Origin of the sequence: Lentzea indica (genome assembly GCF_012184385.1) — a bacterium.
GTDB lineage: Bacteria > Actinomycetota > Actinomycetes > Mycobacteriales > Pseudonocardiaceae > Lentzea > Lentzea indica.
In genome coordinates this window covers 1-42,197 of record NZ_VSRL01000056.1, presented here as the reverse complement: position 1 = coordinate 42,197, position 42,197 = coordinate 1, and the positions used below count along the sequence as shown (strand labels likewise).

General features: G+C 68.7%; 52 protein-coding genes, 2 pseudogenes and 2 riboswitches. Of the genes and pseudogenes, 26 read left to right on the top strand and 28 right to left on the bottom strand.

All coding sequences use genetic code 11. The annotated features are described in order from the left end of the window. The 5 genes and pseudogenes from FXN61_RS17860 to ruvC form a co-directional block, all read right to left on the bottom strand. Positions 1-401: pseudogene (locus FXN61_RS17860) on the bottom strand (protein translocase subunit SecD); the annotation flags it as partial. Between the two features lie 129 nt (positions 402-530). Further along, positions 531-875, bottom strand: a complete 345-nt coding sequence (gene yajC, locus FXN61_RS17855) for a preprotein translocase subunit YajC (RefSeq protein WP_167975205.1) — start codon at positions 873-875, stop codon at positions 531-533. A 96-nt stretch (positions 876-971) separates the two neighbouring features. After that, on the bottom strand, positions 972-1,985 hold the full coding sequence (ruvB, locus tag FXN61_RS17850) for a Holliday junction branch migration DNA helicase RuvB (RefSeq protein ID WP_167975199.1): 1,014 nt from the start codon (positions 1,983-1,985) through the stop codon (positions 972-974). Further along, complete coding sequence (ruvA, locus tag FXN61_RS17845) at positions 1,982-2,563, bottom strand: Holliday junction branch migration protein RuvA (protein WP_167975198.1); 582 nt, start codon at positions 2,561-2,563, stop codon at positions 1,982-1,984. Before ruvA ends, ruvB begins: the two co-directional genes overlap by 4 nt. 30 nt (positions 2,564-2,593) lie before the next feature. Further along, on the bottom strand, positions 2,594-3,160 hold the full coding sequence (ruvC, locus tag FXN61_RS17840) for a crossover junction endodeoxyribonuclease RuvC (protein WP_167975197.1): 567 nt from the start codon (positions 3,158-3,160) through the stop codon (positions 2,594-2,596). Between the two features lie 136 nt (positions 3,161-3,296). On the opposite strand from ruvC, the gene FXN61_RS17835 reads away from it, so the two are divergent. Genes FXN61_RS17835 through FXN61_RS17825 form a run of 3 tightly spaced genes read left to right on the top strand, consistent with a single transcriptional unit; the run spans position 3,297 to position 6,040 of the window. After that, positions 3,297-4,781: a diguanylate cyclase domain-containing protein gene (locus tag FXN61_RS17835; protein WP_312877814.1), complete on the top strand. Its 1,485-nt coding sequence runs from the start codon at positions 3,297-3,299 to the stop codon at positions 4,779-4,781. Beyond that, a complete protein-coding gene (locus tag FXN61_RS17830) occupies positions 4,778-5,209 on the top strand; it encodes a cupin domain-containing protein (protein WP_167975196.1) in 432 nt (143 codons plus the stop codon). The genes FXN61_RS17835 and FXN61_RS17830 overlap by 4 nt, the downstream gene beginning before the upstream one ends. Positions 5,210-5,236: 27 nt before the next feature. Further along, positions 5,237-6,040 (top strand): alpha/beta fold hydrolase, encoded by an 804-nt coding sequence (locus tag FXN61_RS17825; RefSeq protein WP_167975195.1) that lies wholly within the window; start codon positions 5,237-5,239, stop codon positions 6,038-6,040. On the opposite strand, the gene FXN61_RS17820 is transcribed toward FXN61_RS17825, so the two are convergent. Then, positions 6,024-6,899, bottom strand: coding sequence for an SMP-30/gluconolactonase/LRE family protein (locus tag FXN61_RS17820; protein ID WP_167975194.1), 876 nt, complete (start codon positions 6,897-6,899; stop codon positions 6,024-6,026). The two genes, FXN61_RS17825 and FXN61_RS17820, sit on opposite strands and share 17 nt — an antisense overlap. A gap of 82 nt (positions 6,900-6,981) precedes the next feature. Here FXN61_RS17820 and FXN61_RS17815 point away from each other — a divergent pair, with 82 nt between their 5' ends. Continuing rightward, positions 6,982-7,425 carry a MarR family winged helix-turn-helix transcriptional regulator gene (locus FXN61_RS17815; protein ID WP_167975193.1) on the top strand — a complete coding sequence of 148 codons (444 nt, stop codon included), beginning with the start codon at positions 6,982-6,984 and terminating at the stop codon, positions 7,423-7,425. On the opposite strand, the pseudogene FXN61_RS17810 reads toward FXN61_RS17815, so the two are convergent. Further along, positions 7,394-8,076, bottom strand: a pseudogene (locus FXN61_RS17810) (SDR family oxidoreductase). The gene FXN61_RS17815 and the pseudogene FXN61_RS17810 sit on opposite strands and share 32 nt — an antisense overlap. Positions 8,077-8,125: 49 nt before the next feature. On the opposite strand from FXN61_RS17810, the gene FXN61_RS17805 reads away from it, so the two are divergent. Beyond that, a complete protein-coding gene (locus FXN61_RS17805) occupies positions 8,126-9,160 on the top strand; it encodes a serine hydrolase (RefSeq protein WP_167975192.1) in 1,035 nt (344 codons plus the stop codon). Positions 9,161-9,271: 111 nt separating this feature from the next. Here the strand turns inward: FXN61_RS17805 and FXN61_RS17800 are convergent, their stop codons facing one another. From FXN61_RS17800 to FXN61_RS17790, 3 genes are read right to left on the bottom strand one after another with little or no spacing between them, the layout of a single operon-like run. Beyond that, a complete protein-coding gene (locus FXN61_RS17800) occupies positions 9,272-10,078 on the bottom strand; it encodes a sugar phosphate isomerase/epimerase family protein (protein ID WP_167975191.1) in 807 nt (268 codons plus the stop codon). Beyond that, positions 10,060-11,094, bottom strand: a complete 1,035-nt coding sequence (locus FXN61_RS17795; RefSeq protein WP_167975190.1) for a dihydrodipicolinate synthase family protein — start codon at positions 11,092-11,094, stop codon at positions 10,060-10,062. The genes FXN61_RS17800 and FXN61_RS17795 overlap by 19 nt, the downstream gene beginning before the upstream one ends. Beyond that, positions 11,087-12,229, bottom strand: a complete 1,143-nt coding sequence (locus FXN61_RS17790) for a Gfo/Idh/MocA family protein (RefSeq protein ID WP_167975189.1) — start codon at positions 12,227-12,229, stop codon at positions 11,087-11,089. The genes FXN61_RS17795 and FXN61_RS17790 overlap by 8 nt, the downstream gene beginning before the upstream one ends. Before the next feature lie 122 nt (positions 12,230-12,351). On the opposite strand from FXN61_RS17790, the gene FXN61_RS17785 reads away from it, so the two are divergent. The 6 genes from FXN61_RS17785 (at position 12,352) to FXN61_RS17760 (ending at position 17,876) form a co-directional block, all read left to right on the top strand. Continuing rightward, the gene (locus tag FXN61_RS17785; protein WP_167975188.1) at positions 12,352-13,368 is read left to right on the top strand and encodes a LacI family DNA-binding transcriptional regulator; all 1,017 of its coding nucleotides are present in this window, start codon (positions 12,352-12,354) and stop codon (positions 13,366-13,368) included. Between the two features lie 114 nt (positions 13,369-13,482). After that, the gene (locus tag FXN61_RS17780; RefSeq protein ID WP_167975187.1) at positions 13,483-14,790 is read left to right on the top strand and encodes a hemolysin family protein; all 1,308 of its coding nucleotides are present in this window, start codon (positions 13,483-13,485) and stop codon (positions 14,788-14,790) included. After that, complete coding sequence (locus FXN61_RS17775; RefSeq protein ID WP_167975186.1) at positions 14,787-15,812, top strand: hemolysin family protein; 1,026 nt, start codon at positions 14,787-14,789, stop codon at positions 15,810-15,812. Before FXN61_RS17780 ends, FXN61_RS17775 begins: the two co-directional genes overlap by 4 nt. 2 nt (positions 15,813-15,814) lie before the next feature. Next, positions 15,815-16,711: an ornithine cyclodeaminase family protein gene (locus tag FXN61_RS17770; protein WP_167975185.1), complete on the top strand. Its 897-nt coding sequence runs from the start codon at positions 15,815-15,817 to the stop codon at positions 16,709-16,711. Between the two features lie 87 nt (positions 16,712-16,798). Then, positions 16,799-17,395, top strand: a complete 597-nt coding sequence (locus tag FXN61_RS17765; RefSeq protein ID WP_167975184.1) for a dihydrofolate reductase family protein — start codon at positions 16,799-16,801, stop codon at positions 17,393-17,395. Further along, positions 17,373-17,876, top strand: a complete 504-nt coding sequence (locus tag FXN61_RS17760) for a GNAT family N-acetyltransferase (RefSeq protein WP_167975183.1) — start codon at positions 17,373-17,375, stop codon at positions 17,874-17,876. Before FXN61_RS17765 ends, FXN61_RS17760 begins: the two co-directional genes overlap by 23 nt. Positions 17,877-17,880: 4 nt before the next feature. On the opposite strand, the gene FXN61_RS17755 is transcribed toward FXN61_RS17760, so the two are convergent. Together FXN61_RS17755 and FXN61_RS17750 are read right to left on the bottom strand one after the other, a co-directional pair. Continuing rightward, positions 17,881-19,338 (bottom strand): multicopper oxidase family protein, encoded by a 1,458-nt coding sequence (locus tag FXN61_RS17755; RefSeq protein WP_167975182.1) that lies wholly within the window; start codon positions 19,336-19,338, stop codon positions 17,881-17,883. A gap of 141 nt (positions 19,339-19,479) precedes the next feature. Next, positions 19,480-20,136: an SDR family oxidoreductase gene (locus FXN61_RS17750; protein WP_167975181.1), complete on the bottom strand. Its 657-nt coding sequence runs from the start codon at positions 20,134-20,136 to the stop codon at positions 19,480-19,482. A gap of 79 nt (positions 20,137-20,215) precedes the next feature. On the opposite strand from FXN61_RS17750, the gene FXN61_RS17745 reads away from it, so the two are divergent. Both FXN61_RS17745 and FXN61_RS17740 read left to right on the top strand, forming a co-directional pair. Further along, complete coding sequence (locus tag FXN61_RS17745; protein WP_167975180.1) at positions 20,216-20,650, top strand: winged helix-turn-helix transcriptional regulator; 435 nt, start codon at positions 20,216-20,218, stop codon at positions 20,648-20,650. Beyond that, entirely contained in the window at positions 20,647-21,009 is a 363-nt protein-coding gene (locus FXN61_RS17740) for an Imm63 family immunity protein (protein WP_167975179.1), read from the top strand. Before FXN61_RS17745 ends, FXN61_RS17740 begins: the two co-directional genes overlap by 4 nt. On the opposite strand, the gene FXN61_RS17735 is transcribed toward FXN61_RS17740, so the two are convergent. Beyond that, on the bottom strand, positions 21,002-22,327 hold the full coding sequence (locus FXN61_RS17735; RefSeq protein WP_312877812.1) for an NsdA family TPR-like regulatory protein: 1,326 nt from the start codon (positions 22,325-22,327) through the stop codon (positions 21,002-21,004). The two genes, FXN61_RS17740 and FXN61_RS17735, sit on opposite strands and share 8 nt — an antisense overlap. A gap of 166 nt (positions 22,328-22,493) precedes the next feature. On the opposite strand from FXN61_RS17735, the gene FXN61_RS17730 reads away from it, so the two are divergent. Genes FXN61_RS17730 through FXN61_RS17720 form a run of 3 tightly spaced genes read left to right on the top strand, consistent with a single transcriptional unit; the run spans position 22,494 to position 24,018 of the window. Beyond that, positions 22,494-22,964: a glycine-rich domain-containing protein gene (locus FXN61_RS17730; protein ID WP_167975178.1), complete on the top strand. Its 471-nt coding sequence runs from the start codon at positions 22,494-22,496 to the stop codon at positions 22,962-22,964. Further along, positions 22,964-23,767 carry a phosphotransferase gene (locus tag FXN61_RS17725; RefSeq protein ID WP_167975177.1) on the top strand — a complete coding sequence of 268 codons (804 nt, stop codon included), beginning with the start codon at positions 22,964-22,966 and terminating at the stop codon, positions 23,765-23,767. Before FXN61_RS17730 ends, FXN61_RS17725 begins: the two co-directional genes overlap by 1 nt. A gap of 5 nt (positions 23,768-23,772) precedes the next feature. Next, positions 23,773-24,018 (top strand): hypothetical protein, encoded by a 246-nt coding sequence (locus tag FXN61_RS17720; RefSeq protein WP_167975161.1) that lies wholly within the window; start codon positions 23,773-23,775, stop codon positions 24,016-24,018. Here the strand turns inward: FXN61_RS17720 and FXN61_RS17715 are convergent. Continuing rightward, positions 24,015-24,458, bottom strand: a complete 444-nt coding sequence (locus FXN61_RS17715) for an iron chaperone (RefSeq protein ID WP_167975176.1) — start codon at positions 24,456-24,458, stop codon at positions 24,015-24,017. The two genes, FXN61_RS17720 and FXN61_RS17715, sit on opposite strands and share 4 nt — an antisense overlap. Before the next feature lie 76 nt (positions 24,459-24,534). Between FXN61_RS17715 and FXN61_RS17710 the strand changes: the two genes are divergently transcribed. The 3 genes from FXN61_RS17710 (at position 24,535) to FXN61_RS17700 (ending at position 28,315) form a co-directional block, all read left to right on the top strand. Continuing rightward, positions 24,535-25,350, top strand: a complete 816-nt coding sequence (locus tag FXN61_RS17710; protein WP_246291686.1) for a 3-methyladenine DNA glycosylase — start codon at positions 24,535-24,537, stop codon at positions 25,348-25,350. Positions 25,351-25,413: 63 nt separating this feature from the next. Continuing rightward, positions 25,414-27,120 (top strand): vWA domain-containing protein, encoded by a 1,707-nt coding sequence (locus FXN61_RS17705; RefSeq protein WP_167975174.1) that lies wholly within the window; start codon positions 25,414-25,416, stop codon positions 27,118-27,120. Positions 27,121-27,157: 37 nt separating this feature from the next. Beyond that, positions 27,158-28,315 (top strand): glycosyltransferase, encoded by a 1,158-nt coding sequence (locus FXN61_RS17700; protein ID WP_167975173.1) that lies wholly within the window; start codon positions 27,158-27,160, stop codon positions 28,313-28,315. Here the strand turns inward: FXN61_RS17700 and FXN61_RS17695 are convergent. Genes FXN61_RS17695 through FXN61_RS57110 form a run of 3 tightly spaced genes read right to left on the bottom strand, consistent with a single transcriptional unit; the run spans position 28,302 to position 30,072 of the window. Continuing rightward, complete coding sequence (locus FXN61_RS17695) at positions 28,302-29,114, bottom strand: aldo/keto reductase (RefSeq protein WP_167975172.1); 813 nt, start codon at positions 29,112-29,114, stop codon at positions 28,302-28,304. The genes FXN61_RS17700 and FXN61_RS17695 overlap by 14 nt on opposite strands. Further along, complete coding sequence (locus tag FXN61_RS57115; RefSeq protein ID WP_312877811.1) at positions 29,102-29,608, bottom strand: WYL domain-containing protein; 507 nt, start codon at positions 29,606-29,608, stop codon at positions 29,102-29,104. The genes FXN61_RS17695 and FXN61_RS57115 overlap by 13 nt, the downstream gene beginning before the upstream one ends. Further along, a complete protein-coding gene (locus tag FXN61_RS57110; protein ID WP_312877810.1) occupies positions 29,605-30,072 on the bottom strand; it encodes an HTH domain-containing protein in 468 nt (155 codons plus the stop codon). Before FXN61_RS57110 ends, FXN61_RS57115 begins: the two co-directional genes overlap by 4 nt. 49 nt (positions 30,073-30,121) lie before the next feature. Here FXN61_RS57110 and FXN61_RS17685 point away from each other — a divergent pair, with 49 nt between their 5' ends. Genes FXN61_RS17685 through FXN61_RS17670 form a run of 5 tightly spaced genes read left to right on the top strand, consistent with a single transcriptional unit; the run spans position 30,122 to position 31,978 of the window. Continuing rightward, positions 30,122-30,499 carry a DUF3224 domain-containing protein gene (locus tag FXN61_RS17685; RefSeq protein ID WP_167975171.1) on the top strand — a complete coding sequence of 126 codons (378 nt, stop codon included), beginning with the start codon at positions 30,122-30,124 and terminating at the stop codon, positions 30,497-30,499. 2 nt (positions 30,500-30,501) lie between these two features. Beyond that, positions 30,502-31,161: a maleylpyruvate isomerase family mycothiol-dependent enzyme gene (locus tag FXN61_RS17680; protein ID WP_167975170.1), complete on the top strand. Its 660-nt coding sequence runs from the start codon at positions 30,502-30,504 to the stop codon at positions 31,159-31,161. An 11-nt stretch (positions 31,162-31,172) separates the two neighbouring features. Continuing rightward, the gene (locus tag FXN61_RS55415; protein ID WP_312877809.1) at positions 31,173-31,511 is read left to right on the top strand and encodes a class I SAM-dependent methyltransferase; all 339 of its coding nucleotides are present in this window, start codon (positions 31,173-31,175) and stop codon (positions 31,509-31,511) included. Next, positions 31,490-31,777, top strand: a complete 288-nt coding sequence (locus tag FXN61_RS55410; RefSeq protein WP_312877808.1) for a class I SAM-dependent methyltransferase — start codon at positions 31,490-31,492, stop codon at positions 31,775-31,777. The genes FXN61_RS55415 and FXN61_RS55410 overlap by 22 nt, the downstream gene beginning before the upstream one ends. Before the next feature lie 12 nt (positions 31,778-31,789). Continuing rightward, complete coding sequence (locus FXN61_RS17670) at positions 31,790-31,978, top strand: hypothetical protein (protein ID WP_167975169.1); 189 nt, start codon at positions 31,790-31,792, stop codon at positions 31,976-31,978. A gap of 42 nt (positions 31,979-32,020) precedes the next feature. On the opposite strand, the gene gcvP is transcribed toward FXN61_RS17670, so the two are convergent. The 10 genes from gcvP to FXN61_RS17620 all read right to left on the bottom strand — a co-directional run bounded on the left by gcvP (position 32,021) and on the right by FXN61_RS17620 (position 40,366). Continuing rightward, the gene (gcvP, locus tag FXN61_RS17665; protein ID WP_167975168.1) at positions 32,021-34,912 is read right to left on the bottom strand and encodes an aminomethyl-transferring glycine dehydrogenase; all 2,892 of its coding nucleotides are present in this window, start codon (positions 34,910-34,912) and stop codon (positions 32,021-32,023) included. Positions 34,913-34,953: 41 nt separating this feature from the next. Next, positions 34,954-35,074: riboswitch (glycine riboswitch) on the bottom strand. Beyond that, positions 35,075-35,170: riboswitch (glycine riboswitch) on the bottom strand. Positions 35,171-35,233: 63 nt separating this feature from the next. Then, positions 35,234-35,395: a Clp protease N-terminal domain-containing protein gene (locus FXN61_RS17660; protein ID WP_167975167.1), complete on the bottom strand. Its 162-nt coding sequence runs from the start codon at positions 35,393-35,395 to the stop codon at positions 35,234-35,236. 34 nt (positions 35,396-35,429) lie between these two features. Beyond that, positions 35,430-36,260, bottom strand: a complete 831-nt coding sequence (locus tag FXN61_RS17655) for a hypothetical protein (protein WP_167975166.1) — start codon at positions 36,258-36,260, stop codon at positions 35,430-35,432. Between the two features lie 97 nt (positions 36,261-36,357). Beyond that, entirely contained in the window at positions 36,358-36,924 is a 567-nt protein-coding gene (locus FXN61_RS17650; protein WP_030468960.1) for a MerR family transcriptional regulator, read from the bottom strand. A gap of 328 nt (positions 36,925-37,252) precedes the next feature. After that, complete coding sequence (locus tag FXN61_RS17645) at positions 37,253-37,726, bottom strand: bifunctional nuclease family protein (RefSeq protein WP_030468959.1); 474 nt, start codon at positions 37,724-37,726, stop codon at positions 37,253-37,255. A 151-nt stretch (positions 37,727-37,877) separates the two neighbouring features. Next, complete coding sequence (locus tag FXN61_RS17640) at positions 37,878-38,462, bottom strand: MerR family transcriptional regulator (protein ID WP_376770668.1); 585 nt, start codon at positions 38,460-38,462, stop codon at positions 37,878-37,880. Between the two features lie 3 nt (positions 38,463-38,465). After that, on the bottom strand, positions 38,466-38,921 hold the full coding sequence (gene garA / locus FXN61_RS17635) for a glycogen accumulation regulator GarA (protein ID WP_030468957.1): 456 nt from the start codon (positions 38,919-38,921) through the stop codon (positions 38,466-38,468). Positions 38,922-39,034: 113 nt separating this feature from the next. Further along, positions 39,035-39,418 (bottom strand): glycine cleavage system protein GcvH, encoded by a 384-nt coding sequence (gene gcvH / locus FXN61_RS17630; RefSeq protein WP_167975165.1) that lies wholly within the window; start codon positions 39,416-39,418, stop codon positions 39,035-39,037. A 42-nt stretch (positions 39,419-39,460) separates the two neighbouring features. Continuing rightward, the gene (gene clsA, locus FXN61_RS17625) at positions 39,461-40,042 is read right to left on the bottom strand and encodes a cardiolipin synthase ClsA (protein WP_167975164.1); all 582 of its coding nucleotides are present in this window, start codon (positions 40,040-40,042) and stop codon (positions 39,461-39,463) included. Positions 40,043-40,150: 108 nt separating this feature from the next. After that, entirely contained in the window at positions 40,151-40,366 is a 216-nt protein-coding gene (locus FXN61_RS17620; RefSeq protein ID WP_246291685.1) for a hypothetical protein, read from the bottom strand. Between the two features lie 253 nt (positions 40,367-40,619). Here FXN61_RS17620 and FXN61_RS55405 point away from each other — a divergent pair, with 253 nt between their 5' ends. Further along, complete coding sequence (locus FXN61_RS55405) at positions 40,620-41,285, top strand: ANTAR domain-containing protein (protein WP_167975163.1); 666 nt, start codon at positions 40,620-40,622, stop codon at positions 41,283-41,285. Positions 41,286-41,441: 156 nt separating this feature from the next. Next, positions 41,442-41,801 (top strand): STAS domain-containing protein, encoded by a 360-nt coding sequence (locus FXN61_RS17610; RefSeq protein WP_312877807.1) that lies wholly within the window; start codon positions 41,442-41,444, stop codon positions 41,799-41,801. On the opposite strand, the gene FXN61_RS17605 is transcribed toward FXN61_RS17610, so the two are convergent. After that, complete coding sequence (locus FXN61_RS17605; protein ID WP_167975162.1) at positions 41,798-42,151, bottom strand: hypothetical protein; 354 nt, start codon at positions 42,149-42,151, stop codon at positions 41,798-41,800. The two genes, FXN61_RS17610 and FXN61_RS17605, sit on opposite strands and share 4 nt — an antisense overlap. Between the last annotated feature and the right edge of the window lie 46 nt (positions 42,152-42,197).

The following is a 42,197-nucleotide window of genomic DNA, read 5'->3' as shown; positions in this document are numbered from 1 at the left end:
CTGGGCAGACGTGTGCCCGCCGGCACCGGCTGGCCGATGACCTTGCGGAACGCGAGGCGAGCGGTCTGGCCGAGGCCCTTCGCGCCTTCGCTGTCCGCGCCGGGCACGGTGATCGTCAGGTTGTTGCCGTCTCGCACGACCTCGGCACCGGAGACACCGAGACCGTTGACGCGGACCTCGATGAGGTCACGTGCGCGGTTCAGCGCCTCCTCGCTCGGCTGGGCACCGTCTTCCTGACGCGCGGTCAGCGTGACGATGGTGCCGCCCTGGAGGTCGATACCGAGCTTGGGTTTGGCCGAACCGTTCCCGGTGAGGAACACCAGGGCGTAAAGCGCGACCACGATGAGGACAAAACTCGCCAAATACTTCGCAGGGCGAATTTGCCCGGCCGGAGGTGCCACGATCCGTCCGTCTCCTAGTAGCTATGGTTTCCGAGCGCGCAGCGTAACGCGCGCCGCGTGAGCTGGGCGTCACTACCTGGAGTCGGCGGATTTCACAGTTGCCAACTCCAGGGTGACGAGCCTCTTCGGTTACTTCTTGGCGTTGTGGTCCAGGGGCTCGGCGACCTGTGCGGCGGTCACCGGCTCCTCGTCCTCGTCCGCCTTCTCGTCGACGACGGTCTCGTCGGTGTCGACGACCTTCTCGCGAATGGCAGCGCGCAGCCACCGCGTGACGACACCCTCGGAGATCTCGATGTCGATGGTGGTGTCGTGGCTGGCGTCGGCGACGGTGCCGTACAGGCCGGACGTCGTCATCACCTTGTCACCGGGGGCGAGATCGTTCTGCAGCTTCTGCTGCTCGGCCATCGCGCGCTTCTGCTTGCGCGCGCTGAGGAACAGCGGCACGGCGAGCAGAACCAGCAGCAACGGGAACATCAAATTGCCAAGGTTGCCCATCATTCTCCGATCAAGTGGACATGCCTTGCTGTCGCACGTCCGATATGTCCAGGTGCTTTCACCGATTGTGCCAGGTCACCACAGTTGATCACCGGCGGGCGGTTCCAGCCCCAGGTGGTACCACGCCGCCGGCGTCGCCACTCGGCCGCGCGGTGTCCTGGCCAGCATGCCAGCCCGGACCAAATACGGTTCACACACCTCTTCGACCGTGGTCGGTTCCTCACCGACCGCGACCGCGAGGGTGGACACCCCGACCGGGCCCCCGTGGAAGCTCTTGACCAGGGCACTCAGGACCGCGCGGTCGAGCCGGTCGAGGCCGAGCTGGTCGACGTCGTAGACCTCGAGGGCCTGCTTCGCGATGTCCTCCGTCACCCTGCCGTCGGCCCTGACCTCTGCGAAGTCGCGGACTCGTCGCAGCAGGCGGTTCGCGATCCGGGGGGTGCCCCGGCTCCTGCCCGCGATCTCGATGGCGCCGTCGTCGTGGAGGTCGACGCCGAGGATCTTGGCGCTGCGCTTCACGATGAGGTCGAGCTCGTCGGCCGAGTAGAACTCCATGTGGCCGGTGAAGCCGAACCGGTCCCTGAGCGGGCCGGTGAGCGCTCCGGACCTCGTCGTGGCTCCTACCAGCGTGAACGGTGCGATGTCGAGCGGGATGCTGGTCGCTCCCGGGCCCTTGCCGACGACGACGTCGACGCGGAAATCCTCCATCGCGAGGTACAGCATCTCCTCGGCCGGGCGGGCCATGCGGTGGATCTCGTCGATGAACAGCACGTCGCCTTCGACCAGGTTGGACAGCATCGCCGCGAGGTCGCCCGCTCGTTCCAGCGCCGGGCCGCTGGTGATGCGGATGGCCGAGTCGAGCTCCTTGGCGATGATCATGGCCAAGCTGGTCTTGCCCAGGCCGGGAGGGCCGCTGAGCAGGACGTGGTCCGGCGCGGTGCCCCGTCGCATGGCGCCTTGGAGCACGAGTTCGAGCTGCTCTCGCACACGCTGCTGGCCGACGAACTCGTGCAGGTCGCGGGGCCGGAGGGTGGTTTCGACATCGCGCTCGGCCGACGCGGCGAAGGGGCTGAGCTCGTCCTCGGTCACTTGCGCCCCAGGGTCGCGAGCGCACGGCGCAGGACGGCGCTGGTGGACTGGTCGGGGTTCTCGGCGAGGACGCCGTCGACCGTGGTTTCCGCCGCCTTGGCGGGGAAACCGAGGCCGAGCAGCGCTTCAACGACGTGGTCGCGTGTCTTGCTGTGCGCGGGAGTCGTGGGCGTCGGGAGGGCGCCGACCTTGTCGCGGAGCTCGATGATGAGGCGTTCCGCGCCCTTCTTGCCGATGCCGGGGACCTGCGTCAGCACCGTGATGTTGCCTTCGGCGAGGGCGTGGCGGAGCTTGTCCGGTTCGAGGACGGCCAGGGTGGCGAGCGCGATCCTCGGCCCGATGCCGCTGACCGTCTGGAGCAGGCCGAACAGTTCACGGGCCTCGGCGTCGGCGAACCCGAACAGCGTGAGCGAGTCTTCGCGGACGACGAGGCTGGTGGAGATGCTGGTCTCCTCGCCGCGGCGGAGGGTCGCGAGCGTGCTCGGGGTCATCTGGACGGCGAACCCGACGCCGCCCACCTCGACGACGGCGTGGTCGAGGCCGACGTGCTGCACCTGGCCGCGCAGTGACGAGATCACCTGGTTCCTCCGGAGTTCACGAGCTGGACCTTAGTTCGTGCGCTTGGCGGCTTCGGCCAGCTTGGCCTTGTGCACGCGGGCCAGCTCCGCGGCCCGCGCCTGTGCCTCCTCCAGCCGTGACCGCATCGGTGCGCGCCAGTGGTGGCAGATGGCCAGAGCCAGCGCGTCCGCCGCGTCCGCCGGCTTCGGCGCCACCTTCAGCCCGAGCAGCTTGGTCACCATCGCCGTCACCTGCGCCTTGTCCGCGCGCCCCGACCCCGTGACCGCGGCCTTCACCTCGGACGGCGTGTGGAACTCGACATGCAGGTTCCGTTGCGCGGCAGCCAGAGCGATGACGCCCGAAGCCTGCGCGACGCCCATCGCCGTGCGGACGTTGTGCTGCGCGAAGACCCGTTCGATGGCCACGACCTGAGGCTCGTACCTGTCCAGCCACTCGCACACGCCCACGTACAGCTCGTGCAGTCGCACTGACAAAGGAGCATCAACGGGCGTGCGCAGGACACCGACGGCGACCGCGCGCACGGTCCGGCCAGGCCCGCCGTCGACCACGCCGAAGCCGCACCTGGTCAGACCGGGGTCGACCCCGAACACCCGCACAACAGCTCCCCGGATCGCCGAACGAACAACAGTTCGAACCATATCCGGTGCACCGAAGGGGGACCCGCACCGACACGGTTCGACAAGCCGAGGTCGCCATCACTACGGTGGTCGGGTTTCGATCACGGGAGATGCGGTGAAGCGGTTCTGGCTCGTTGTGGGGTGCGTCGGCACCTTCATGGCGGTCACCATCCTCACGGCCCTCGCCGCGCCCCGTGACGTCGGCATCGCGATCGACAAGGTCGTGCAGCTGGTGTTCGCCGTCGCGGCGCTCATCGCCTACGCGCGCCAACGCAATCGCTGGATGACGGCGGCGATGACGAGCCTGACCGTCGGGCTGTCCGCGTGGATCTGGGGTCAGCAGATCCTGGGCGTGCAGCTCCCGACGAGCACGATCGCGCCGCTCGGGTTCACGCTGGTGCCGGTCCTCTGCCTGGCCGCGCTGATCGTGAAGGCACAGCAACGCCGCGCGGACGACCTGCTGCCGAACTACCGCAGCCGCACGGTCGTCATCCTCGACGGGCTGATCGTGATCGGGTCGCTGTTCGTGCTGACGTGGGTGTCGGCGCTGGAGTCGCTGACCCGCGAGTGGGCCACGGAAGGTCCTGGTTTCGCCACAGTTGTCGCGCATCCCGCCGCCTACCTCGTGCTGCTGGTGGCGATCGTCGTGCTGTCGTGGACGCATCACTCCGTGCGTCAGTGGCCGATGCTGTTCGTGGCACTGGCCGGTGTCGCGCAGTCGTCGTCGGGCTGGGTGTTCGCGTTCTACATCTCGAAGGGCGTCACGGCGATCCCGGCGACGGCGGACATCGGGTTCATGCTGTGCCCCGCGTTCTTCCTCCTCAGCGCGCTGGCCCCGACCCGCGACCTGGAACCGACGTCCAGCCGCATGCGGACGGCGGACCTGCTGCACCTGTTCGTGCCGTACGTGCCGCTCGCGATCACCGGTCTCTTCATCATGTGGAACACCGCGACCGGCGGCCGCCTCAACCCGGTCGAGATCTACGTCGGGCTTGCGGTCGTGTGCCTCGTGATCGTGCGTCAGCTGCTCACGATGGTGGACAACGTCCGTCTGATGGACCAGCTGCGGGTGAGCCGCGAACAACTACGGCACGAGGCGACGCACGACCCGTTGACCGGCGTCGCGAACCGATCTTTGTTCCGGGAACGGCTTGATCGTGCGCTGGCGGTCAGGAGCCGCTCGCGGCCGTTGATCCTGCTGTTCATCGACGTGGACGGGTTCAAGGCGGTCAACGACAACAACGGGCACGCCGAGGGCGACATCGTTCTCCGCAACGTCGCGGCACGGCTGGAGAACAGCGTGCGGCCGGAGGACACCGTCGCGCGGCTCGGCGGTGACGAGTTCGGAGTGCTGGTCGACGGCGGGGACGCCGAGGAGATCGGCGCTCGCCTCCTGGCTGCTTTGGCTCACCCGCACGAAGTTCACGGCCGGGTGCATCGCGTGCATGCCAGCATCGGGGTGGCGCAACGGTTTTCGTACGATCCCTCGGCCACCGCCGACGACGTGCTGGGAGCCGCGGACGCCGCGATGTACACGGCGAAGCGGCTCGGCAAGGGCATGGTCGTCGTGCACGGTTCACCGCTTCCGGAGATGACGTGACCCCTGAGCAGTTGATCGCGGACCTCGGCATGCAGGAGCTTCCCGTCGAGGGCGGCTACTTCGCGCAGACCCACCGGTCCGACGAGGTGTCGGCGATCGCGTACCTGTTGCGCAAGCCCGACTTCTCCGGCATGCACGTGCTGGAGCACGTCGAGATCTACCACTTCCACGCCGGTTCGCCGTTGCGGATGTTGTTGCTGCATCCGGACGGTTCGGTCACGCAGCCGGTGTTGTGCGCCTCGAACCCGCAGGTGGTCGTGCCCGCGGGCGTGTGGCAGGGCAGCGCGCCGGCCGGTGAGTGGTCGTTGGTCGGCACGGTGGTGGTGCCGCCGTACACCGACGACATCGTTTCGTTCGGCCACGCCGACGACCTGTGTGCGCGTTATCCCTCTCACGCCGCGGAGATCAGGCCGTTCTGCCGTTTCTAGAATCTTTCGCCGCCTAGGATCTTCGGAATGGCGCTTGTCCCGCTCAACGGTATCGAGCTGAACGTCCAGACCGAGGGTTCCGGCGACCTGGTCGTGCTGGTGATGGGCACCGGCAGCCCCGGCCGCGTCTGGCGGAGCCACCAGGTGCCCGCGCTGGTCAAGGCGGGCTACCGCGTCGCGTACTTCGACAACCGGGGCATCAGGCCGTCGTCCGAGTGCGCGGACGGCTTCACGATCGACGACATGGTCGCCGACACCGCGGCGTTGATCTCGCACCTGGGCGGCCCCGCGCACGTGATCGGCACGTCCCTGGGCGCCCGCGTCACCCAGGAACTCGCGCTGGCCCACCCCTCACTGGTGCGGAGCGCGGTGATGATGGCGACCGCCGGCCGCTCTGAGCCGGTGTCGCAGGCGTGGTCGCGCGCCCGTTGCGACCTGTACGACAAGGGCGTCGACGTGCCGATCGAGTTCTACGCAGCGGCGGCGGTGACCCGAAACCTGTCGCCCGCGACGTTGGCCGACCCCCTCGTGGCCCGCGACTGGCTGCAGATGTACGAGTTCGCCGGCTCCTCTCTCAGCGCAGGCGAACGCGCCCAGCTCGCGCTGAGCGACTACGACCACCGCTTGGAGGCGTACCGCGCGATCGGGGTTCGCTCGCTGGTGATCGGGTTCGCGGACGACCTCGTCCTGCCACCCCGCCTGTCACGCGAGGTGGCGGACGCGATCCCCGGTGCCCGCTACGTCGAGGTCGCCGACTGCGGGCACATCGGGTACCTGGAGCGGCCGGACGAGATCAACCGGCTGCTCGTCGAGTTCATCGGTCGAGGCTGAACACGTCGGTCGTCTCGCCCTTCACGAGCAGGTCGACGTAGCCGCTCAGCACGTAGGTGCCGTGCGGTGTGCGTGCCGCCGTGGTCGGCGCGGTCTTCCAGTCGCGCTGGGACTTCACCTGCCACGTGCGGGTGTCCAGCACGGTCACGGCGTTCTTGCCGGGCGCGCTGAGGCTGTTGGTCACCACGGTCAGGCCCTGCGGGGTCAGCGTGAGGCCGTCCGCGCCCGGCAACTTGGGAGCGGGCAGTTCCTCGACCTTGTCGTGCGTGACCTTGAACAGCGTGCCGTTCGTGTAGTGGCCGGTGACGAGGAATCCCCTGGGGTCCCAGACGATTCCGTTGTTGCCGAACGACGCTCCACCCAGCCTCGCGTCCTTGGCGAACGGCGTGACGGTGCCGTCGCGGCCGACCTTCCAGATCGTGTCGCCCAGCGTGCCGGTGACGTAGGCGTTGCCCTGCAGGTCGACCGCCACGTCGTTGGCGCCGTTGGGGACGTCGACGAACTTGATCGCACGGCCGGTGCGCAGGTCGAAGATCCCGAGCCCGGACTGGCCGGGCACCGACCGTTCGCCGAAACCGATGTCCCCGTAGGCGACGAGGATCCGGCCGCGGTCCACCTGGATGCCGAAGGTGGACACCATCGGTGTGCCGGTGACCAGCGGCCGGACGTGGCCGTTCGTGCTGACCAGCGACACCGTGCCGTGGCGCAGCGAGCTGACCAGGAACTGGCCGCGGGTCCAATCCCACTGCACGCCCTCGGGGTGCAGTGACGGCGACGTGGCCTCGATGTGCCTCGGCGTGGCCGACGCCGTGCCCGTGACCAGCAGCAACGCCGCCAAGACTGCTAGCGCGATGCGCATTGCTTCCCTCCAGTAAGAGCACTGATTAGTATCAGGGTCCTGATAACTATCAATACTCTTACCACACTCCTACGATGGACGGATGCGCAGCGGTGATCGGATCGGCGGAGACATCAAGCGCGCCGAGCTCGAGCTGATGGCCGCGAAGTCGGCGGCGGTGAGGCCGGCGGGCCTGACCGTGCCGCAGTACTCGGCACTGCTGGCGCTGAGCGACCACCCCGGCGCACCCGCCGCGGAGCTGGCGCGGTTGTGCCTGGTCACGCCGCAGACGATGACGACGATCCTGCAGAACCTGGTCGCCATGGGGCTCGTGGACCGCACGCCGCACCAGTGGCAGCGCAACGTCCTGGAGAACCGGCTGACCGAGGCGGGCTACGCGAAGTTCCGCGAGGCCGACAAGGGCGCGGTCGCGGTGGAGCAGAAACTGGCGGACGCGTTCACCGAGGAGGAGCGCACGCAGTTGCGCGCGCTCCTGCAGCGGTGTTCAGCGGTGCTCAGCGATGGGCAGCCTGGCCGGTCGGCCTGATCAGGATCTCGTTCACGTCCACAGTGGACGGCTGCGAGACCGCGTAAAGCACAGCCCTGCCAACGTCTTCCGGTTCGAGCTTCGGATCGGCGGCCCTGGACGCCGGAATCGCGTCGGTGTCGACGAGTCCGGGTTGGACGACGGTCACCCGCACGCCCGTGCCCACCGCCTCGGCCCGAATCGCCTGAGCCAGCCCGGTGATCGCCCACTTCGTCGCCGAATACAGGTTGCCAGGCCGGACCCCGCGACCGGCCGCGGACCCGGTCAGCACCAGATGCCCGCCGGAACGAATCAGCGCGGGCATGGCCGCCCGAGCCGTGAACGCGGGACCGCACACGTTCGTGACGACCATGTCGGTCCATTCGGTCGGCTTCGCGCCCGCGTCCGAAACGAACGACGTGTCCACGGAGACGCCCGCGTTCGCGAAAACCACGTCGATCCGGCCCCACCGCGATTCCACCCGCGCCATGAGGTCGTGCACGGAATCCCATGAGGAAACGTCACATTTGGCGTCCCACCCGCGGTCCCCGACAGATTCTTCGGCCGAGCGCGAGCCCTGACCACGCGATAGCCCGCGTCCGCCGCCAGAGCGGCGGTCGCCGCCCCGATGCCGCGGGACGCGCCGGTCACCACGAAGACGTGTTCCATGATCGGAACCCTAGTCAGGGAACTGTCAGTGCCGCCTGTTTTGATATCCCGCATGACTTTGAACCGCAGGTCCGTGTTCGGGCTGGGAACCGTCGCGGCCGCGACGGCCGTGCTCGGCTCCAACGGTGCAGCACAAGCACAGGAAGACGCGGAGGTCGAGATCGAACGCTCCCCGACCACCGCGGACCGGTCACGCAAGCGCGTGGCGCAGATCTACCGGCGGCAGACCCGCAAGGCGCGGGGCACCTGGTCGTCGCTGATCACGATCGCCGACCTCGACGGCGCGGCGAAGGCCGCCGTCGACGAGAACGCGGACAAGGTCGTCGAGGCCTACAGCGTGAACAAGGTGGCGGTGGCCGTCGCCGTGCTGGACAAGGTGGACCGCGGGCTCATCAAGCTCGACCAGACGGTCACGGTGTCCGCCGGCATCGTCATCCAGGACACCGACGGCATCTTCGCGCTCGACGGCGCGTACCCGAGCGAGGTCACGGTCGGCCACGCGCTGGCGAACCTGCTCACCGTCTCGGACAACACCGCGGTCCGCCTGTGCGGCCTGGTCGTGCCCGCGCTGGAGCTCAACGAGATCCTGCGGTCCAAGGGCTTCGTGCACACCCAGGTCGTCCCGGTCACGAACCCGAACCGGTTCTTCCTCGGCACCACGACGGCGCGCGAGACGCACACGCTGCTGCAGAAGCTGGTCGACGGCCAGCTGCTGTCCGCCGCCTCCACCGCGTACCTGCTGAACATCCTGCGCGCGACGGCGAGCTTCACCGACGGTGTGCGGCTGAACCTCACGACGAACGAGCGTCTGCGCGTCGCGACGAAGGCCGGTTGGTTCGAGGACGGCCGCAACGAGGCGGGCATCATGTTCAGCGAGGACAACCGGGCGATCCTGGTCTACTCGATGTTCGCGTCCGGCCAGTTCGCCGGTGACAAGGCCGTGAACGACCAGGACTTCAGCACCACGCACCCGGCCGTCGCGGCCCGCGCGGAGCTCGGCCGGTCGATGTTCGACGCCGTCATCAAGATCACGACCACGAAGCCGAAACACCGTGCAAAGGTTTACAGGTTCGTCAACGGCGGCTGATTCCTGAGATTTATCTGAAAACTGGACCAAAGAGCACTCGTTTTCGGATATATACATACCAACGCCGGGGTCGGTCGTCGCCGCCGTCGACGACCGGCTTCCCCGCGTTGTCTACAGCGCCGGTTCCACAATGGAGTGGTACCTGCGCGAAACCTCCTCGATCACCTCGTCGAAGTCCGCCGCCCAGATGTCGGCGTTGAAGATCTCCACTTCGATGTCCCCCGAATAACCCGTCGCGGCGACGTGCCTGGTCAGCCGGTCGAGGTCGATATCGCCATCGCCGGGATAACCGCGCCCGAGCAACACGTCCGCGGGCACCGGGGTCAGCCAGTCGCACACCTGGTACGACGCGATGTGCGGCCCCGCGCGCACGATCTGCGCGTCGAGGTCGGGATCCCACCACACGTGCAGGGCGTCCACGACGACTCCGACAGAAGAGTGCTGCTCGGCGATGTCCAGCGCCTGCGACAACGTCGACAGCACGCCGCGATCCGCGCAGAACACCGGATGCATCGGTTCCAGCGCCAGGATCACGCCTGCTTCCGCCGCGTACACCGACAGTTCCGCGATGGCGTCCTTGACGCGTTGACGTGCACCGATCAGATCTTTGTCGCCTGCCACTCCTCCGACGACCATGACCAGCGTGTCGGTGCGCAGCGCGGCTGCTTCGTCGATCGCGCGGCGGTTGTCGTCCAGGGCGGCCCGGTTGTCGACCGCGGTCAGGAACCCGCCGCGACACAACGAGGACACGCGCAGGCCCGCGTCCGCGACGAGCTTCGCGGTGCGCTCCAGGCCATGGTCCGCGACGGGTTCGCGCCACAGGCCGATCGAGGAGATGCCGTGCCGGACGCAGCCCTCGACGGCTTCGACGACCGTCGCGCGTTTGATCGTGGCCTGGTTCAGCGAGAGGCGAGCCATTGCTGCCACCGCCGTTCCGCGAATTCCGGTTCGATCACGCCGGCGATCTCCGCCAGCCGCTTCGCCTCGGCCAGGTGCTCGACGCTGCGCGCGGATTCCAGGCCGTCGAGCAGCACGAACCGTTCCTGATGCCCGGCCAGCCACGCCAGGAACACGACACCGGTCTTGTAGTAATAGGTCGGCGCGCTGAACAGGTGGCGCGACAACGGAACCGTGGGCGCCATGATCCGGTGGAACTCGTCGGTGTCCCCCTCCGCCAACTGGCGAAGCGCCTTGGCCGCCACCGGCGCGATCGGGTCGAAGATGCCGAGCAGCGCGTGGCTGTACCCCTCGGAGTCGCCCGCGATCAGGTCCGGGTAGTTGAAGTCGTCGCCGGTGTAGCAGCGGACTCCTGCCGGAAGCCTGCGGCGCAGGCCGATCTCGTGGCCGGCGTCGAGCAGCGAGACCTTCACGCCGTCGACCTTGTCCGGGCGGCCCGCGATGATCGTCAGGAAGTTGTCGGTGGCCTGGCCGACCTCGGTGGCGCCCCAGTAGCCCGCCAGCGCCGGGTCGAACGCCGTGCCGAGCCAGTGCAGGATCACCGGTTCGCTGACGCGGTCGAGCAACGTGCCGTAGACCTTCTCGTAGTCCTCGGGGCCACGCGCGCACGCCGCGAGCTGACGCGAACACATCAGCACGGGCTGTGCGCCCGCCTCCTGCACGACGTCCAGCTGCTCCAGGTACGCCTTCAGCACATCGTCCAGACCGACCTCACCCGTGAGGTGGTCGGTCGCGACGCCCGCGCAGATCCGCCCGGTCTTCTCGGCGGCACTGCGGCGGATCAGCTCGGCGGCGGTCGGCCAGTCCAGGCCCATGCCGCGCTGCGCGGTGTCCATCGCCTCCGCGACGCCGAGACCGTGCGACCAGAGGTGGTGCCGGAACGCCAGGGTGGCGTCCCAGTCGACCGTGCGTTCGTCTTCGGCGACAACGTGTGCCGCGGCGAACACGACGCGATTGAACTGGTCTTGGCTAGACATCCGCGATCTCCACCCTGCGACCCTCCGAAGAGGACTGCAGTCCGGCGGCGGCCAGCGCGACACCCCGTGCCCCGGCGCGGAAGTCGTGCGGGAACGGCGTGCCCTGGTAGACGTGCCGCAGGAACTCCGCCCACTGCACCTTGAAGCCGTTGTCGAACTCCTCGTTGTCCGGCACCTGCTGCCACTGCTCGCGGAACGGGTGCGTGACCGGGAGATCCGGGTTCCAGACCGGCTTCGGCGTGACGGCGCGGGGCTGCACGAAGCATTCGCGCAGCCCCGCGACCGCACTCCCCTCGGTGCCGTCCACTTGGAACTCGACGAGCTCGTCGCGGCGCACGCGCACGCACCAGGACGAGTTGATCTGGGCGATGACGCCGCCCGCGATCTCGAAAATGCCGTACGCCGCGTCGTCCGCGGTCGCCGCGTAGGCGTTGTTCTGCTCGTCCCAGCGCTGCGGAATGTGCGTGACGGCCTTCGCCGTGACGGCCTCGACGCGGCCGAAGAGGTCGTGGAGCAGGTAGCTCCAGTGGCAGAACATGTCCGAGACGATGCCGCCGCCGTCCTCGAGCCGGTAGTTCCAGCTCGGGCGCTGCGCGGGCTGCCAGTCGCCCTCGAAGACCCAGTAACCGAACTCGCCGCGCACGCTCAGGATCCGGCCGAAGAAGCCGCCGTCGACCAGCCGCTTGAGCTTGCGGATGCCGGGCAGGTACAGCTTGTCGGCCACGACACCGTGCTTCACGCCCTTCGCGTCGGCCAGGCGCGCGAGCTGGAGCGCTTCCTCGACCGTCTCGCTGACCGGCTTCTCGGTGTAGACATGCTTGCCGGCGTCGATGGCCTTGGTGATCGATTCGACGTGCTTCGACGTCACCTGCGAATCGAAGTAGATCTCCACCGACGGGTCGGTGAGCGCCGCGTCGAGGTCGGTCGTCCAATGCGCGAGGTCGTGGCGCTCGGCGATCTCCTTGAGCTTGTCGGCGTTGCGGCCCACGAGGACCGGTTCCACCTTCAGCACGGTCCCGTCCTGCAACCGCACGCCCTCGTCGCGCAACGGGAGAAGGGACCGGACCAAGTGCTGGCGATGTCCCATCCGCCCGGTGACGCCGTTGACCGCGACCCCGATGGTCCGAACCGCCATCGCACCTCCCTGGTAGCAGCGCTGGAAAGCGCTTTCCCGCCACGCTAATCGCGGCACTTGACGGCCGTCAACCTCCGCGCGAGTTAGTCTCAGCGCTCACATGCACGTTGACGGAGGTGGTCGTGTCCGCCCGACAGGTGACGCTCGCCGAGGTGGCGAAGCAGGCGGGTGTGTCGTTGGCGACCGCTTCTCGCGTGCTCAACGGCAGCACGCGGCAGGTGAGCGAGGAGCTGAGCGACCGCGTCCTGCGCACCGCGGAGGAGCTCGGCTACGTGCCGAACGCCTCCGCGCAGGCGCTGGCCCGCAACTCGAGCTCGCTCGTCGGGCTGGTGGTCCACGACATCACCGACCCGTACTTCTCCTGCATCGCCGCCGGCGTGACGCGGGTGGCGGAGGAGGCAGGGCTCGTCGTCGTTCTCGGCACGACCGGGCGCCGTCCGGAGCGTGAGGTGGAGCTGCTGTCCACCCTGCGCGCGCATCGGGCCCGCGCGGTCGTTCTGGCCGGTTCGCGGACGACCGACCGCGCGGCGCAGTCCCGGCTGGCTGCGGAGATCGACGCGTTCACCGAGCAGGGCGGGCGTGTCGCGTGCGTGTCGCAGGCGAAGCTCGGCACCGACACCGTCGTTCCGGGAAACCGGGCGGGAGCGCGCGCGCTGGCTCGCTCGCTGGCCGAACTCGGGCACAAGAGGTTCGCCGTGCTGGGTGGGCCCGCCGAACTCGTGGTGGCCCGCGACCGGCTCGCGGGGTTCAAGGCGGGACTCGCCGACGCCGGGATCGCGCCGCCCGTGGTGATCAACGGCGCGTTCACCCGTGACGGCGGGTACGAGGCCGCGCTGGAGCTGCTGACGTCGAAGTCGCGCGCCACCTGCGTGTTCGCCGTGACCGACGTGATGGCGATGGGCGCCATGGCCGCATTGCGCGAACGTGGTGTGCGCGTGCCGGAGGACATGTCGATCGCCGGGTTCGACGACATTCCCACCCTGCGCGACACGGTGCCCGCGCTGTCGACCGTGCGGCTGCCGCTGGAGCACATGGGCGAGCTCGCCGCGGGCCTGGTGCTGGACGCGGGCGGTGACGAGGCACGCACTGTCCGCGTGGCGGGCGAGGTGGTGCTCAGGGCCAGCACTGCCCACAATTAGACTCATCTGGCTGTTCACGTACTTAGTCATGAGGAGTTGAGCCGTCCCCATGGGGTCTGGCCCCGGCTGGCATACCAACCCGGTCCCTTGTTCCTGCAGTTCAGGAGCGCGTAGGTGACCGGAATCCTTCTGAGCGTGCTCGGTCTGCTCGCCGTCGTGGCGCTGACCGCCGGCACCTTCATCGCGGTGGCGGCGGAGTTCTCGCTGACCGCATTGGAACGAAGCACCGTCGAGCGTCACGTCGCCGACGTGGGCGACGCGAAGGCGCGGACCATCGACCGTGCGCATCGCACTCTCTCGTTCCAGCTCTCCGGCGCACAGCTCGCCATCACGGTGACCACGCTGATCACCGGTTACATCGCGGAGCCCGCGATCGCCTCCCTGATCGAGCCAGGACTTACGTCACTGGGCGTGCCGTTGTCGGTGGCCGGCGGTCTGTCGCTGGCACTGGCGCTGGCGATCGCCACGGCGTTGTCGATGGTGTTCGGCGAGCTCGTGCCCAAGAACCTGGCGATCGCGAAGCCGCTGGCGACCGCCCGCGGCGTGGTCGGGATCCAGGCGGGGTTCTCCACCGTGTTCCGCTGGCTGATCAACGGGATGAACAACTCGGCGAACTGGCTGGTCCGGCGTTTCGGCGTCGAGCCGGTCGAGGAGCTGGCCTCCGCCAGGTCGCCGGAGGAGCTCGGTGCCCTGGTGCGGTCGTCGGCCGAGCACGGCACGTTGGACCGGAGCACCGCGGCGCTGCTGGACCGGTCGCTGCGCTTCGGCGACCGGACCGCCGGCGAGCTGATGACGCCGCGCGTGCGCGTGGAGGCCCTGCGGGCCGACGCGACGGTGGCGGATCTCGTGCTGAAGGCCAGAGAGACCGGGTTCTCGCGGTTCCCGGTGCACGACGGGTCGTTGGACGAGGTGCGCGGGATGGTGCACGTGAAGCAGGCGTTCGCGGTGCCTTCTTCTCTGCGCGGGACGACTCCTCTGTCGGCGTTGACGAGGCCGGTGTACTCGGTGCCCGAGACGTTGGAGGGCGACGCCCTGCTGGACCGGCTGAGGGCTTCCGGGCTGCAGTCGGCGCTGGTTGTCGACGAGTACGGCGGCACAGCGGGTCTGGTGACGCTGGAGGACGTCGTCGAGGAGATCGTCGGCGACGTGCGCGACGAGCACGACCGCGGCGAGGCGCCGCCGGTGCGGTCGCTGGGCAAGGACAGCTGGCTCGTGTCGGGTCTGCTGCGGGACGACGAGGTGGCCGAGGCGACCGGGTTCCGCATGCCTGAGGGCGACTACGAGACGCTGGCCGGCCTGGTTCTGGCACGTCTCGGGCGGATCCCCGACGTCGGCGACGAGATCAGGGTCGACGGGTGGCGGGTGACCGTCATGCGGATGGACAAGCACCGCGTGGCCGAGCTGCGGGTGGTGTCGTCGTGAACTTCCTCATCGTCGTGTTCTTGCTGGCGGGCAACGCCTTCTTCGTCGGTGCCGAGTTCGCGGTGATCACCGCGCGCCGGGACAGGCTGGAGGCGTTGGCGTACAAGGGTTCCGCGCGAGCCCGCACCGCGATCAAGGCGTCGCAGGAGCTGCCGTTGCTGATCGCGGGCGCGCAGCTGGGCATCACGCTGTGCTCGTTGGGACTGGGCGCGATCGCCGAACCCGCTCTGGCAGCCGTCATCGAGGGGCCCCTCGGCGCCGTTGGGCTGCCGTTGGCCGTGGTGCACGGTGTGGCGTTCGCGGTGGCTCTGGTCATCGTCGTCGCGCTGCACACGATCCTGGGCGAGATGGTGCCGAAGAACCTCGCCATCGCCGGTCCTGAGCGTGCCGCGGTGTGGCTCGTGCCGGTGCACTACGGGTTCTCGCGGATGATCGCGCCGGTGCTGGCCCTGTTCACCGCCGTCGGCCGATGGGTGCTGCGCCGCTTCGGCGTGGAGCCCGTCGACGAGCTGGAGTCGGCTTACACCCCCGACGAGCTGGCGTTGCTGATCGGCCAGTCGCGTTCCGAGGGGTTGCTGGAGGACTCAGAGCACCGGCGGCTGCGGCAGACGTTGTCCTCGGCCGAACGCACGGTGGCCGACGTCGTGGTGCCGTTGAACCGGCTGACGACGGTGTCCGCTTCGCCGACCGTCGGCGAGATCGAGGCCGCCGTCGCGGCGACCGGGTTCTCGCGCTTCCCTGTGCTGTCCGATGTCGGGCTGATCGGGTATCTGCACGTCAAGGACGTGCTGGACCTGGAAGGCGCGGAGACTTCCGTGCCGCGTGATCGGGTGCGCGGACTGCCAGAGGTGCCCGTGGACGCCCGTCTGGACGAGGCCCTGACCGCGTTGCGCAGGGCGCAGTCACACCTCGCGCGCGCGGTCGGTGCTGACGGTGCCGTGCAGGGTGTCGTGGCGTTGGAGGACCTGTTGGAGGAGTACGTGGGCACCGTGCGGGACGGCACCCACGTGCGCTGGGTCTAGAGATGGCAGTGGTGCTGGGAGCAGGAGAGCTCGAGGTCGACCTGCCCCGCCTGGCCTCGGAGCTGACGGCGGCACTGCGGGCCGGACCGGCGGAACCGGGTCAGCGGGTGCGCGCGCAGGTCACCCCGGACGTCACGGCGATGGTGCTGATGCCGGGACTGGCGGCGGGCATCCCGGCCTACACGGTGAAGGTGCACGCCAAGAACCCGAACCGCTCCCCCGCCATCACCGGCGTGATCTGCCTGCACGACCTGGCGACCGGTGATCTGCTGGCCCTGATCGACAGCTCCCACCTCACCGCGCTGCGCACCGGACTCGGCGGTGCTCTAGGAGCCCACCTGCTGGCACGCCCCGACGCCCGGCACGTGACGGTGATCGGTGCCGGGGCTCAGGGCCGTGCGCAACTGCAGGCGCTCGCCGCGCTCCGGCCGATCGAGTCGGTGCTGGTGCGGGACACCGATCCCGCGGCGGCGCGGAAGTTCGCCGCGTGGGCGGAGGAGCTCGGCATCAGGGCGTCCGGAGCCGCCGAGGGCGAGATCGTCCTGATGGCGACGTGGTCCAGAGTGCCTGTGCTGCACGAGGTCTCGCCCGGCACCCACATCACGAGCCTCGGCGCCGACGAGCCGGGCAAGGTGGAGCTCGCGCCGGGGATCCTCGACAGCGCCCTGGTCGTGGTGGACGATCCGGGACTGGCGCACGTCGCGGCGGACACGACGATCGGCGCGGTGCTGCGCGGGGAGCATCCCGGGCGGACCGGTGCGGACCAGGTCACCGTGTACAGCCCCGCCGGGTTGCCGATGCAGGACCTGGTGATCGCGTGGCACGTCTACCGCAACGCGCGCCGGAAGTCGCCGGCTGTGTTCGACATCGGGGTGAGTCAGCGGTACGAGTCTCGCTGAGCCGGTATGTGACTCCCCGAGGCCCGTCGACATCCGTGTCGCTCGTTCGACTTCTGGGTGACGGACACACACAGGGAGGCACAGAAAATGGGCAAGGTCTACACGGGCGCCAGCACCTCGATCGACGGCTACGTCTCCGGCCCGGAGTTCTCCGGCTTCGACAAGCTTTTCCGCTGGTACGAGGCCGGCGACGTGGCGTTCACGGTGCCGACGGGCGCGATGACGTTCAGCCTGACGCCGGCCAGCGCCGCCCACTTCAGCGGGCTGATCCAGTCGACCGGCGCGCTGGTGGTGGGACGCAAGCTCTACGACTTCACCAACGGCTGGGGCGGCCAGCACCCGTTGGGCGTGCACACCGTCGTGCTCACCCACCGGCCGTTGGAGGACAACGAGCACTTCACGTTCTGCAGCGAAGGCATCGAGAAGGCGATCGAGATCGCCCAGGCGAAGGCGGGCGACAAGGGCGTCGGCCTGAACTCCGGCGAGGTCGCGCGGCAGGCCATCGACGCGGGGCTGCTGGACGAGATCTTCCTCGACCTGGTGCCGGTGATCCTCGGTGGAGGCACGCCGTTCTTCGCGCCCGGCAAGGGATACGAGCTGGAGGGGCCGATTTCCGTCGTGGAGAGCATCTCGGTGACGCACCTGCGCTACAAAGTCAAGTATGAGGCTTCGGAAGGTGCGTGACGCCGACGCGGCGGAGTTGCTGCGGGTCGTCAGGGAGTCGCTCGCGCATCTGCGACCGTGGGCGTCGTGGGCCACCGACGACTACGACTCTTCCAGCGTCGCCGGGTTTCTCACCGCGTCGGCGGACGGCTGGGAGAGCGGAACGCTGTTCAACCACGCCATCATCGTCGATGACGCGATCGTCGGCATGGCCGGCGCGGACCGCACCGGCCACCCCGACCTCGTGGAGATCGGCTACTGGTTGCATCCCGCGCACACCGGCCGCGGCCACGCCACGGCCGCAGCCGCGGAACTGGTCGAGTTCGCCTTCGCGCTGGACGGCGTGCACAGAGTGCAGATCTGGCACGACGAAGCCAACATCGCGAGCGGCGGCGTGCCGCGGCGCCTCGGGTTCACCGAGATCGGCCGTCGCACGCCGCCGCGCGAACCCGCGTTCGGCAGCCGCGTGGGGGTGGACGTGGTGTGGGAGCTTGCCCGGTGAGCGGCTAGGGGACGATCTCCAGCTGCGCCATCATGCCGATCCACGAGTGTTCGAGGAAGTGGCAGTGGTAGACGTAGCGGCCGGTGTAGCCGGTGAAGGTCGCCTGCACCTTCACCGTCTCCCCCGCCGTGATCGGGATGGTGTCCTTGAGGCCCGCGTCGCTGGGCAGGGGCGGGCCGCCGTTGCGTTCCAGCACGCGGAACTGCACCAGGTGCAGGTGGAAGTTGTGCTTGACGCCGGTCGGGTCGGAACTCTTGATGAGCCAGGTCTCGGTGGCGCCGCGTTTGACGGTGAAGTCGACGCGGTCCATGTCGAAGACCTTGCCGTTGATCACGCCGTCCGGCCGCTCGTTGGGCTTGAAGACGAACGCCAGGTCGACCTCGCGATCCACTGTGGAGAGTGGCAGCGCCGGCAGCAGACGCAGGACGGCGGGCACGCGGCTCGGGTCAGAGGCGCGGCGGACCACGTCGAAGCGGAGGATCTCGCCGCCCACCTCGTCGGTCAGGACGACGTGGGAACCGACCGGGTACTTCGAGAAGTCGATGACGACGTCGGCGCGTTCCGCTGAGGAGAGGGTCAGTTCCTCCGCCTCCATCGAGTTGGCGAACAGGCCGCCGTCGGAGCCGATGCGGGTGAACCTGTCGCCGGTCAGCCTGAGCTTGAAGACGCGCTGGTTGGCGGTGTTGATCAGACGGAAGCGGTACTTGCGGGCGGCGACCTCGAAGTAGGGCTGGGGCACGCCGTTCGCGAGCACGACCGTGCGTTTGGACGGGTCGTCGAAGACCACGATGTTGCCGCTGTCGTCGAACTGGATGTCGCGCAGCATGATCGGGACGTCGTAGGCGCCGGACGGCAGGTTCAGCCCGCGTTCGGAGTCGTCGTCGATCACGTAGGCACCGTGCAGTCCTAAGTAGACGTGCTGCGCCTCGGTGCCGTGGCTGTGGTCGTGGTACCAGAGCGTCGTGCCCTGCTGGGAGTTCGGGTAGAGGTAGAGACGGGTGCGGCCGGGATCGACGAGGTCCTTCGGGTGACCGTCGTGCTCGGCTGGCACGTGGCCGCCGTGCAGGTGGACGTTGGCGGCCTCGTCCATCTTGTTCTGGACCATGATCAGGGTCTTGCGGCCCGTCTTCGCCCTGATCGTCGGGCCGACGAACTGACCGCCGAAGCCCAGGACCGGCGACCGCAGGCCGGGCAGGATCTCGGCGGTCGTGCGTTCGATCGAGAGCTGGTAGATCTCCTGCTTCGGTGTGGACACCAGTGGTTTGAGCACGGGCGGCACGGGCATCGGGCGTGTCCACGGCACTATCTCCGGTCTGGGACCGGACAACGTCTTCGACTCCTGGAACGTGTGCTCGCCGTGCGTCGAGCCCTCATGACCTTCTGCCGGTGCGAGCAGCTTCGGCACGCCGAACACGCCGGCCGCGATTCCTCCCGCGGCGAGCACACCTCGTCTGTTGAGCATCGCTGTTCCCCTAAGCGCCCCAAGGCGGAGGCGATCGTGAGAACGCTCCCGCGGCGGTGTGGATGCGGCGGAAACCTACGCCGGGCGCTCAGGGGGAACACCTAGTTCCGAGACCGGCTCATGTGTGCAGAGCCGACCGTCTCAAGAGGCCAGTGCGGCCTTCACGGCACGAGTGCGGTCGTCGGCGAGCACCTCGTCATCACCATTCTGAATCGCTTGCAGCACTTGGGAAACAACGGACTTGGTCGTGATCTTGGGCGCGTCGATGCCCGTCGTCATGTCCGTGTCGATGAAGCCGGCGTGCACGGCGATGACGTTGGTTCCCTGTTCCCGCAACGCTTCCCGCGTCGACTTGGTCAGCGACCACCCCGCCGCCTTCGACGCCGCGTAACCGCGCCAGGCCGGGCGGCCGAGGAACGACAGGATGCTCAGCACGTTGACGATCGCACCGCCGCCATTGGCTTTCAGAATGGGTGCGAACGCGTCCGTCGTGCGGACGATCCCGAAGAAGTTGACCTCGAATTCTGCCTTGATGCTGTCAACATCTTCCCCCGCGACGAGCACTCCGGCGTTGTTGATCACGATCGAGACGTCGCCGAGCTCCTTCGCCGCGGCCTCGACGGACGCGTCGTCGGTCACGTCCAGCTGGACCGGGATGACGCCTTCGTCCACAACGGACGCCGGATTCCGCGCACCGGCGTACACCTTCGCCCCGCGCTTCGCGAACTCCTGCGCGAACGCACGACCGAGCCCGCGGTTGGCCCCGGTCACCAGCACCACTGCCCCGTTGATGTCCACCACTACCTCCTAGGTTGGATTCTCAAACTCACCCTAGCGCCGTAAGTTGGATTTGCCAACTCACTGCTAGGATGGTCACATGACCCCCCGAACCTGCTCCGTGGCGAACGCACTGGAGGTCGTGGGCGAGCGCTGGTCACTGCTGGCGTTGCGCGAGGTCTTCTTCGGCAACACCCGCTTCGACCAGATCGCCGCGAACACCGGCGCGTCCCGCGACGTGCTCGCCGCACGGCTGAAGAAGCTGGTCGCCGCCGGCGTGCTGGAAAAGCGCCAGTACTCCGACCACCCGCCACGGCACGAGTACCACCTGACCGACTCGGGGCGCGCGCTGCACAACGTGCTGCTGATGCTCAAGGAGTGGGGCGACGCCTACGTGACCGAGGGCCCCCTCCCGCTCGTGAACGAGCACTCGTGCGGCCACGTGCTGGAGCCACGCGTCGTGTGCACGCACTGCGGTGAGGAGGCGGATTTGGAGTCACTGACCCGGTCCGCTGCGACTCCGGCGGCGTCGTGAGTCCGGACCTCGCCGCCCGGCTGGAAGCCCTGGGGCAGCAGATCGGCGCGACCTGGATGGTCGGATTCGAGAACTTCGACGGCGGCCACCCGTTCATCGAGGTCTCGGAGGGACCGACGTACCGGCTGGTGGCCTACGAACGCGGGCAGCGACTGTTCGCGAAGGAGACCCGCGAGCTCGACGAGATCCTGTACTGGGCTCTGTACGAGGTCACATGGACGATGGCGTACGGGTGGGCCGTGCGGCATCCCGTGGAGGGCGAGGAGCAGCGGTTCACCGCGTTCCGGCGGCAGGAGGAGCTGCTGGGCACGTTGGACCCGCGGTGGGCTTCGCGGGCGAGGGCCTCTCGGCCTAGTTGAGGAAGTCGGCGATGCGCTCATCGAGATCGTTGTGGCGGCGGTCGGCGCGGCGCCGCAGGCCCTTCACGCGTTCGACGATCCTGGACGACGACAACGGACCGATCGCGGCCAGTGCCTCAGCGGTCACCTGGTCGGCCTTCTCGTAGTCGCGGAGTTCCACGTACGCCGCAGCGATGTGGATCTGCGTCTTGGCGCGCGCCGTCACGCGATGTTCGGGGAGGGTGTTCAGAGCGCGCTCCAAGAGGGCGACGCCTTGCTGCGGACGGCCGGTGTCGCGCAGGCACTGGCCGATGTCGGACATCAGGTCGGACTCGCCGTAGAAGCTCAGCCAGTCAGGTTCGGTGCCGTCGCGGTCGAACGAGCGTTGGGCGTTGTCCAGCGCTTCCTTGGTGCCTTTAGCGTCACCGAGAAGAGCAAGACCGCGCGCCTCGATGGCGTGCAGGTAGGCGCCGAGGGCCGGAGTGGCGTCGCCATTGGCGAGCTGGAGAGCGGACCGGGCCAGCGCCGCGGCGTGCTGTGCGTCGCTGGGGTTCTGGGCGACTTCGATCGTCACCCGGCTCATCTCACCGAGAACGTTGGCGGCGTAAAGGGTGTCACCGGCTTGCCGCGTCAGGTTGAGGGCCTGGGTGTAGTACTGCTGTCCCAGCGCGTGCCGGCCGCTGTCCACGCTGTTGAGCCCGGCGAGCCAGGTCGCCTCAGCCACAACGGAACAGAGCTCGCGGCCAACGCGCTCGGTGTATGTGCCACGCAACGCCGCTTGTGCTTGGTGGTGCAGGAATTGCACCACCAGAGGCCGCGTGATGCCGCCACCATGCCGCCGGTGCATCTGCTCGAACTGCCGGACCATCATCGACATGGCCTCGACATCAGCCGAGCCGACCCGCGCGCCTTCTGCGTGAGCCGGCGCCATGGTGAGCGCGAGCCAGGCAGGCTGGGCGAACGCCGCCGCGGTGAAAGCGGACCCCATCAGAAAGTTCCGCCGGTTCAGGTCGCGCCCGGATAGCTCAGCCACGATCGTGATCGTGCCATCGATGGTCGGCGCGCACGCGAACCCGTCGAACGTGTCGTCGACCGGGCTTCGGTCAGCGAACCCGCAGTCTTCGGTACGCACCTGATAGCCGAGGCGGCTGGTCAGCACTTTCGCAACTATTCGAGGTACCGGCCAGCGTGGTTGGGCGCCTTCCAACATCCGTTTGACCGACGTCGTCGTGCCGAGGTGCACTCCCTCCTTGGCGCCCATCGTGACGATCGCGCGGGCCAGCGCGCAGTTGCTCAAGCCTGCCTCGGCGAGCAACGCGCGCAACGCCACGTTCTCCACATCACTGACGGTAGCGCTTCGTTCGCCTCCAAAACGGCGGTCCGGTAAGTGGGACGGACGTGGGACCCCTGAGACTCTTGTGCTTTCACCAGGGCTGACTGTGCGACTGCCACCGAACGACACCGCCGCGTTCACTGGTCACATCGGCTTCCGGAGAGGACATCCCATGCACGTTCAGCAACAACAACGCGCCCGCACGCTCGTCTCGCCTGCCTTCTTCGACCGCCTCGTCGCTCGAGTCAGGACCGACCACGGCTTCAACCTCGCACTCGCGGAACGGGTGGTGGACCAGGCGCTCGCGTTCCTCAAGGCGTGCGCGGACAACCGCGGAGTACCTCTGTCGCCGAGCTGGCACGTGGACGTGGGATGGCACGCGTTCCTGCTGTACACGCGGGAGTACGCGGAGTTCTGCCATCGGGTCGCGGGACGATTCATCCACCACGTTCCGACCGATCAGCCGAGCGATCCCCCAAAGGTGGAGATGGTCGACACGGTGGCGGCGATCATCGCGTCCGGCTATGAAGTCGACATCGAGCTGTGGGAAGGTCCCGGCCGGTGCGACACCGACAAGTGCCACGGGTGCGCCAGCGGTTGCCACGACGATCCGCCGCCGATCCCGCCCCACCGAGGAGCCTGATGCGCTGGGAAGACCTGCCCGCCGAGGTTCGGGACGCGGTCGCGCGGCGCACCGGCAGGGTCTCCGCGTCCGAGCGGGTCACCGGCGGCGTCAACTCCGACTTCACCGCCGCGCTCGACACGGCGCACGGCCGCTTCTTCTGCAAGGCCACCAGCGCCACCAGTCGCACGGCCTGGATGCTCCGCAACGAACTCACTGTCCACCCGCACCTGCCCGACATCGCCCCCGCGCTGCACTGGCACGTCGACACGGGCAACTGGCTGGTGCTCGGCTTCGAGCACGTCGACGGCCGGCACCCGGACTTCTCGCCCGGTTCGCCGGACGTCACTCCGACCGTCGATGCCGTCAGCGACCTGCACGCGAAGCTCACGCCGTGTCCCGCCAAGGTGGCGAGCTTCGCGGAGCACTGGCGGCAACTGTCGGCGTGGCAGCGCATCGACCCCGAAGGCGTCGATCCGTGGACTCGGCAGCACATCGACCGGTTCCGGGAGATGGAGCGGCAGGCACTGGATCTCGCCAAGGGCGACACGTTGCTGCACACCGATCTGCACGCGCTGAACGTTCTGGTGAGCGACCGGCTTCGCATCGTGGACTGGGCGTGGGCGCGCAAGGGGCAGCCTTGGGTCGACCGGGCTTTCCTGCATCTGAGACTGATGCTCGCAGGACACGAACCGCACGACGACGAGGTGCCCGACGAGTTCGTCGTGGCGGTCTACGGGGTGTGGCTGTACAACGCTCAGCGGGGCAAGCCGCGTGGGCTGGCGGACGTCGCGCAGCGGTGGGCCCGGCACCGAGTAGGTTGATCGGCATGAGTGAGGACGACGCGGACGAGTTCGCCGAGGACGACGACTTCGAGGACGAGGAAGACCCCGACGACCTCTTCGCCGTCACGCCCGAGCCGCGCACGGTCTGTCACCTGTGCGGGGGTGCGAGCTACATCGCGGCGCCCACGCTGGCGATCATCGGCGGTGCGCCGCGGACCGTGGACAACGGGCGGGAGTGCCCGCATTGCAGCGGGGCTCGGACGTTCAACGGGCTGATTCCGCCCCTTTAGGTCCTGGCCGTGACAGCGCGCTGCCAGTCGAGGAACTCGGCGACGCTGAGCCGTGCCACTTCCTCGCCGATGACGTCGAGGGCGAGGTCCGAGGAACGCTTGAAGCGCACGCAGGACTTGCCCATGTCGAGCTTCTTGCCGGTGGCCAGGTACCTGGAGCGGAACGACTCCTCGCCCGGTCCCATCACGGTGGTCAGGTACACGGAGCAGTAACGCTTCTGGCCGGCCAGGGCCACGTAGCTGAGCGGCTGCTTGTTGTACGTCGGACCGCTCACCTCCATGGGCACGTGCCAGGTGATCATTCCCCACATCATCCCCTCGACGTAGCCGTCGGGAAGGTTGGCGAGGATGACGTCGCGCACAGCGCTGACCTCGGCACGCTGCTCATCAGGCAGTTCGGCGAGGTACTCGGCGACCGTGGAGGCTTTGCTCTGCACCATGCGCGTACGGTAATCGCTCGTGGAGGTCTTGACCCGAGCCCAATGGCACGAATTGCGGGAAGAGCACGTTGCTCGCATGCGCCGGTTCACGGGGCCGCATCTGGAGCGGAAGCTTCGCAAAGAGAAGCACCCGGTCATGGACTTCCTCTTCACGTACTACAGCCATCGGCCCGTGCGGCTCGAACGGTGGCACCCGGGGCCCGGCGTGACCCTCGAGGACGCCGACGAGTACCTGGAGTTTCCGCACTACAAGGCCACTCCAGAGGGCGTCACGCTCGACGTCGAGAGCTTCGTCGCACAACGTGAGAAGACGCTGGAGTTCGTCAAGGCGCTGCTCACGGCGACGCTCAGCAGGCCGGCGCGGCTGGGCTGCTTCGGGCTCCACGAATGGGCGATGGTCTACCGGCAGCGGCCCGAGGAGGTGCGGCACAACGCGTGGCCGTTGCGCCTGGGCCGCGACGGGACCGACCGGGTGGTCGAGTCGAGCCGGATCCAGTGCGGGCACTTCGACGCGTTCCGCTTCTTCACGCAGCCCGCACGGCCGCGCAACACCCTCCAGCCCACGCGGGACGACCAGGTCCTGAACGAGCAGCCGGGGTGCCTGCACGCGAACATGGACCTGTTCAAATGGGCGTACAAGCTGGAGCCCGCGACGCCGTCCGATCTGGTCGCCGACTGCTTCGAACTGGCCGCTGACGTGCGCGAACTCGACATGCAGGCCTCTCCGTACGACCTGGCGGACCTCGGCTACCGGCCGGTGCCGATCGAGACCCCCGATGGGCGCGCGGAGTACGTGCGGAGGCAGGCGGCGTTCGCTGAGTGGGCGCGACCGTTGCGAGAACGGCTCGTGATCGTGTGCCAGTCGATACTTACAGTGACTTCACTTCGCTGACGGAGTTCACCTGTTAGCGTGATTGGCGGTCGTCGGGGGCCGCTGAGTAGTTGTGAGGAATCGATGTCTCGACACCGCGCGCTGCGGGCGAGGGTGCGGCGTGGGATTGCCAAGTGGCCCGTGCTCATCGTCGTCTTCGTCGTGCTGATCGGGCTCGCTTGGCTCGCGTGGTCGTGGGCCGGTGGAGTGCTCGACAGACGTGCCCAGGCGCTGGCCAAGGACTGCAGCGAGGGCGACTCCGTGCTCCGCGTTGCCGCGACGCCGAGTGTTGCAGAGGCCGTTGCCGAGGTCGCGCGCGCGTGGAGCGCCACTCGGCCCGTTGTGTACGACCACTGCATCGCCATCGAAGTGACCTCCGCGGACTCGTCCGCGGTGCTGGACGGCCTGACCACGACCTGGGACGAGTCGAAGCTCGGCAAGCGGCCGCACGCGTGGCTGCCCGACTCGACGCTGTGGGCGAACCGCCTGAGTGCGCTGAACGCGAAGCTGGTGGGCTCGGCGCCGAAGTCCGTGGGCACGTCACCGGTCCTGCTCGCGGCTCCGGAGGCCGCCGCGCCGGTGCTGAAGGACTTCCGGTGGTCGGACATGCCCGAGGTCACGGACTGGAGCAAGTTCGGCCAGTCCTGGGGACGGTTCAGCGTCGCGATGCCTGACCCGTCCGCGAACACCGCTTCCGCGCTGGCGATCCAGTCGGCACTGGCCGACGGCAAGGGGCCCGTGACGGCGGAGTCGCTCGGTTCCGACGCGTCGAAGTCCAAGCTGTCGAAGCTCGCGGCCGCGGTGCCGCCGGAGGTTCCGCCGACGACGCGCGACGCACTGGGACGTCTCGGTGACAGCGCGACGGTCAACGCGGCGGGCTTCTCGGTCACGCCGGTGTCCGAAGTGGACCTGTTCAAGCACAACACCGGCAAGGAAGCGCCCTCGAAACCTCTCGTCGGCGTGCTGCCAGCCGGACCGGCTCCGGTGGCGGACTTCCCGTACGTGGCACTCGGCGGCTCCGAGGTCGGCGAAGCGGAACAGCGTGCGGCGCAGGCGTTCCGCGAGTTCATGACCGAGCCCGCGCAGCAGGCCATCCTGGCGCGCGGCGGGTTGCGCGTCGAGTCCACTCAGGACCGTCCGTCACCTTCGCCGGGTGTTTCCTGGTCCGCTGTCACGGAGAACCTGGTCGCCGCCGACGCGACGACCACGCAGCAGATCTCCTCGGCCTGGACCTCCGCAGATCGCGGCGGGCAGGTCGTCACGGTACTGGCGGACGTCTCCACGTCGATGAAACCCCGGCTGGACAAGGTGAAGGCGGCCCTGCGCGGCCAGGTCGACCGGTCGGTGTCGGGATCGTTCGGGCTGTGGGAGTTCGCACGGGACCTCGACGGGTCGAAGCCCTACAAGCAGCTGGCCGGAACCGCACCGGTGACGGAGAAGCGCGAGGCGCTGCGCAAGGCCATCGACGGGCTCAAGACCTCTGACGGCTCGCAGCTCTACAGCGCGCTGGCGGCCTGCTACGAGGCGGCGCACGACGGGTTCGTGGCCGGGCGGGTCAACCGGGTCGTGGTGATCACCGACGGCACGTCGGACGGCGGGATCGACCTGAAGGGGTTGAAGTCCCAGCTGCACGGGACGGATCTCGCGATCAGCTTCATCGCCATCGGCGGTGAGGTGGACAAGGCGGCGCTGACGGACATCGCGGAAACCACCGGTGGTTCGGTGTCCTTGGTGGAGAACGTCGACGGCGTCGACGCGGCTCTCGGCCAGGTGCTGTCCACGAAGGCCTGACGGGAACCCCCGGCAGACGTCGATCGTTGCTCCCCGCATGGGGGATCCACGGATTCTGGTCGCGTCGTTGCCGTTCGCCGGGCACGTCGGCGCGATGGCTGCGGTGTCAGGAGAACTGGTGCGGCGCGGCCACGACGTCGTGGTGCACACCGGCGCGAAGTACCGGCACAAGTTCGAGGGCGCGGAGTGGTTGCCGTGGAAGCACGCGCCGGACTTCGACGACGCCCTGCTCGCGCAGACGTTTCCGAGCGTGGGAAACGGCAAGGGCATGCGGGCGAACTTCGCGAACGTCCGCGACGTGCTGGTCGGCACGGGCGCGGCGCAGGCACGCGACGTCCTGGAGGCGGAGTTCGACCTGGTCGTGACGGATCACCTGGCGTTCGGGGCCGCGATGGCCGCCGAGATCCGGCAGGTGCCGTGGGCAACGGTCGCTGTGACGCCGCTGGTCGCCAGTCGTCCGTTGGCCCGAGTGGTGTCGGCGCTGATCGTGGACGGGATGTTCAACCGCATGCGCGCGGAGGCGGGCCTGAAGCCGAGACCTGGCTCGCTGGAGGCCTTCTACTCACCGGAACTCGTGCTGGCACAAGGGGTTCCCGAGCTCGAGACCGTGCGGGTGCCGTCGCAGGTGCGCTTCACCGGGAGGCTGATCTCTCCACCGGCGCGGACCGGCCTGCCCGAGTGGTGGCCGGATCTCGACGGCAGGACCGTGGTGCACGTGACCCAGGGGACGCTGGAGACCGGTGCGGAAGACCTGCTGAAGCCCGCGATCGAGGCGCTCGCCGGGCATGACGCGCTGGTGGTGGCCACAACCGGAGGCGCGCCGGTGGAAACCTTGGGAGCGTTGCCGGACAACGTGCGCGCGGCTCCGTTCATCCCCCACGACCTGCTGCTGCCGCGGACCGACGTGATGATCACCAACGGCGGGTGGGGCGGCGTGCTGGCGGCGGTGGAGGCGGGCGTGCCGCTCGTCGTCGTACCGGGGGAGCTGGACAAGTCCCAGGTGGCTCGCCGGGTGGCCCTGGCGGGAGCCGGGGTGGTGCGCAGGAAGCCCAAGCGGCTCAGGGCGGCGGTGGACCAGGTGCTCGCCCAGCCACGCCACCGGGAACGCACCCTTGAACTCGGGCAGAAGATCAAGGCTGCCGGTGGCGCGGCCGTGGCGGCGGACCTGGTCGAGGAACTGCTCAGGCGACGTTGAAGCGGTCGGGGTCCGGGCCGGTGCGGGTGCCGTTGTCCAGTTCGGCGATCACGGTCATGTCGTCCTGGGCCAGCTCGAAGTCGAAGATGTCGATGTTCTCCTTGATCCGGTACGGCGTGACGGACTTCGGGATCACGACGTTGCCGAGCTGGACGTGCCAGCGCAGCACGATCTGGGCAGGGGTCTTGCCGTACTTGTCGGCGAGACCCGTGATGTCGGGCTTGTTCAGCAACGCGCCCTGGGCCAGCGGTGACCACGCCTCGGTGACGATGCGGTGGGTGACGTGGACCTTGCGCATCTCTTCCTGTTGCAGCAACGGGTGCAGCTCGATCTGGTTCACCGCCGGGGTGGTCGGGAACTCGTCGAAGAGTCGCTGCAGGTGTCGCGTGTGGAAGTTCGAGACACCGATCGCCCTGACGCGGCCGTCGGCGTAGAGCTTCTCCAACGCGCGCCAGGATTCCGGGTAGAGGTTGCGCTCGGGGACCGGCCAGTGGATGAGGTAGAGGTCGAGCACGTCGCGGCGCAGTCGCCTCATGCTCTCGTCGAACGCGCGCAGCGTCGAGTCGTAGCCCTGGTCGGAGTTCCACAGCTTGGTCGTGATGAACAGGTCGGGGACGCCGGCGATCGCGTCGCCGACACCGGACTCGTTGCGGTAGGCGGCCGCCGTGTCGATGCTGCGGTAGCCGGCTTCGATCGCGGTCGTGACCGCGCCGGCCACCTGGTCCTCGGGCACCTGGAAGACGCCGAAGCCCAGTTGAGGGATCCGTACTCCGTTGTTCAACGAGATCAGCGGAACCATGCGGGTAGCTTGGCATCGTTGTAGACGTCCCGCATCGCCTTGATCGTGTCCATGATTTCGTGTCTCACCTCGTTCGGTGCCAGCACTTCCACGTCGGCGCCGAATTTGAGCAGGTCAGCAACGGCGTGCCGGGTGGACTCGGTCGGGAAGCCGAACTCCTCCCCCGGTTCCGGCGCGGTTTCGGAGATCACTCGCGCCTGGTAGCCGCTGAGCAGGTACCTGGTCTTGTCGAGGCCTGCTCGCGTCATGCGGACCGTGATGCGCTCGCCGTACATGCGGGCCTCGAACTGCTCCGACCACTGCGCCCAGTACCGCGCGAGATCGAAGTCCTCCTGGCGTTCGAACGTGTCCTGTGTGGTCTGCAGGGTCAGCACGCGCGACACGCGGTAGGTGCGGCCGCTGCCGACGAAGTACCAGGTGCCTGCCTTGAGGACCAGGCCGTACGGGTCGACCTCGCGCTCGACCGTCTGGTTGCCCCAGCGCCGGTAGGTCATGCGGACCCTGCGCTGCTCCCAGACGCGTCCGCGATCGTGGCGAGGTGCTCGGTGGGCTCGTCGCCGCGGAACCACGTCGGGGTGTCGAGGTGGAAGCGCTGGCGGATCTGCTCGGCCCTGGCTCTCAGCTCGGTCGGCAGCGCGGCGAGGAGCTTGAGCTGGGCGGCGGCCGCGAACTCCTTGAGCCCGAGCTCCTCCGCCGGGCCTGGAAGCCCGGCGAGGAACAACGACCGGGCCTCGCCGGTGGTGAGGCCGGTCAGGCGAGTGCGGTAGCCGTCGATCAGCTGGTAGCCGCCCGCGGGGCCGCGGTCGGCGTAGACGGGGATGCCGGCGGCGCCCAGCGACTCGATGTCGCGGTAGATCGTGCGGGGCGAGACCTCGAGCTCCTCCGCCAGTTCGTCCGCCGTCATCCGGCCCCTCGACTGGAGGAGCAACAGAACCTGGATGAGGCGGCTGGACTTCATCCGTCAAACCTGACACGAACTGTCAGGATTTGCCAGCAGAGTGGTCTGCATGAAGGCAACCGGAACCATCGAAGTGAAGAGCTGGGACGAGAACACCTGGGACGGCCGCCCCTACAAGGAGGTCGAGGGACGCAAGCTGACCGAGGCGCACGTCCAGTTCTCCTACGCGGGCGACGTCAGCGGCATCGGCAACTGCAGGTACCTGATGTCCTACGGGGACACCGTGTGCTGGACCGTCGCCTTGGAGGAGATCACGGCCGACGAGGGCACGCTGGTGCTGCGGCACGTCGGCGCGTACCGCGAAGGTGTCGAGGCCGTGATCGAGATCGTGGACGGCACCGGCGCCTACGCGGGCGCGCGAGGTGCGGCGACGGTCAACTGGGCGGAGGATGGCAGCGCCACCTACACCCTGGAGTACGAGGTCTGAAGATGACCAACGCCCCCATCTACGACGCGACCAAGCAGCGGATCACCGAGCTGGTCAGAGGCAGGGATCCGCAGACGCCCGTGGCGGCGACCCCGGGCTGGTCGGTCAAGGACGTGGTGGCGCATCTGGCCGGCGGTCTGCGTGACTTCGTGGACCGCCGGTTCGACGGCGTCGAGTCGGGCGAGTGGGGCGAACGGCAGGTCCGCGACCGCAAGGACAACTCGCTGGACGACGCCTTCGCCGAGTGGGACGCGAACCGTCAGCTGGCTTCGGAGTTGTTCGACACGCCCATGGGATCCGTGCTGATCTCTGAGGTCGTGCAGCACGAGCACGATCTCCGTGCGGCGCTCGGGGTCCCCGGCGACCGCGACGGCGTCGCCGTGCGGGCGGCGATCACGAAGCCGTTGCAGCAGCTCGACCAGCGGATGCGGGAGAACGGGGTGCCCGCGTTGCGGATCACGCTGGAGCACGGGGACCGCGTGCTCGGGCACGGTGAGCCCGCCGGGACGTTGCGGACGACGTCGTTCGAGCTGATGCGGGCCATCGGCGGGCGTCGGTCGCCAGACCAGATCAAGGCGCTGGACTGGGACGGCGATCCGGACACGTGGATCGCCGCCCTCGCCCTGTTCGGACGGCATCGGGCGGAGCCGTTCGAGGGGTAACTTGTCCGGTCGTGAACGACTGGCTGGCAGACACGCGGGACTCCTACGACACGGTGGCGGTCAGCTACGCAGGCTCCATGCGCGGCAAGCTGGCCGAGCTGCCGCACCTTCGTGCGGCGCTGCGGTTGTTCGCCGAGGAGGTCCGCGGGCCGGTGGCGGACGTCGGCTGCGGGCCGGGAGAGGTCACGGCGCACCTGCACTCGCTCGGCGTGAACGCGTTCGGCGTCGACCTCTCGCCCGCGATGATCGAGCTGGCCAGGCGCGACCACCCCGGACTGCGGTTCGAGGTGGGGTCGATGACGGAGCCGCTCGGCACCCAGGTGGGGGCGTGCTCGCGTGGTGGTCGTTGATCCATGTGCCCGACGACGAGGTGCCCACGGTCTTCCGGCACTTCTACGAGGCGTTGCGGCCGGACGGTTTGCTGCAGCTCGGTTTTCACGTCGGTGACGAGTCACGGTTGAAGACGCGGGGCTACGGCGGGCATCCGATGCGGGTGCACGTTCATCTGCGGCGGCCGGAGCGGGTGGCGGAGTGGTTGCGAGCGGCCGGGTTCGCCGTCGAGGCGCAATGGCTGCTCGGCACCGACGGGGCGGTCGTGTTCGCCCGGCGCGAGTGAGACCATCTGGCGGTGTCAGACGAGAACGACCAGGCGTGTCAACGGTGCGGCGAGACCGTTGAGCTGAGCCAGGACGACTACGAGCTCTTCGAGCGGATACACCCCGAGTGCTTCCACTACGCGTTCGAGCACGACCTGAACAAGCCGGGCATCAGCGTCGACGAGGACTGCGGCGACCCAGCCTGCCCATCGGGCGCGTGACAAATGGGCGCACCCCCGAGTGCGCCCATTTCACCACCCGGATCAGCTGTTGTACGCGGAGAGCGGCGGGCAGGAGCAGACCAGGTTGCGGTCACCCTTCGCGCCGTCGATGCGGCGGACCGGCGGCCAGATCTTCGGAGCACCCTTGCCGGCGGGGAAGACGGCTTCCTCGCGGGTGTACGGGTGGTTCCACTCGCCGGCCGTCACGCAGGCCGCGGTGTGCGGGGCGTTGCGCAGCGGGTTGTCCTCGACGGGCCACTCGCCAGCGCCGACGCGGTCGATCTCGCGCTTGATGGCGATCATGGCGTCGATGAACCTGTCGATCTCGGCGAGGTCCTCGGACTCGGTCGGCTCGACCATCAGGGTGCCGGCGACCGGGAACGACATCGTCGGCGCGTGAAGGCCGTAGTCCGCGAGGCGCTTGGCCACGTCGTCCACCGTCACGCCGGTGGCCTTGGTGATCGGGCGCAGGTCGAGGATGCACTCGTGGGCCACGAAGCCGCCCTCACCCGTGTACAGGACCGGGTAGTGCTCGTCCAGCCTGCGCGCCACGTAGTTCGCGGCGGCCACGGCGGTCAGGGTCGCGCGGCGCAGGCCGTCGCCGCCCATCATGCGGACGTACGCCCACGAGATCGGCAGGATCGACGCGGAACCCCAGGGGGCGGCGCTGATGGGCCCGACACCCGTCGCCGGGCCCGCCGTGGGCTGCAGCGGGTGGTTCGGCACGGAACGGGGCGAGGTGCGAGCGACGCCGATCGGGCCGACGCCGGGGCCACCGCCGCCGTGCGGGATGCAGAACGTCTTGTGCAGGTTCAGGTGCGAGACGTCCGAGCCGAACTTGCCGTAGCGCGCCAGGCCGATCAGGGCGTTGAGGTTCGCGCCGTCGACGTACACCTGGCCGCCCGCGTCGTGGACCAGGCCGCAGACCTCGCTCACGGTGTCCTCGTACACGCCGTGGGTCGACGGGTAGGTGATCATGATGGCGGCGAGGTCGTCGGCGTGCTCGGCGACCGTGGAGCGCAGGTGGCCCATGTCGATGTTGCCCTTGTCGTCGCACTTCACGACGACGACGCGCATGCCGGCCATGACGGCGGACGCGGCGTTGGTGCCGTGGGCGGAGGACGGGATCAGGCAGACGTCGCGGTCGGCGTTGCCGTTCGCGCGGTGGTAGGCGCGGATCGCCAGCAGGCCGGCGAACTCGCCCTGCGAACCGGCGTTGGGCTGCAGCGACACGGCGTCGTAGCCGGTGACCTCCGCCAGCCAGGCCTCGAGGTCAGAGACGATCTTCAGCAGGCCCTTGGCGTCCTCGACGGGCGCGAACGGGTGCAGGGTCGAGAACTCCGGCCACGTGATGGACTCCATCTCCGCGGTGGCGTTCAGCTTCATCGTGCAGGAGCCGAGCGGGATCATGCTGCGGTCGAGCGCGACGTCCTTGTCCGACAACGCACGCAGGTAGCGCAGCAGCGCGGTCTCCGAGCGGTGCGCGTGGAAGACCGGGTGGGTCAGGTAGTCCGAGGTGCGGCGCAGGTCGGACGGGATGCCGTCGGCGGTGTCGGCGTCGATGGCGTCCACATCGGCCTTGGTGACACCAAAGGCTTCCCACACGGCAACGACGTGCGCGCGGGTCGTCTTCTCGTCACACGCGATGGCGACCACGTCGGCGTCGACCTGACGCAGGTTGATGCCGGCGGCACGTGCCTTCTCGACCACCGCGGCGGCCTGGCCCTCGACGCGCACCTCGACGGTGTCGAAGAACTCGCCGTGCACGACGTCGAGACCGGCCTCGCACAGGCCCGTGGCGAGCACGGTGGCCAGGCGGTGCACGCGGGTCGCGATGGCGCGCAGACCCTCGGGGCCGTGGTAGACGGCGTACATGGAGGCGATCACGGCCAGCAGCACCTGCGCGGTGCAGATGTTCGAGGTGGCCTTCTCGCGGCGGATGTGCTGCTCACGCGTCTGCAGCGCGAGGCGGTAGGCCAGCGAGCCGTCGGCGTCGACGGAGACACCGACCAGCCGGCCGGGCAGCTGACGCTCCAGACCGGAACGGACGGCCATGTATCCGGCGTGCGGGCCACCAAAGCCGATCGGCACGCCGAAACGCTGCGTGGTGCCGATGACGACGTCCGCGCCGATCTCGCCCGGCGCACGCAGCAGCGTCAGCGCCAGCAGATCGGCGGCGACGACGGCCTGCGCACCGGCGGCGTGGATCTCCTCGATCACCGCGGCCTGGTCGCGCACGACACCGGACGCACCGGGGTAGGACAGGAGAACGCCGAAGAAGTCACCGCCCAGGCCGAGGCCCTCGATGCCCTGCGACAGATCCGCGACCACGATCTCGATGCCCAGCGGCTCCGCGCGCGTCTCGATGACGGCCAGCGTCTGCGGCAACGTGTCGGCGTCGATGACGAACTTGTTCGACTTGGAGCGGCCCGCGCGGCGCACCAGGGTCATCGCCTCGGCGGCGGCCGTCGACTCGTCCAGCATGGACGCGTTCGCGACCGGCAGGCCGGTCAGGTCGCCGACCATGGTCTGGAAGTTCAGCAGCGCCTCGAGACGGCCCTGCGAGATCTCCGGCTGGTACGGCGTGTACGCGGTGTACCAGGCAGGCGACTCGAGCACGTTGCGCAGGATCACGCCCGGCGTGACGGTGTCGTAGTAGCCGAGACCGATCATCTGCGTCATCGGCCGGTTCTGCGACGCGAGCTCACGCAGCTCGGCCAGCGCCTCGGTCTCGGTGGCCGGGGCGGGCAGGTCGAGCACGAGGTCGCGCTCGTGAATGGACGACGGCACCGCGTGCTGCGCCAGCTCCTCCAGCGACCCGACGCCGATGACGTCGAGAATGCGCGCGAGCTCGGCAGGTCGCGGACCGATGTGGCGGTCGGCGAACGGGGTGCCGTGCTCGAGAGCGGCGAGAGGAATGCGGTCCTGCGTCATCAAACGCCTCCGGGGGGCTGCGGGCACACTTGTCCTGGTGCCCTCCCCGCTCTGTCCGTACCCGTCACGGGCGCCTGAGAGGTTCACCCCGGCCTTGACTGGGGCTTTCACCGTCGGCGGGACCCCAGAAAAACTCTTCAGCGGTCCACTTTCCAGAGGCGTCTCGCTCACGCGGTCCTGGATGCCTGAGAGGTTCCCGGGGAGGGACTTGCTCCTTCGGCGCCGGGCTCGAAACCCGGTCTCTCCCGCCTGAGTTCAGCGACTACCCGCGAAGAATACCCGCAGGCAGCCCACCTAGTCCCTAGGGACGCGACCTACGTCTCAACCGGCCAGCGCGTTCCGCAACCGATCGGTGTCCACGCCGAGACCGCGCAGCTCCTCTCCGACCGGGCCTGCCGGATCGTCGAGCAAGCCCAGGAGCAGGTGCGCCGTCCCCACGACCTCGTCACCGCGTCGTGCCGCGACGAGCTTCGCCCTCTCCATCGCCCGCTCGACCGCACCACCGGAGCGCCCGCGGTCAGCAGCGCGGCCAGATCCGCCCCCGCCGCACGCAATGCCGCCGCACCACCGGACCCGTGCTCGGGACGCAGCCGCCGGCGCTGACGGTGAGCTGGTGGTCGAGCGTCAGCACCGCCGCCACCAGGTCGAGCGCCGTCGGTTCCGGTCGTCCTGCGGCCACCGCGAGCCTGCTCGCCTCGTTGTGCACGGCGACCAGCATCGGCCCGCCCAAGCCGCGGCCGCGCACCATGAAACCGGTCAGCCAGCGCACGTAACCGCGACCGGACTCGCCCTCCAGCGCCCCGGCCTTGCGCAACAGCCACACGGCGGGCGCCTCCTCCTCGCCGGAGGCCTTGCCCACGGCGGAGATCGCCGCCTCGACGTCGAACCGGCGAACCGTGAACAGGTCAGCGGCGCGCCCGAACCCCAGCCGCAGCAGGGCGAGCGAGACGTGGGTCGTGGTCAGCACACCGTCCCCGGCGTCGGCGATCGCCTGGCGCAGGCACGCACGCAGCGCCTCGCTTTCGGGCAAAGCCGTCTCAGCCAGGCCGGCCTGGTCATGGGCCGCGCGCAGCAGGGCCGTCACGTTCGCGTCCGGCACGCCGCCGGTTCCCCCGTCGTCACCGGCCCAGTTCTCGGTTCCGCACGCGGCGGCGTAGGCGCCCAGCGAGTTCCGGCCCAGGGAGTTCCGGCCCAGCGCGCGACCGGCACCGCCGGAGTCGGCGAGCGCGATCAGCAGGTTCTCCGTGCCGACGAACCCGAACTCCAGCTTGGCCGCCCGCCGCACGGCCGCGATCAGCACCTTCGACAGCTCTCGCGAAGGGGTGACGGCGCAGGTGATGCTGTTCATGCCGTTGACGCTAGGGAGAAACGAGATCTGGCCGCTTCTGCCGACCGGCCAGCGAACGCGGCCGGTCGGCCACGATCCGCACGTCCAAAGATGACGGTCAGCCCGTCGCGCGCTCCCGGCGCCGGCGGGTCAGCTCGTCCTCGGTCATGGGAGCGATCTCCACGCCGTCCGCACGTTCGGCCGGGAACTCGTGGATGGTGCCGCTGATCTCGCGCATCGCACCGCTCACCGCGATGCCGAACACGCCCTGACCGCCCTGCAGCAGGTCGACGACCTCTTCAGGAGAGGTGCACTCGTAGACGGTCGTGCCGTCGGAGAACAGGGTGATCTTCGCCAGGTCCTGCACGCCGCGCCGGCGCAGGTGGTCGACCGCGACGCGGATGTTCTGCAGCGAGACGCCGGTGTCCAGAAGTCGCTTCACGACCTTCAGAACGAGGATGTCCTTGAAGGAGTACAACCGTTGGCTGCCGGAGCCGTGTGCCATCCGTATCGTCGGAGCGACGAGTCCTGTCCGGGCCCAGTAGTCGAGCTGCCGGTACGTGATGCCCGCGATCTGGCACGCTGCCGGACCCCGGTAACCGACGAGCTCGTCCGGCAGCGAGGAGTCCGGGAACAGCTCGCCCTGCTGCCCGGATTCGGCCCGAACGGGCGCTTCCTCGACCACGCCTGCCTCCCCTCGGAACGGCCACGAAACTCATGACCGTCAAGCCGCTACGTCAGCTCACGCGAACCAGCGACGTCCACTCGAGTTCGACGGTAAGACCGGTCCGATGGCAGGTCAACGCGACGCGCGGGGAGTGTCTACCCTCAACCTCAGGTTGAGAGTCATACCGTCACCCGAACCAGGACGTTCAGGTGACGTTTAGTGATCGTTTAGCGGGTAAATCGAGCGGAAAGTAGCCCAAAAGAGCGACACGCTGGTGGAGTACGCCGATTCCAAACGAGACAGACAGCGACACGCTGCAAATCAGGTGTCAGCGCCGCGACAGCGCTTATGTATCCGCTCCGCGGAAGTCCTCCGGTGAGACCGAGTCGAGGAACTCGCGGAACTTCTCCACCTCGTCCTCCTGCTCGTCCGGGATGATGAGGCCGGCCTCGGCCAGCACGGACTCCTCGGCGTGGATCGGGACGCCCACGCGCAACGCCAGCGCCACCGAGTCGGAAGGCCGTGCGGACACCCGCACGTCGCCGTCGAAGACGAGTTCCGCGAAGAACGTGCCCTCTTGCAGGTCGGTGATCCGCACCTGTTCGAGGTTGCGCCCCAGCGCCCCGATGACGTCCTTCAGCAGGTCGTGCGTGAGAGGCCGGGCAGGGCGGACGCCCTGTTGCTCGAGTGCGATGGCCGTCGCCTCGACAGAGCCGATCCAGATCGGCAGGTACCGCTCTCCCTCGGTTTCGCGAAGGAGAAGGATCGGTTGGTTCTGGGGCAGCTCCACCCGCACGCCGACAACGCGCATCTCGCTCATCGGGCCTCGCCTCCCTCTGCTCGTTCGGGGAGTACCCGGATCCACACCCGAGCATCCCCCGGCGTACGTGTTCGACGCTACCCGCCAAGCGGGCCGTGTGCTCAATCGTTGCGGGCAGATCGTGATCAAGACTGCATCGATCGCGAACAGATCAAGACTGGCGCAAGCCCGCTCTCACCAACAACGTGTGCAACGAGGTGAACAGGTCAGCCAATTCCCGAACGGTCTCGGGATCTGAGAAAGACTTCAGCAGAACCACCTCGTGATCCGCTGCCGCGCGAACCGCGCGCAGGTGCTCGCGCTCGACGCCGAGTCCGGTCATCGTCCGGATCGTGCGGAGCGCGGTGATGTCGTCGGCGGTGAAACGGCCACCGGGGCCGGGGCGCAGCAGACCGTCGCGTTCCAGCTGGGACAGCTGCTCGGCGCTGATTCCGCTCTGGGACAGCAGATCGATCCGCGACACCGAGGTCGAGTCTACGGGAGCGGAGTCGAGCTGCTCACGGATCACCTTGAGCGGCAGGTACCTGTCGCGTTGCGCGGACAGCACGAACCGCAGCCTCTCGACGTCCGCCACGCTGAACTGGCGGTAGCCGGAGGCGGTGCGTGCCGGGCGGACCAGCCCCTCCGCTTCCAGGAAGCGGATCTTGGAGATGGTGACCTCGGGGAACTCGGGGCGGAGCTGTGACAGCACCGCCCCGATGCTCAGTCCCCCACGTTGTGGCCGCCCGGCCGTCACGTGTCAGGCTCCCGCGGAGCCAGGACCCGTCAGGAAGACGAGACGGAACTTGCCGATCTGGACCTCGTCGCCGTTCGCGAGGACGGCCTGGTCGACCGGCTCGCGGTTGACGTAGGTGCCGTTGAGGCTGCCGACGTCGATGACGACGAACTCGCCGCTCTCCCTGCGGAACTCGGCGTGGCGGCGCGAGACCGTCACGTCGTCGAGGAAGATGTCGCTGTCGGGGTGGCGCCCTGCGCTCGTCGTGTCGCGGTCCAGCAGGAACCGGGAACCGGCGTTCGGGCCGCGCTTCACCACGAGCAGCGCGGAACCGGCGGGAAGGGCGTCAACACCGGCAACGGCCGGCTCCTGCGCGGGCGCCTCTGCGCCTTCGACCTCTGCGAGGAAGTCCGCCCGGAAGACGGAGGTCCGCTCCGGGGACTGCTCCGGCGGAACGCCTGGGCCGTCGTTCGTGCTCACCTGAGCTCTCCTCCTGCTGCTGGATCCGTCACTTCCGGTAAAACCTATCGCGTTCGGGTCACCGCCCGAGGAGCGGCTCCCCTTCCGGCCGAAGATCCGGCGAAAGATCGACGTCACTCCTTCTCCACCAACGCCTTGTACGCGTCCGCGTCCAGCAGCCCTTCCACCGCTTCGGGGTCGTTCAGCCGGATCTCGACCATCCAGCCCTCGCCGTACGGATCGCTGTTGACCGCGTCCGGCGTCTGCACCAACGCGTCGTTGATGGCGACGACCTCACCGTCGAGCGGCGAGTAGAGGTCGGACACGCTCTTGGTGGACTCGACCTCGCCGAACGTGTCGCCGGCCGCGACGGTGTGACCGACCTCGGGCAGCTGGACGAAGACGACGTCACCGAGCTGTTCCTGGGCGTAGTCGGTGATGCCGACGCGCACGGTGTTCTCGCCCGTGCTGGCGACCCACTCGTGCTCCTCGGTGTAGCGAAGCTCCTCGGGAATCAACTGACTGCGCTCCTCGTGCTGAACCTGTATGGGGTGATCTTTTCACGCGGCCTTCTCGGGAGTGACCCGCAGGGCCAGGAAGAACTGGTAGACGTACAGCAACGCCGACCACAGGTAGAGCGCTCCGCCCCACGCCGTGAACGCGTAGGCGAACGGCTGGGCGATCTGGGCCCACGCCGAGTCGCCCTGCGCGAGAAGCAGCAGGGGGAACGCGTACAGCAGGTTGAAGGTCGCGGCCTTGCCCAGGTAGGTGACCTCGAAAGTGCCCCAGCCCCGTTGACGCAGGATCAGCAGGCAGATGCCGACGACCAGCTCTCGCCCCACCAGCACGAGGGCGATCCACAGCGGAACGATGTCCCTGATCACGAACGCCAGCAGCGTGCAGAACACGTAGAGGCGGTCGGCGGCGGGATCGAGCAGCGTGCCCAGGCGCGAGGTCTGGTCGAGCCAGCGGGCGAGCTTGCCGTCCAGCCAGTCGGAGAATCCCGCGAAGACGAGGACGAGCAGCGCCCAGCCGTCTTCGCGGGGTCCGAGCAACAGGTACAGGAAGAGCGGAACACCGGCCAGCCGCAACACGCTGAGCAGGTTCGGAATCGTCAGCAGGCGATCAGCCGGATCACGCACACCCGCACTCTAAACGAGTCGCTGCGCACGGGCTGCCGGATGGCGTCACGGCTCGCGGTGCGACTGGTCGCGGGGTCTGTGCGGCGTTCGTTTTCTCGCGGGTCTTGCTCAGGCTGTCCGGGTGAGCGTCCAGCCGCGGCGTTGCATCTCGGCGCCGGTGATGGCGTGAGGGCGGCCGCGGTCGTCCCTGCCGACCCAGCGAGCGCGGAAACCCTCGAGCACGTAGGCGTGGCCCCGGCTCCAGACCACGCTGCACGGCGTGGTCGGCAGGGCAGTGTCCATTTCCTGCGCCTGCTGCGGGTGGGTTTCCATGGCGGTTCTCATTTCAGTCCCTCCGTGACACCAGGGATGTCGCGCACCGGGGCTCCGGTGTTATCCCTGAGAACGAATTCTGGAGGACTGTGGTTCAGAACACGTGTCCTGTTTGGGTCCTTAGCGTTAACTGGATCAAACGGCGCGCCGAGCTGTTCGGGCCCGAAGCTCGGCGGATAATTCGTTGGTTGCCTACGCAACCGTTCGTCGTACGCCGACGACCGCACGTCTCGTGCCGCGCATCGGCAGGGCCTAACCTCACCTGGTGGACCAGGTGAAATTCGGTGGTGAACTCATCTCCCGCTTGATGGACCACCTGTGCGAGCGACTGCAGGGCTGCCGAGGCGTCGGGCTGAGCCTGTGGCCGGACGGGGCGTTGCTCAGGGCCGTCGGCGTCGCGAAGGAACTGGACCAGGCACAGCTGGATGGGCGGGAGGGACCGCTCGTCGACGCCTCACGCGACGAGCGGCAGGTGACCGGCAAGATCGGCGACCTGGACGTGGTCGCGGTGCCGGGCAGCTGGGGCGACGGCGGCCCGGTGGTGCTGACCGTCTACCTCGACCATCCGCCGCGGGGCGAGGACCTCAAGGCCATCGAGGAGATCGAGCCGCTCGTCGCGACCGCCGCCGCGGTGGTGGAGTTCTGCGCGGGCGAAGTGCTCAAGACCGACCAGATGGTGCGGATGGTGCAGCACCGGCGCTACATCGAGCAGGCCAAGGGGCTGCTGATGGGAGCGAGGCCCTGCACGCCGGGTGACGCGTTCGAACTGCTCGTGCGGACCAGCCAGCGCGCCAACGTGAAGCTGCGGGACGTGTCGATGGCGTTGGTGCTGGTGGCCAGCGGGGAACTGGAGGACGCCGACGACATGACGATGCCTCCGCAGGTCGCCCAAGACACCGCGCGACGGCTCTGGGCCGCCGTCAAGGTGTAACGCCGCACGTTTGAGATTTCCCCTCTCCGGGTACGAAATCCTCGACCTGTCCTGGGTGTGGTCTCTCCCGTACGGTGAGGCCGCAGCGGTTGAGCCAGCAGCCGCGTCGGGGCCGCTGCGGTGGCGGCTCCCTGTCGCGCGAGAGGGAGAACATCAGTGACTGTGCAGGACCCGCGAGCGGAGCAGACGATCGAGCTGTCGGTGCGGCAGCCGGCGCCCGGTGTCACGGTGCTCGCCGTGTCCGGCGAGGTCGACATGGTGTCCGCGCCCGCGTTGCGCGACGCCCTGGTCAACGGCCTCGGCGACGGCGGCACCTTCGTGGTCGACATGACCGGCGTGACGTTCCTCGGCTCCGCCGGACTGGCGGTGCTGGTGGAGGCCGCACGGCTGGCTCAGCAGTCGAACGCGGCCCTCAAGGTCGTGGCGACCGCACGAGCCGTGACGCGGCCCCTGGAGGCCACCGGACTCGGTGAGGTGTTCAGCGTGAGCGACTCCGTGGACGCCGCGCTGAGCTAGCCAGTTCGAACGGTGAGGCGGTTGCCCGCCGCCCTGAGCGCCTCGTCGACCGCCAGCAGGGCGTGTTCCACACCGCCCTTCTCCACGCCGAGCCCGCTGAGGTCGACGGTCAACGGCACGGTGCCACCACGCGCCGCCGTGGTCAGCGTGCGGCGCAACGACGGACCGGCGTCCACGGGAACGTTCCCACGCACCACAGCTACTACGCCGGAGGAGGTCTCGTGGACCTGCACGTCGCACTCGGGCGCGCTCCGGCCACCGGGCACCTCCGGCGAACGGGCCCGGCGCAGGCGCACGGTCGTGCCGCTCGCTCTGCGGTCGATCTCGACCTCGTCCACGCTCTCCCGCATGAGCAGGAGCCCCCCGGCCCCGCATCGTCAGCGCGGGAGGCGGCAC

Coding starts and splice junctions, on each gene's coding strand:
- yajC (WP_167975205.1), bottom strand. CDS start 875: ATGTTCCCGTTGCTGCTGGTTCTGCTCGCCGTGCCGCTGTTCCTCAGC.
- FXN61_RS17825 (WP_167975195.1), top strand. CDS start 5,237: ATGGCGCTTGTCCCGCTCAACGGTATCGAGCTGAACGTCCAGACCGAG.
- FXN61_RS17820 (WP_167975194.1), bottom strand. CDS start 6,899: ATGCGCATCGCGCTAGCAGTCTTGGCGGCGTTGCTGCTGGTCACGGGC.
- FXN61_RS17815 (WP_167975193.1), top strand. CDS start 6,982: ATGCGCAGCGGTGATCGGATCGGCGGAGACATCAAGCGCGCCGAGCTC.
- FXN61_RS17805 (WP_167975192.1), top strand. CDS start 8,126: ATGACTTTGAACCGCAGGTCCGTGTTCGGGCTGGGAACCGTCGCGGCC.
- FXN61_RS17800 (WP_167975191.1), bottom strand. CDS start 10,078: ATGGCTCGCCTCTCGCTGAACCAGGCCACGATCAAACGCGCGACGGTC.
- FXN61_RS17795 (WP_167975190.1), bottom strand. CDS start 11,094: ATGTCTAGCCAAGACCAGTTCAATCGCGTCGTGTTCGCCGCGGCACAC.
- FXN61_RS17790 (WP_167975189.1), bottom strand. CDS start 12,229: ATGGCGGTTCGGACCATCGGGGTCGCGGTCAACGGCGTCACCGGGCGG.
- FXN61_RS17770 (WP_167975185.1), top strand. CDS start 15,815: ATGGCAGTGGTGCTGGGAGCAGGAGAGCTCGAGGTCGACCTGCCCCGC.
- FXN61_RS17765 (WP_167975184.1), top strand. CDS start 16,799: ATGGGCAAGGTCTACACGGGCGCCAGCACCTCGATCGACGGCTACGTC.
- FXN61_RS17760 (WP_167975183.1), top strand. CDS start 17,373: ATGAGGCTTCGGAAGGTGCGTGACGCCGACGCGGCGGAGTTGCTGCGG.
- FXN61_RS17755 (WP_167975182.1), bottom strand. CDS start 19,338: ATGCTCAACAGACGAGGTGTGCTCGCCGCGGGAGGAATCGCGGCCGGC.
- FXN61_RS17745 (WP_167975180.1), top strand. CDS start 20,216: ATGACCCCCCGAACCTGCTCCGTGGCGAACGCACTGGAGGTCGTGGGC.
- FXN61_RS17730 (WP_167975178.1), top strand. CDS start 22,494: ATGCACGTTCAGCAACAACAACGCGCCCGCACGCTCGTCTCGCCTGCC.
- FXN61_RS17725 (WP_167975177.1), top strand. CDS start 22,964: ATGCGCTGGGAAGACCTGCCCGCCGAGGTTCGGGACGCGGTCGCGCGG.
- FXN61_RS17720 (WP_167975161.1), top strand. CDS start 23,773: ATGAGTGAGGACGACGCGGACGAGTTCGCCGAGGACGACGACTTCGAG.
- FXN61_RS17715 (WP_167975176.1), bottom strand. CDS start 24,458: ATGGTGCAGAGCAAAGCCTCCACGGTCGCCGAGTACCTCGCCGAACTG.
- FXN61_RS17710 (WP_246291686.1), top strand. CDS start 24,535: ATGCGCCGGTTCACGGGGCCGCATCTGGAGCGGAAGCTTCGCAAAGAG.
- FXN61_RS17705 (WP_167975174.1), top strand. CDS start 25,414: ATGTCTCGACACCGCGCGCTGCGGGCGAGGGTGCGGCGTGGGATTGCC.
- FXN61_RS17700 (WP_167975173.1), top strand. CDS start 27,158: ATGGGGGATCCACGGATTCTGGTCGCGTCGTTGCCGTTCGCCGGGCAC.
- FXN61_RS17695 (WP_167975172.1), bottom strand. CDS start 29,114: ATGGTTCCGCTGATCTCGTTGAACAACGGAGTACGGATCCCTCAACTG.
- FXN61_RS57115 (WP_312877811.1), bottom strand. CDS start 29,608: ATGACCTACCGGCGCTGGGGCAACCAGACGGTCGAGCGCGAGGTCGAC.
- FXN61_RS57110 (WP_312877810.1), bottom strand. CDS start 30,072: ATGAAGTCCAGCCGCCTCATCCAGGTTCTGTTGCTCCTCCAGTCGAGG.
- FXN61_RS17685 (WP_167975171.1), top strand. CDS start 30,122: ATGAAGGCAACCGGAACCATCGAAGTGAAGAGCTGGGACGAGAACACC.
- FXN61_RS17680 (WP_167975170.1), top strand. CDS start 30,502: ATGACCAACGCCCCCATCTACGACGCGACCAAGCAGCGGATCACCGAG.
- gcvP (WP_167975168.1), bottom strand. CDS start 34,912: ATGACGCAGGACCGCATTCCTCTCGCCGCTCTCGAGCACGGCACCCCG.
- FXN61_RS17660 (WP_167975167.1), bottom strand. CDS start 35,395: ATGGAGAGGGCGAAGCTCGTCGCGGCACGACGCGGTGACGAGGTCGTG.
- FXN61_RS17655 (WP_167975166.1), bottom strand. CDS start 36,260: ATGAACAGCATCACCTGCGCCGTCACCCCTTCGCGAGAGCTGTCGAAG.
- FXN61_RS17645 (WP_030468959.1), bottom strand. CDS start 37,726: ATGAGCGAGATGCGCGTTGTCGGCGTGCGGGTGGAGCTGCCCCAGAAC.
- FXN61_RS17620 (WP_246291685.1), bottom strand. CDS start 40,366: ATGAGAACCGCCATGGAAACCCACCCGCAGCAGGCGCAGGAAATGGAC.
- FXN61_RS17605 (WP_167975162.1), bottom strand. CDS start 42,151: ATGCGGGAGAGCGTGGACGAGGTCGAGATCGACCGCAGAGCGAGCGGC.